At 69.0% G+C, this 47,406-nt stretch carries 40 protein-coding genes and 10 pseudogenes; 18 read left to right on the top strand and 32 right to left on the bottom strand.

Going from position 1 to position 47,406, the window contains the following annotated elements:
- The first annotated feature begins 445 nt into the window (after positions 1-445).
- The 3 genes and pseudogenes from AB0D48_RS32240 to AB0D48_RS32230 all read left to right on the top strand — a co-directional run.
- Positions 446-1,246 carry a maleylpyruvate isomerase family mycothiol-dependent enzyme gene (locus AB0D48_RS32240; RefSeq protein WP_362405016.1) on the top strand — a complete coding sequence of 267 codons (801 nt, stop codon included), beginning with the start codon at positions 446-448 and terminating at the stop codon, positions 1,244-1,246.
- A gap of 429 nt (positions 1,247-1,675) precedes the next feature.
- Complete coding sequence (locus tag AB0D48_RS32235) at positions 1,676-1,972, top strand: transposase (protein WP_362405013.1); 297 nt, start codon at positions 1,676-1,678, stop codon at positions 1,970-1,972.
- Positions 1,969-2,265 (top strand): annotated as a pseudogene (locus AB0D48_RS32230) (transposase); the annotation flags it as partial. The gene AB0D48_RS32235 and the pseudogene AB0D48_RS32230, both read left to right, overlap by 4 nt.
- Positions 2,266-2,420: 155 nt before the next feature.
- Here the strand turns inward: AB0D48_RS32230 and AB0D48_RS32225 are convergent.
- The 3 genes and pseudogenes from AB0D48_RS32225 to AB0D48_RS32215 all read right to left on the bottom strand — a co-directional run bounded on the left by AB0D48_RS32225 (position 2,421) and on the right by AB0D48_RS32215 (position 4,500).
- A complete protein-coding gene (locus AB0D48_RS32225) occupies positions 2,421-2,966 on the bottom strand; it encodes a hypothetical protein (protein WP_362405010.1) in 546 nt (181 codons plus the stop codon).
- 145 nt (positions 2,967-3,111) lie between these two features.
- Entirely contained in the window at positions 3,112-3,801 is a 690-nt protein-coding gene (locus AB0D48_RS32220; protein ID WP_362405007.1) for a hypothetical protein, read from the bottom strand.
- A gap of 165 nt (positions 3,802-3,966) precedes the next feature.
- A pseudogene (locus AB0D48_RS32215) lies at positions 3,967-4,500 on the bottom strand (NAD(P)-dependent oxidoreductase).
- Positions 4,501-4,991: 491 nt separating this feature from the next.
- Here AB0D48_RS32215 and AB0D48_RS32210 point away from each other — a divergent pair.
- The 3 genes from AB0D48_RS32210 to AB0D48_RS32200 all read left to right on the top strand — a co-directional run bounded on the left by AB0D48_RS32210 (position 4,992) and on the right by AB0D48_RS32200 (position 9,887).
- A complete protein-coding gene (locus tag AB0D48_RS32210; RefSeq protein WP_362405004.1) occupies positions 4,992-5,348 on the top strand; it encodes a hypothetical protein in 357 nt (118 codons plus the stop codon).
- A gap of 26 nt (positions 5,349-5,374) precedes the next feature.
- Positions 5,375-7,108, top strand: a complete 1,734-nt coding sequence (locus tag AB0D48_RS32205) for a CHAT domain-containing protein (RefSeq protein ID WP_362405001.1) — start codon at positions 5,375-5,377, stop codon at positions 7,106-7,108.
- A 163-nt stretch (positions 7,109-7,271) separates the two neighbouring features.
- Complete coding sequence (locus tag AB0D48_RS32200) at positions 7,272-9,887, top strand: FHIPEP family type III secretion protein (protein WP_362405019.1); 2,616 nt, start codon at positions 7,272-7,274, stop codon at positions 9,885-9,887.
- 301 nt (positions 9,888-10,188) lie between these two features.
- On the opposite strand, the gene AB0D48_RS32195 is transcribed toward AB0D48_RS32200, so the two are convergent.
- On the bottom strand, positions 10,189-11,727 hold the full coding sequence (locus tag AB0D48_RS32195) for a carboxylesterase family protein (protein ID WP_362404997.1): 1,539 nt from the start codon (positions 11,725-11,727) through the stop codon (positions 10,189-10,191).
- Between the two features lie 359 nt (positions 11,728-12,086).
- On the opposite strand from AB0D48_RS32195, the gene AB0D48_RS32190 reads away from it, so the two are divergent.
- Together AB0D48_RS32190 and AB0D48_RS32185 are read left to right on the top strand one after the other, a co-directional pair.
- A complete protein-coding gene (locus tag AB0D48_RS32190; RefSeq protein ID WP_362404995.1) occupies positions 12,087-12,542 on the top strand; it encodes an NUDIX hydrolase in 456 nt (151 codons plus the stop codon).
- Between the two features lie 40 nt (positions 12,543-12,582).
- Positions 12,583-12,804 (top strand): annotated as a pseudogene (locus AB0D48_RS32185) (hypothetical protein); the annotation flags it as partial.
- A gap of 3 nt (positions 12,805-12,807) precedes the next feature.
- Here the strand turns inward: AB0D48_RS32185 and AB0D48_RS32180 are convergent.
- Together AB0D48_RS32180 and AB0D48_RS32175 are read right to left on the bottom strand one after the other, a co-directional pair.
- Positions 12,808-13,161, bottom strand: a complete 354-nt coding sequence (locus AB0D48_RS32180) for a DUF6233 domain-containing protein (protein ID WP_362404993.1) — start codon at positions 13,159-13,161, stop codon at positions 12,808-12,810.
- 5 nt (positions 13,162-13,166) lie between these two features.
- Positions 13,167-13,505, bottom strand: coding sequence for a hypothetical protein (locus AB0D48_RS32175; RefSeq protein ID WP_362404991.1), 339 nt, complete (start codon positions 13,503-13,505; stop codon positions 13,167-13,169).
- Positions 13,506-14,129: 624 nt separating this feature from the next.
- Here AB0D48_RS32175 and AB0D48_RS32170 point away from each other — a divergent pair.
- Positions 14,130-14,579, top strand: a complete 450-nt coding sequence (locus tag AB0D48_RS32170) for a hypothetical protein (RefSeq protein WP_362404988.1) — start codon at positions 14,130-14,132, stop codon at positions 14,577-14,579.
- On the opposite strand, the gene AB0D48_RS32165 is transcribed toward AB0D48_RS32170, so the two are convergent.
- The 6 genes and pseudogenes from AB0D48_RS32165 to AB0D48_RS32140 all read right to left on the bottom strand — a co-directional run.
- Positions 14,512-14,796, bottom strand: a complete 285-nt coding sequence (locus AB0D48_RS32165; RefSeq protein WP_362404985.1) for a single-stranded DNA-binding protein — start codon at positions 14,794-14,796, stop codon at positions 14,512-14,514. The two genes, AB0D48_RS32170 and AB0D48_RS32165, sit on opposite strands and share 68 nt — an antisense overlap.
- 364 nt (positions 14,797-15,160) lie before the next feature.
- Positions 15,161-15,538, bottom strand: coding sequence for a fic family toxin-antitoxin system, toxin component (locus AB0D48_RS32160; protein ID WP_362404982.1), 378 nt, complete (start codon positions 15,536-15,538; stop codon positions 15,161-15,163).
- Positions 15,538-15,777 carry a hypothetical protein gene (locus tag AB0D48_RS32155; protein WP_362404979.1) on the bottom strand — a complete coding sequence of 80 codons (240 nt, stop codon included), beginning with the start codon at positions 15,775-15,777 and terminating at the stop codon, positions 15,538-15,540. The genes AB0D48_RS32160 and AB0D48_RS32155 overlap by 1 nt, the downstream gene beginning before the upstream one ends.
- A gap of 317 nt (positions 15,778-16,094) precedes the next feature.
- On the bottom strand, positions 16,095-17,360 hold the full coding sequence (locus tag AB0D48_RS32150; protein WP_362404976.1) for an MFS transporter: 1,266 nt from the start codon (positions 17,358-17,360) through the stop codon (positions 16,095-16,097).
- A 44-nt stretch (positions 17,361-17,404) separates the two neighbouring features.
- Entirely contained in the window at positions 17,405-20,899 is a 3,495-nt protein-coding gene (locus AB0D48_RS32145) for a PEP/pyruvate-binding domain-containing protein (protein ID WP_362404973.1), read from the bottom strand.
- Between the two features lie 388 nt (positions 20,900-21,287).
- Positions 21,288-21,646, bottom strand: a pseudogene (locus AB0D48_RS32140) (HNH endonuclease family protein); the annotation flags it as partial.
- Positions 21,647-21,942: 296 nt separating this feature from the next.
- Between AB0D48_RS32140 and AB0D48_RS32135 the strand changes: the two are divergent.
- Positions 21,943-22,230 carry a hypothetical protein gene (locus tag AB0D48_RS32135; protein WP_362404970.1) on the top strand — a complete coding sequence of 96 codons (288 nt, stop codon included), beginning with the start codon at positions 21,943-21,945 and terminating at the stop codon, positions 22,228-22,230.
- A gap of 853 nt (positions 22,231-23,083) precedes the next feature.
- On the opposite strand, the gene AB0D48_RS32130 is transcribed toward AB0D48_RS32135, so the two are convergent.
- The gene (locus AB0D48_RS32130) at positions 23,084-23,722 is read right to left on the bottom strand and encodes a hypothetical protein (protein WP_362404967.1); all 639 of its coding nucleotides are present in this window, start codon (positions 23,720-23,722) and stop codon (positions 23,084-23,086) included.
- A gap of 239 nt (positions 23,723-23,961) precedes the next feature.
- Between AB0D48_RS32130 and AB0D48_RS32125 the strand changes: the two genes are divergently transcribed.
- Complete coding sequence (locus tag AB0D48_RS32125) at positions 23,962-24,639, top strand: hypothetical protein (protein WP_362404964.1); 678 nt, start codon at positions 23,962-23,964, stop codon at positions 24,637-24,639.
- Positions 24,640-25,002: 363 nt separating this feature from the next.
- Here AB0D48_RS32125 and AB0D48_RS32120 read toward each other — a convergent pair whose 3' ends face one another.
- The gene (locus AB0D48_RS32120) at positions 25,003-25,905 is read right to left on the bottom strand and encodes a S41 family peptidase (protein WP_362404961.1); all 903 of its coding nucleotides are present in this window, start codon (positions 25,903-25,905) and stop codon (positions 25,003-25,005) included.
- Positions 25,906-25,990: 85 nt separating this feature from the next.
- Positions 25,991-26,200 (bottom strand): hypothetical protein, encoded by a 210-nt coding sequence (locus AB0D48_RS32115; RefSeq protein WP_362404957.1) that lies wholly within the window; start codon positions 26,198-26,200, stop codon positions 25,991-25,993.
- Between the two features lie 1,031 nt (positions 26,201-27,231).
- On the opposite strand from AB0D48_RS32115, the gene AB0D48_RS32110 reads away from it, so the two are divergent.
- Positions 27,232-27,594 carry a DUF1330 domain-containing protein gene (locus AB0D48_RS32110; RefSeq protein ID WP_362404953.1) on the top strand — a complete coding sequence of 121 codons (363 nt, stop codon included), beginning with the start codon at positions 27,232-27,234 and terminating at the stop codon, positions 27,592-27,594.
- A gap of 561 nt (positions 27,595-28,155) precedes the next feature.
- On the top strand, positions 28,156-28,662 hold the full coding sequence (locus AB0D48_RS32105; RefSeq protein ID WP_362404950.1) for a hypothetical protein: 507 nt from the start codon (positions 28,156-28,158) through the stop codon (positions 28,660-28,662).
- Between the two features lie 2,055 nt (positions 28,663-30,717).
- Here AB0D48_RS32105 and AB0D48_RS32100 read toward each other — a convergent pair.
- Positions 30,718-32,163 (bottom strand): oxygenase MpaB family protein, encoded by a 1,446-nt coding sequence (locus AB0D48_RS32100; RefSeq protein WP_362404947.1) that lies wholly within the window; start codon positions 32,161-32,163, stop codon positions 30,718-30,720.
- A gap of 962 nt (positions 32,164-33,125) precedes the next feature.
- Between AB0D48_RS32100 and AB0D48_RS32095 the strand changes: the two genes are divergently transcribed.
- Positions 33,126-33,914: a hypothetical protein gene (locus AB0D48_RS32095; RefSeq protein WP_362404944.1), complete on the top strand. Its 789-nt coding sequence runs from the start codon at positions 33,126-33,128 to the stop codon at positions 33,912-33,914.
- A gap of 53 nt (positions 33,915-33,967) precedes the next feature.
- Positions 33,968-34,295 (top strand): annotated as a pseudogene (locus AB0D48_RS32090) (IS5 family transposase); the annotation flags it as partial.
- Between the two features lie 556 nt (positions 34,296-34,851).
- Here AB0D48_RS32090 and mscL read toward each other — a convergent pair.
- The 10 genes and pseudogenes from mscL to AB0D48_RS32040 form a co-directional block, all read right to left on the bottom strand.
- Positions 34,852-35,301 (bottom strand): large conductance mechanosensitive channel protein MscL, encoded by a 450-nt coding sequence (gene mscL, locus AB0D48_RS32085; protein WP_362404941.1) that lies wholly within the window; start codon positions 35,299-35,301, stop codon positions 34,852-34,854.
- A gap of 36 nt (positions 35,302-35,337) precedes the next feature.
- Positions 35,338-35,841 (bottom strand): hypothetical protein, encoded by a 504-nt coding sequence (locus AB0D48_RS32080; RefSeq protein WP_362404938.1) that lies wholly within the window; start codon positions 35,839-35,841, stop codon positions 35,338-35,340.
- Positions 35,842-35,935: 94 nt separating this feature from the next.
- On the bottom strand, positions 35,936-36,238 hold the full coding sequence (locus tag AB0D48_RS32075; protein ID WP_362404935.1) for a hypothetical protein: 303 nt from the start codon (positions 36,236-36,238) through the stop codon (positions 35,936-35,938).
- 81 nt (positions 36,239-36,319) lie between these two features.
- Positions 36,320-36,586, bottom strand: a pseudogene (locus tag AB0D48_RS32070) (DUF4235 domain-containing protein).
- Complete coding sequence (locus AB0D48_RS32065) at positions 36,583-37,050, bottom strand: DUF3618 domain-containing protein (RefSeq protein WP_362404932.1); 468 nt, start codon at positions 37,048-37,050, stop codon at positions 36,583-36,585. Before AB0D48_RS32065 ends, AB0D48_RS32070 begins: the two are co-directional and overlap by 4 nt.
- Positions 37,047-37,466, bottom strand: coding sequence for a phage holin family protein (locus tag AB0D48_RS32060; protein WP_362404929.1), 420 nt, complete (start codon positions 37,464-37,466; stop codon positions 37,047-37,049). Before AB0D48_RS32060 ends, AB0D48_RS32065 begins: the two co-directional genes overlap by 4 nt.
- 164 nt (positions 37,467-37,630) lie before the next feature.
- Positions 37,631-37,747 carry a DUF1508 domain-containing protein gene (locus AB0D48_RS32055; RefSeq protein WP_362404926.1) on the bottom strand — a complete coding sequence of 39 codons (117 nt, stop codon included), beginning with the start codon at positions 37,745-37,747 and terminating at the stop codon, positions 37,631-37,633.
- 86 nt (positions 37,748-37,833) lie between these two features.
- Complete coding sequence (locus AB0D48_RS32050) at positions 37,834-38,382, bottom strand: phosphatase PAP2 family protein (RefSeq protein WP_362404923.1); 549 nt, start codon at positions 38,380-38,382, stop codon at positions 37,834-37,836.
- Between the two features lie 40 nt (positions 38,383-38,422).
- Entirely contained in the window at positions 38,423-39,466 is a 1,044-nt protein-coding gene (locus tag AB0D48_RS32045) for a YhjD/YihY/BrkB family envelope integrity protein (RefSeq protein ID WP_362404920.1), read from the bottom strand.
- 174 nt (positions 39,467-39,640) lie between these two features.
- Positions 39,641-40,636 carry a magnesium and cobalt transport protein CorA gene (locus AB0D48_RS32040; protein WP_362404917.1) on the bottom strand — a complete coding sequence of 332 codons (996 nt, stop codon included), beginning with the start codon at positions 40,634-40,636 and terminating at the stop codon, positions 39,641-39,643.
- A gap of 127 nt (positions 40,637-40,763) precedes the next feature.
- On the opposite strand from AB0D48_RS32040, the gene AB0D48_RS32035 reads away from it, so the two are divergent.
- Complete coding sequence (locus tag AB0D48_RS32035) at positions 40,764-41,168, top strand: DUF1622 domain-containing protein (protein WP_362404914.1); 405 nt, start codon at positions 40,764-40,766, stop codon at positions 41,166-41,168.
- Positions 41,169-41,239: 71 nt separating this feature from the next.
- Positions 41,240-42,391, top strand: a complete 1,152-nt coding sequence (locus AB0D48_RS32030; protein ID WP_362404912.1) for an aromatic acid exporter family protein — start codon at positions 41,240-41,242, stop codon at positions 42,389-42,391.
- 331 nt (positions 42,392-42,722) lie between these two features.
- On the opposite strand, the pseudogene AB0D48_RS32025 reads toward AB0D48_RS32030, so the two are convergent.
- The 3 genes and pseudogenes from AB0D48_RS32025 to AB0D48_RS32015 all read right to left on the bottom strand — a co-directional run.
- Positions 42,723-42,875: pseudogene (locus AB0D48_RS32025) on the bottom strand (TraR/DksA family transcriptional regulator); the annotation flags it as partial.
- Positions 42,876-42,909: 34 nt separating this feature from the next.
- Positions 42,910-43,167 carry a hypothetical protein gene (locus AB0D48_RS32020; RefSeq protein ID WP_362405022.1) on the bottom strand — a complete coding sequence of 86 codons (258 nt, stop codon included), beginning with the start codon at positions 43,165-43,167 and terminating at the stop codon, positions 42,910-42,912.
- Between the two features lie 170 nt (positions 43,168-43,337).
- Positions 43,338-43,508 (bottom strand): annotated as a pseudogene (locus AB0D48_RS32015) (Ku protein); the annotation flags it as partial.
- 56 nt (positions 43,509-43,564) lie between these two features.
- On the opposite strand from AB0D48_RS32015, the gene AB0D48_RS32010 reads away from it, so the two are divergent.
- Positions 43,565-43,720 carry a hypothetical protein gene (locus AB0D48_RS32010; RefSeq protein WP_362404910.1) on the top strand — a complete coding sequence of 52 codons (156 nt, stop codon included), beginning with the start codon at positions 43,565-43,567 and terminating at the stop codon, positions 43,718-43,720.
- Between the two features lie 385 nt (positions 43,721-44,105).
- On the opposite strand, the pseudogene AB0D48_RS32005 reads toward AB0D48_RS32010, so the two are convergent.
- From AB0D48_RS32005 to ltrA, 3 genes and pseudogenes are all read right to left on the bottom strand, one after another.
- Positions 44,106-44,429 (bottom strand): annotated as a pseudogene (locus AB0D48_RS32005) (alpha/beta fold hydrolase); the annotation flags it as partial.
- Between the two features lie 65 nt (positions 44,430-44,494).
- A pseudogene (locus tag AB0D48_RS32000) lies at positions 44,495-44,660 on the bottom strand (ISL3 family transposase); the annotation flags it as partial.
- 814 nt (positions 44,661-45,474) lie between these two features.
- Positions 45,475-46,941, bottom strand: a complete 1,467-nt coding sequence (gene ltrA / locus AB0D48_RS31995) for a group II intron reverse transcriptase/maturase (protein WP_362404908.1) — start codon at positions 46,939-46,941, stop codon at positions 45,475-45,477.
- Positions 46,942-47,406: the final 465 nt, after the last annotated feature.

Below are 47,406 nucleotides of genomic sequence, written 5' to 3'. Positions count from 1 at the left end.
AACAACCACCGGGCCAACCATCACAGCGTCGGCAAGACGGCCAAACGCGCCGAGTCAATCAAGGAACACCAAGCCCGCAGAGGATAAATGCCAAGCTAAGTGGCTGTTGTTGTTCCGAACTTGAGGAGTGCTGGTCGAACGGGAGTCACCTGAACTCCCGACCCGACCGGTCCTCCCCCGCCATCGTGACCTCCGCGTCCATCACATCGAGCGGCAGCACGACCGCGCGCACCGGGTGGACGTCACGTCGCCGAGATGCCCGGCCGCACGGCGAGGCCAGAGCACCCACAGGCACGACGCCTGGCGTACCGCCACCACCAGCGTCCTCGCAGCAGTGCGCAGCTTGTCACCCGAGCGGTGGGAGGCGGGACGTCCGCAATGGCCAACCGGCGGCGACTGTGAAAATCGCTGTCCGATCACCGGAGCACGGTGATAGACATCCGGCGTGGAAAAGAATCTTGAGTTCCCTGACCTGTTGCGACTGATCGATGAACGGTCGACCGCCTTCCGCGCCGTGGTCGCCGCCGCGCCCGGTCTCGACGCGCAGGTGCCGACCTGCCCGGGGTGGACGCTGTTCGATCTGGTGAAGCACCTGGGTGGGGGAGACCGTTTCTGGGCCGCCATCGTCGGCGCGGGGTCTGCCGACGCTCCCCCGGCCGAGGCCGTCGCCGCGCGCGCCGCGCTGGAAGTGCCGCAGGAGCGTGAGGCCCTGCTGGCCTGGCTGGACGCGTCGACGCAGCTTCTGCTGGGCGCCCTGCGCGCGGCGGGACCGGAGAGCGGTTGCTGGACGTGGTGGCCCGCGTCGCAGTCACCGCAGACCGCCGGCGGTGTCGCCCGGCACCGGGTCCAGGAGACCGCGGTGCACACCTACGACGCCCAGCTCGCCTGGGGCGCCCCGCAGCGGCTGCCGGTCGAGCTGGCACTTGACGGTGTGGAGGAGTTCCTGTTCACCGTCTGCGCAACGCCGAGTGCCTGGCCGCACAAGCCCACGGCCTTCGACTTCCACGCCGCCGAGGGCCGCTCCTGGCGCCTCACCGTCGACGGCGACGGCGCACGCATCACCCGCATCCCCGCGCCCACCGCCGCGACCGGCGAAGACTCGGACGCAGCCGGCGCCTCCGTCCACGGCACGGCCAGTGAGCTGGTCCTCTACCTGTACGACCGGATCCAGGCCGACTCCTTGCACGTTGACGGAGACGCAGGGCTGCTCGACCTGCTCCGCGCCTGGGAGCCGGAGGAGAAGTAGGACGTAGCGGGGGCCGTTGGCCGCGCCTCGAGCCGGTAAGACACGACTCTTCGCCAGGTTCGTCAGTCGCGGCACCGGGCTCAAACCCGCGAGGCGGCCTCCGGGCGTCACCAAGCCGACCGTCTACCTGGATGGCAGTGCGAATTTGTCCGTCCCAGCAATCACGAGAAGCGACGCGACTGCCGTCCCGATCTCGTCGAGAAGTCAGTCGATCGGGTGACTGCCGCGGCTGCCGTGCATGAGAGCAGCGCCTCTTGGTAGCTCGAAGTCTGTCGAAGCCAACCTGCGGTCCAGGAGGCTTTGTTGTCGCATTTCAACGGCAACGCGGGAGTGGGGTCCACTTCAGCCACTCTCGCGTGTGACTGTCTGGCTCACAGGTTCGGGAACGCCAGAGACCACGGGGCGCGCGAGCGTCGGTATCCCACCGACATGTCGGACGCCGAGTGGGCGGTGGTCCGGCCACTGCTGCCGGTGCCGGGCTGGCTGCGGGGCCGGGGCGGGCAACCGGAGGCTTATTGCCACCGCGCGATGCTGGACGCGATCCGATACCTGGTCGACAACGGCACGAAGTGGCGTGCCATGCCAGCGACTTCCCACCGTGGGACGGGGTCTACGCGTTCTTCCGGCGCTGGCGCAACCACGATCTGGTCCGCGAGTTCCACGACCGGCTCCGCCGCCTGGTCCGCGAGCGGGCCGGGCGGGACTCGGAGCCGGGCGCGGGCGTGATCGACTCGCAGTCGGTCAAAGCGGACGCGGTCGTCGGCTCTGACAGCCGCGGCTTCGACGGCGGCAAGCTAATCAACGGGCGCAAGCGGCACGTCGTGGTCGACACCCTTGGCCTGCTGCTCGCGGTGATGGTCACCGCAGCGGATGTGGGCGACCGCGCCGCGGCCCAGGTCCTGCTCACCCAGGTCACTGCCGCGCACCACCTGCTGGCCCTGGTCTGGGCCGACGGCGGATACACCGGCAGCCTCGTCGAGTACTGCCTCGCGGCTCTCGCCCTGGTCCTCGCCATCGTCAAACGCAGCGACGACATGCGCGGCTTCGTCGTGCTGCCCAAGCGTTGGATCGTCGAGCGGCTTCGCCCACCTGATGCGAAGTCGCCGTCTCGTGCGCGACTTCGAGCGTTCCATCGCCAGCGCGGAGGCGATGGTCTACTGGTCGATGACGATGCTCATAGCCCGCCGCGTTGCCCGGCCACGTCCTTCGCGAGCTTGAATCGGCCAGGTGCCGGCTCGATCAGCCAGCCGCGCGCCGTCAGCCGCTTGGCCTTCGATCGCAGTGCCTCCACCTTTCCCGGTACGGGGTCCAGGCCGAAGCAGGCGGCCATCTCCTGGCACGTCAAAGCTCCTTGACCGAGTCGGTTACGGTCACTGAGGGCCTGCAGGATGCGCTGGTAGTCCACCGACAGCGCCGACCAGGCCAGCCCCGCGCGCCACACCGGCACCACTGTTTTCGGCTTCGCCGCCTCCGCCGGTTCGGGCCGCGCCGGCTGCACACCGGGAGCCGGCAGACCCTCGGAGGCGGCGGGGCCGACGACGGCGTCGTTGCCCGGGGCCAGTACCTCGCCAACGCGTGAGCGGGCGATGACCCACTCGTTCCACTCCCGCTCAGCCACGGCCAGCTCCGCCTGGAGGCGGTCGGCCTCCTCCCGCAGATCGTCGACACGACGGGGAGCGGTGAGCTCACGCTGTTCCAGCAGTCCCACGACCGACGGCATCCTCGACCTCCACCAAAGCAACGACACGACACGTCACCACTGCCACAAGACCGCCGACCCTATGCCTGACCAGCGAGAACGCAGTCCTCAAGCCCGGAAAGACAACAACCTCTAACAGAGCCAGTCATGCCGTCCCCGCAGCTCGTCAGGCAAGGACGTTGACGGCGCGGGCGACCACCAGCCCGAGGATGAGAAGGGAGAGCAGGGCCTGGATACTCATGACGATCTTGGCCCAGGGGGCCAGTGGCATGACATCGGTCGGGCTGAAGGCGGTCGCGTTGGTGAGCCCGAGGTAGAGGTAGTCGATGAAGCGGGGGCGCCAGTCGGCCGAGCCCAGGGTGGGGTTGAGCTGCTGGGGGAACGCGAGTGCAGGGGTGGGAGGCATGTGGTGGGCGCGGGCGGCGGCCCCGCCGCAGTCGAGCTCGTAGTACAGCAGTGAGAAGGCCAGGACGGTGCACACCCACACCGTGCCACCGGCCTGCAGCAGGCTCGTGGCGGAGCTGGTCTCCCGCCCGCCGTGAATGAGGTCGTCGACCAAGTGGACGGTCGACCAGACGGCACTGAGCGCAAGGGCTCCGACCAGGGTGATGGAGACCGCGCGCAGGAAGGCGGAACGCCGGTCGATCCGGCCCGGGTCGCCCGCGATCAGCGCAAGCAGGAGCAGCCCCTCGACGACGGGGAACACCCAGCGAGGCGCCATGCGCAAGCCGTCGGGGAGCAGCACGGTCAGCACCATCGCAGCGAGGACTGCCGCGGCCATCGGCCAGCGGGATTCGCCGAATGACTCGTGCGGATCCGGGCGCACGGCCGGCTCGGGAGAGTGGTGTCTGGTCACGTGGGCGGGCCCTTAAAGTCATCGTCCGTTTTCGCCGTCGCGGGGCATCCGCGACAGGGTGACGCTCGCGGAATGGGGCGCCAGGGGGAACAGGGGGTACTTGTGATCGGTGGTCCCTTTGCCTGTGGCCGGAACTCTGGTCCCCGCACCACGACTGATCCGAGGTCAGGGCGTGCGGGTCAGAACGACGTTCTCCAGTGGCTCTCCGGCGAGGTGGTGCAGGATCTGGGCGCGGACCAGACGGCGTGCCCGCGGCAGGAAGGCCGAGCTGTTGCCTCCGACGTGAGGACTGATGTGTGTGTGGGGCGTGCCACAGCGAATGACCGGGCGGGAGGGGCTCTGTGTCGGTGACGTCCAGGGCGGCGTGCAGTCCCAGCGCGGGGCGGTAGCCGGTCCGCCACTCCTCGATGTCCTGGCCACGCACGAAGTCGGGGATGCCCCGGAGTGACGCGAGAGTGAGCGATACGGCGAGTTCGGCGGTGCTGGTGTCATGAACGCCCCTGGCGTTGCACAGGTGACCCGGGCCGGAACGAACTTCGCGAGGTCGTCGACGCCGGCTGACAGGGACTGGACGACTTTCAGCCGAGGCGCGCTCACAAGGAGGGGCACGGCAGCATCCGTGCAGCCGTAGGGGATGACAAAGAATTCCACCGATGCGAGGCTCTGCGCGTCCGGCGGCCCGCCGACGCCGTCCCACACCGTGACGGACAGATCATTTGGAAGGCCGCGCACATCTGATGCCGGATACGGCAACAGGAACCGGGCGGCGCTCTGATCAGCGGGACGGTCCAAGGAACTCACGGGCCGAACCTAGACCATTCGCCACGAATGATCGGGGCGGACTCGACCGACGTCGTCCGCTGAATTTTCCGTTCGGCCGAACTCGGAGAGCCAGACCGAGGCGGATGTTGCGGGCGCGTCATGGCTTTCACGGCCCGGTAATGGTCTACCAGCCGTCGTGTACGCGCCCTGCTCGCACGCATTGCGGTATCGATGAGTCCCGGCGCGCACGGCCGTATCCGGGGCTGGCGGGGTCCCGCCACAGCGGCGGCGCATCCCGGTCCCCCTCCGTGCGTCGTCCCGTCTGCGCGAGCCCGTGCTCGTCGTAAATTTTATACGCGGTGCGCGCCCTTTGCGCGTCCGTGCGGGCCCGGCAGAATGTTGGTATTCGGCCATGAGGTCAGGGGGACATGGTGGAGATTCTCGTCCAGGGGCGGGATGCCGACCAGGCGGTTGCCGAGGTCGTGTCGCTTGCCGACGGGGCCGCAAACGTCCGCAAGCAGGAGGAGTCGGAGGCCCACAAGGACCCGGTGAGCACCGTCGCCGCCGTCGTCGCCATCGTGGGTGGGTCCGTGACCCTGGCCGACCAGCTCATTCGCTGGTGCCGGCGGTGGCGCGGGAGCCGAGCCGCCGAGTCCGGGCGGTCCGTGGAACGGATCGTTGTCATCGTCGCCGGCCGAGACCGTCCCAACGAGCTGCTGGAGAACCTGACCCGGGAAGAACTGGAACTCCTGCTCCGAGCGGAGACCGACGACACGGACCGGTGAGCGGTGGGCTGAGTCGGGAGAACGGCATGGAACGTCACATCAGTGTGCACATCGACCAGACGGACTCCGACACGATCCGCCTCCACTACGACTACGGCTCCGGCGACCAGGCGACACCGGTAGCAGTCGATGCGACCGCCGTTCAGAGGCGGATCGACCGCGCGGAGACGGAGTACTACGCGGAACTGCCCTCCGACCCCGAGGACCGGGACCGGCACCTGCGGTCTCTCGTCGCCTTCGGCCGGGATCTGTACGCCTTTCTGGACACCCCGCAGCGACTCCTGTCCCGTTGCAGCGAGGACAGTGCCCGCGATTGGGACATCCTCGTCCTCGGTATTTCCGCGGGCCCCTCCAGCGCCCGCTTCAGCCATCTGCCGTGGGAACTGCTCCACGACGGCGACACCTTCGTAGCCACGGCCCCGACTCCGATCGTGCCGGTGCGTCGCCTGACCGGCGCATGGCCGAGTCGGCCACCCCAGCACCGCCCACTGCGCATGGTCTTCATGGCCTGTGCTCCCGATCTGGACACCGCCGCACCGCTGGACTACGACGGCGAGCAGGGTCGGATCTGGGAGAAGACCCGGCGCCAGCGGATCGACCTGGAAGTGGAGGAGCTGGGCGACCTCGACGAGCTGGAGGAACGCATCTATCGGCGGGCTGCGGGCGAGTTCGACGCCGTTCACCTCACCGGGCATGCCCTCCACACCGAGGACGGCCCCAAGTTCCTCACCGAAGATCCCATGGGCAGGCCGAGGCAGACCGGCATTCGGGATCTGCAGCGGAGCCTTGCGGGGCGGTCCACCGTGGTGTTCCTCTCCGGCTGCCGCACGGGTGAGTCCGCCGACGCCGGGGCTGTCGCCTCGCTGGCCGAGAAGCTCGCGCAGGCCACCGCACCGGTCGTGCTCGGCTGGGGGCGGCCCGTGGCCGACGTCATGGCGACGGAGGCGGCTGCTGTGTTCTACCAGTGGCTGGCCCGCGGCGAGTCTCCCACCACGGCACTCGCCTGCACCTACCAGGACATGTACACCAGAGTGCCGTACTGGCACCTGCTGCGCATGTTCGTCCGTGGCAACCCGCCCGGGCCGCTCGTCGTACCGGCCGCCGACCGTCCGGTGGGCCCCGTGCCGCGGGACGCGATCGTCATGGCGGAACCCCGCCCCGGCAAAGCCGAACCCGCCTACCCGGACCCGCTCCGGTTCGTCGGCCGCCGCCGTCAGATCCAGCGGGCCATCAGGGTGCTGCACCCGTTCACCGACGCCCGGGCCGTCCGCCCCGGACTGGTCGTCCAGGGGATGGGCGGCATCGGCAAGACGACCCCTGGTGGGCAGGGTCTGCCAGCGCCTGGAGGACCAGTTCGACTTGGTTGTCCTGCGGCTGCGCGAGAACTATCTGACGGAGGAGTACCTTCGGCGAGTGCTCATGGCAGACCACCGGTTCTCGGGCATGCTGGAGGGCATCGAAGCCGGCTTGCCACTGACGCAGTGGCTCGGCGCGGCGTTTCGCCACTACCCGGGCAACCTCCTCTTCTGGCTGGACGAGTTCGAGACGAGCTTCCGGCCCGATCGCACGACGGTCGACGAAATCGCCATGGTGGACGAGCTGCCCATCGCCCAGAGCGAGACGGTCCAGGTCCTGGAGGCGCTGACCGGCGTCCTCGGCACGCCCCAGCGCAGCGACCGGATCGTCATCACCAGCCGCTATCCGCTGAACCTCCCGTGTACCGCTCGCTTCGAGACCATTACCCTCACGCCGCCGCGTGAGGAGGAGATCCAACGGCTGATCCACCGGCTGCAGACGGATGATCCGACCGATCTCACGGCCGAGCAGATCGTTGCCATCCGGGAGGCCGCGGGCGACAACCCGCGCCTGCTGATCACACAGTTCGAGGCGGCGCGCAGCGGCATCCATCTCAGCGGCGACCTGATGCGCGTCAGACTTCGAGACAAGCGCGACAGGATGCTCGACGCCGACATCCTGCTGCCTGCCCTCGTCGATCGGGTGACGGACGGGAGCAGAAGGCTGCTGGAGGCTGCCACACCCTTCAGTACGCCCGTCCCGGCCGGGGCCCTCGCCCGACTCATGGACGAGCCGCCGGCGCGCACCCTGGAGCGGGCCGACAAGCTCGCCGGACTGAATCTGCTCGAACGGTCGTGGCAGAACGGCGTTCCGCGGTTCATCGTGCCGCTCATCATGCGGGCGCGGTTCACGAGCCAAGGCTCCCCGACCGAACCCACCGCGCGCTGTGCGGCTGCGCTGGCCGCCGAGTTGGGGAATTTCCCGGACGAACCCGATATCCGGCGGCTGGACCAGCCGCTGCTCCAGGAACTGCGGCGGCTCGCGCTGGCCGGCGGGAACACAGAGCTGGCGGTCGAAGCCACCCTGGCCTTGGCAGACATTCATCACACCTTCGGCCGCTACAGCGAGGTCGCGAAGCTCTGCCACCAGATGCTCTCCCGTACCTCGGAACACCGGCTGTACTGCACGCTGGCCGAGGCCGAGAGCGAGCTCGGCCACAGCTACGACGCGGTGCGCCATTTCGAGCACGCCCTGACCCAATGCCCTCCCAGGACGGATCGGGAACGCGCTCAAACCCTCGTTTCGGCCGCCTACCACTTCACCTTCCAACTGAGGCCGACGCCGCAACCCGAGCGCGTCGTACAGCTGACGGAAGCCATCGACATCGCCCGGCGCGATGGCGGGATCCCCAGCACGCTCTCCTTCGGGCTGCGTACCCTGGCCCGCGTCCTCGCCATGAGTGACGACGCCGCCGACCGGGAGCGGGTAACGGCTCTGCTCGACGAAGCCATGGACGTCGCTCGGAACATCTGCGATGGAGGCGGGGAGGCCAACTGCGTCAGGTTCGACCGGGTGTGCGCCGTCCTGCTGGTCCGCCGGGACTTCCTCGCGGCCGAGCGCGAGCTGGAGGCCATCGTGAAGATCCACGAAGGTCTTCAGCAACCCCGTAATGCTGCGGTGGTGCTTCTGGAATCAGCGGAAAACTGGCTGGAGCTCGACGAGACGGAGAAGGCGAGGTCATCCATCGTGAAGGTCGACGCCCTCAATCGGTACCTGAACTCCCCGCGCATCGAAGTTCACTCGGAGCTGCTCAAGGGTGATGTCGACTTCCGCCAGGGCGCCTTCGCGGATGCCGAGGAACACTACGCAATCAGCTTCGAGAACGCTTCCCGGATGGGCTACGAGCAGTTCGAGCTGGCCGGGCTGCGGGGTCGCGTGACGTGCCGCAAGAGCCTCAGTGATCCCGAAGGTGCCACCCGCCTCCTGCGCGATGTGCTGCGGCGCGACGCGGAGCTGCGTTCCCCCACGTACCGCGTCGACCTCCTTCTCGCGACCGTCGACCAGGCCGACATGGAGTCCGACGACCAGCGGCGCGAGGTACTGGAACGTGCTCGCGAGGCGGCTTCGATCGCCCGTACCAACGGCATGACCGGGCGAGAGCTCCAGGCCTGGTACTGGTGGTGCGACGCCGCCGACGAACTCGGCGTTGCATCCACGGAACGGGAGGCGGCACTGCGACGGATCCTCGACCTGCAGAAGGACACCGAGGACGGGGAGCACACCGACAGCCTCATTCGCCTCGGCAGGCTGCTGCTGGTCGCCGAGCGGTTCCTGGAGGCCCGCACCCCACTGACCGAAGCACTCGCCGCGCACACCGGCGACGAAGCGGGCGAGGCCGAGCTCCGCGGCCTTCTCGCCGAGGCCGCGCGCGGCAGCGGGGACCTTCCGGCCGCCGTCGAACAGCTCACCGCTGTCGCCCGCATCCGGGTCGGCCTGAGCCACTACGACACTGCCGCCCGGACGCTGCACGAACTGGCTTCCGTACACCTAGCGGCCTTGGCCCCCGACATCGCGTACGAGGATCTGCACGATGCCCGTTCCCTCGCCCGCATGGTGCCGAATGTGGAACTGGAACACCAGATCCTGGGAGATTTGGCGACCGTCGCCGACTCCCTCAAGCGGTTCGAGGAGGCGTTCCAGTGGCAGGTGGCCGCAAGGTCCGCATACCTGCGTCTGGTTCCTCTGCGGGTGACGGTCGCGACGGACCTGACCCCCTTCTTCGACTCCCGGCAGGGTGGCGTCGCCATCGCGGAGACGGAACGGATGAGGGAGCGGATCCGTGAGGAAGACGGCTGGTTCATGCCCGGGGTGGCGTATTCCGCGCACGACCACATGCCGTCCCGGACGTACGTCATCTACGTCTGGGGCGACGTCGTCCATCAGGGGCTGCTCCCGACGGATCACGCACTGGTGCCGGCCCGGTCATCGGAGACCAGAGTCGGTCCTGTCACTACCGAAATCGGCGTACCCGCCGTGGAATGGCTCACCGAGGAGCAGGCTGCGGGTCTGTCCACGCTCGACCCCGCCCAAGTGGCGTTGAGGAACCTCCGCGTGCAGGTCACCCTGCATCGCGCCCGCTTGGATCCGTACATCGAGCCCACGCCGCCCCCTGAGCCGCACATCGATTTCACCGTGGAGCAGATTCTCGACCGCCTCGGCCGCCAGGAGCCGCTCGATCACTGAGAAGCCATTCGCTCGCCGCGAGCAACCCCTCAGGGCGCCGGCCGCGGGGCGCCGCGAGCGCGGCCCACACGGGGACACGCAGGAAGCGGCGGCTGGCCGGCCAACGGTTGAGGGTCGGCCGCAGCCACGTCGGGATGACCGTGGTCGTCCTGATCGACGACACCGTCTTCCGGGTCCTGGACGGCGGCACCCGGGCACACGGCCCTTCGGGGGCGGTGGTCGGGGTCCGCCCGTAGTGACCGGTGACATGCCGGTCATGGTCAGGATCGCTGGTCACCGTTCCGGTGCCGACGGAGGGGCACTAGCTGCCGAGCAGCGGCAGGGCCGGGAACGTGTGGTCCTGCCAGATCAGGCGGGAGGCCTCCTCCGGGTAGGAGGCGAGGGCCGGCCGGGTGTCGAAGAGCCGTACGAGGCGCTGCCCCGCGTCGTACGCGGGCCAGCCGGGGTCGCCGTGGGCGGCGAAGGCCGTCCAGGCGGCCCGCATCCGTGCCGACAGCTCTTCCGCCTCGGGGAACGGGCTTTCGCCGATCAGCACGGCGGGCTGGCCGCGGTCCAGGTTGCCGAAGACCAGCGGTACGTCGAGGCCGTGGCAGGCACCGAGGGCACCGCCCATGCCGGGGGCGGGCCAGGTCAGCTCGTAGACGTGGGCACGGCCGCCGGCGGCGGTCTGGGCCCGGGCGAGGTGGAGGGACGGCATGCGGAACAGCCAGTCGGAGTTGACCAGCTCGTACAGCTCGTTGGGGCCCGCGGTGGGAAACGCGTCGCGGTAGCGGCGTGCGGCGTCTCGGCCAGGGCCGAAGACATGCAGGGCGGTCTCCGCCTGCTCCGCCGTGACCTGGCCGAGCAGCCCGTCGAGCGCGGCGAGCAGCCGCGTTTCGTCGCGGGTGTGGCCGACGAGGAGTTCGACGTCCCGGCCGGCGCCGTCGGCCAGGGCCTGCCACGGCGTGACCGGCAGGACGTCTCCGTCGACGACGGGCGAGAACGGGATCGCCCGGTGCCCGACCGGACCCCAGCGATCCGCCCACCGGTCCATCTTGGAGCCGACCGCATCACCGGCAGCGGACAGCCGGACGGGGTCCACCCCGGACAGGTCGCCCACCGTGGGCCCCATCCCCAGCTCGGCGGCACAAGCGGCGGCGATGTCGGCGGCGAGCTCCGGCGAGAAGAACGTGCCCTGCACACTCTGTGCCACGGCCCGGCCGAAGAGCCCGGCCGCGCGCGGCATTGCCAGCAGCGCGGCGACCGATCCGGCGCCCGCCGACTGGCCGAAGACCGTGACACGGTCCGGGTCACCGCCGAAGGCCCGGATGTTGTCGCGCACCCATTCCAGGGCGGCAACCTGGTCCAGCAGGCCCCGGTTGGCGGGCGCCCCCTCGATCTGCCCGAAACCCTCCAGGCCCACACGGTAGTTGAACGTCACCACGACGACACCGCCGTCACGTGACAGGCGGCCGCCGTCGTACTCGGGAAGACCGGACATGCCTATCGAGTAGGCACCGCCCTGGATCCACACCATCACCGGCAGCACTGCGCCCGGGCTCGGTTCGGGCGACCAGACGTTGACCGTCAGCCAGTCGTCGCCCGCCGCGTCCCGCGCCAGCGCGTCCATACCGAAATGGCCGCCCTGAGGGGGCGGCGGCCCGTACGCCGCCGTCGGCAGGACCCCGTCCCATCCCCGTACGGGCCGGGGCGCGGCGAAACGCAGCGGGCCGACCGGCGGCTCGGCGAACGGGATCCCGCGGAAGACCGCCACACCCCCCTCGCGGCTGCCGCGCAGCGCCCCGCCCGCCACGCGGACCTCGGGCTTGGATCCGGACGGCTCGGACGCGGTAACGGTCATCACGGCTCTTCCCTGGGCGGCCTGGACGTTCCGGGAATCATCCCGCTGCCGCACGATGCGTGCCAGTCATTTACGTCTTCATCCCGGAGAGCATTGGGCCAGGACGCCCAAGCAGTCGCAGAGCTCAACTGGATGGCGGTCGGCGGCTGAACATGCGGGCTCCGGTGCGCGAGCCGGGCGTACCGGCCGAGTTTCCCTCTGTGGGAGAGGATTGCTTCTCCGAGGAGGTGCCGTGGCTGCTGCGCATGTGCGAGGCGGCCACACAAGCAGATCCAACGATCGCGGGGGAACTGCTGAAGAATTCCCGCGCCTCCGCCTGACGGGCCCGAACTTGTCACTCAGCAGCACAGGAGCAAGCCATGACCACATCCGCCGGCCACGTGAAGGCCACCGCATCCGCCGCCGCCATCGTCCGGGACGAACAAGGACGCGTGCTCATCGTCAACCCGGTCTACAAGGAGCGGTGGAACCTGCCCGGTGGCCATCTTGAGGAAGGCGAAATCCCCACCGCCGCCGTCCGTCGTGAACTCCGTGAGGAGCTCGGCCTGGACCTTGAGATAGGTGACCTCCTGGTCACCGCCTGGGTTACCAGGGCCGAGGGATCCCACGTCTTCTACGTCTTCGACGGCCCCCAGCTGAGCCCGGAGCAGCAGCAGGCCATCAGCCTCCAGAAGTCGGAGATCGACGAGGTCCGGTTCTGCCTGCCCGAGGACATGTCCCCCAGCATGATTCCGCCCTTCGCGCTCGCCATCTGGCGACAGGCTCTCGCAGCACGTGAGGAGAAGCGGGCCGCCTACCTCGAACTCGCCCTGTAGGAGCCGCGCACTCCGCGCGCCGGCGGTCGTAGGCGGGGCGCGGGGCTGGAAGTGCCAGTACTCCGAAGGCGAGACGGTGCTTCCGGTGCCTCGGGCGAAGACCGTGCTGTCCCGTCTGGTGGACGCTGAGTGCCCGGAACTGCGGGTCTGGCCGAGTCCCGATGTTCTGGCGATCTTCCGTTTCAAGGACGACGAGGTCATCGACTTCGACGTTGACCTGCGGGAGTTACAGGGCCAGGAGCGACTTGATGTGTTCTGCGGCTTATCAGGCTTCCAGCATCCCCAGCCCGGAGTCGGCCCGGCAGATCGGGCATGCCTCGACTCCCTGCGCGAGGGCGTCGGTGGCCTGCTCGCGGGTGGCGGGACGGGAGCGCGACTGGCCGAGGGAGCAGTCCCCGGCGTGCACCATCACCGGCCGTTGCACCGCGCCGATCCCGTACTGGATCCGCCAGCCGGTCTGGGGCACCGGCCGGTGCGGGGTCTCGGCCAGGCGCTGGTCACGGCGGGCCTCGACGATCAGTGCTCGGACCTCGACGAGGAGCGCGTGGAGCTGCCGCTCCACCACCTCCAGCCGGGCCAGATCCGGCGGGAAGAGCGCACGCGGATCACGCCCGGCCACGGCTGCTACCCCGCAGCCGGCTCGTGGGCCCGCTTGAGGGCCATCCGTGCGGCGACGACCTTCTCCCGCTCCACGCTCTGCCAGAACGCGCCCGTCCCCACGACGCCGGTCAGCCTCCGTAGCCGACGCTCCAGCCGGCCCGGCGGTACCTCCTGGGTGTAGCCAGGGCTCGGCGGTACGTCGCCGCGCAGGAAGTAGCGGCCATCTTGGGACGTCCAGCCGGGGAGGGGTTCCGTCGACAAGGGCAGCGCGGCGCACAGGGCGGAGTGCTCGGCGCGGATGCGGTGGAGCTGTGCCTGGAGGGCCCGCAGGCCGGGGAGGGAACTCGAAGGACATGACGACATCGTACGTCTGTTCGAATCAAACGGGACCACGCATGCGCCAGGCTCGCTCCGAATATCGAACAAATGATCAATCGAGCCATGGCGCAAGACTCGCTTGGCCGTGGCCGCGCTCGGCGGGGAACCCGGGCTCGTCGTATGACTCTCCCTTCCCCGACCTCCCCCCGCCCGGGCTGGCTCCAGGCGCCAGGCCCCGGGGGCCGGGGGCCGGGTGTGCTCATCCACGGGCACGACTGCGCACACGCGACCGGCGGTGGGGTCGAGATGGACAACCCGCAGGCCTGGATGCGCTCATGCGGCCCGGCGTGCGGGCATGCCACCACTGCGACGCCGAATCGCCCTCGGAGCAGGCGTCCAGCGGGGCCGCGGCCACGCGTAGCCGCCTCAAGGCTTCGGGATGACGGCCCGCAGGACGCTCGGCACGTCGGCCGGGTCGACCAGCACCAGCGCGACGGCGCCGAGCGAGGGCGGCGGTCTGCCCTCGCGCATATACCAGGGCAGACAATATCCGTCAAGTCCCGAAATTCAGCGACATGACCCCCTTCCTGCTGCCGGGGCTTACTTGAGGCATCGGTTGAAGCGCAACCGAGGACCTTCTTCCCCCTCCCTCACGCTAGGAGATCTTCCATGTCTCGCTCCTCCCGCACCCTGCGTCTGGCACTGCTCACCGCCTCGACCTCGCTGGCGGCAGGGGGCGTACTGCTGCCCACCGGGGCGTTCGCCGCCACCCCGGCGACGACCCCGCACGCGATCACCCTCCCGGCCGACCGCGGCGGCAATGACCACGAGGAGCGCCAGGGCGGCGACTGGGAGAAGAGCGGGGACTGGAACAAGAACCGGGGCGGCTCCCACGGGAAGGACACCGACGAGAGCCAGGGCGAGGACCAGGACCGTTCCGAGCCGACGGACCCCGGTTCCGGTGTGGTTCCGGAGGACTACTGCAACGACCCGAAGGGGCTTCCGGGGCTGTGCGTCGACGGCAAGCCGCTGCCGAAGGGGGACGGCACCGTCATGGTTCCGCAGGGAACCGTCGTGGAGAGCGGCACGGGCAGCTCCACCGTCGAGCTCGCGGTGTGACCCGCGTGGCCGGCCGGTAAGGGCCGGCACACGCCAGGGGTGCGGCTCCCGAAGGGGCCGCACCCCTGGCATGATCCAAGGTCCGGCCGCGGCCCGGTCGCGTGCGCGGGGTGGATGCGATGCGGAACGCGGCGACTGCGGCGCCTCCCGGGGTGAACCTGAGTTCGGGGTCGCGGACCAGGCTGCCGACGACGGGCACAGTGGTCTCGTCTGACACGAATGCCTTCCGAGTTGAACGGGGGCCAGCTGGGGCCTGTTGTGAAAGTGCTGGTCGCGGGCATGTTCGTGCGGGGCTGTGCTTCCATGCTCCGGTGAATCGAGAGACTGTCCCGCAGCCGCCGGGGCCCCGGTCGGTCATATCCGGCGTCGCAGCCCGCTCGTGCCGCCAGCTGCGGTGGTCACAGCAGAAGCCGGCGCCCTCCGGAGTTGGACCTCACGGAGCCTTCTGACCGAACCCGCATCGCCCGCCGTCAGCCTGTTCTTCCCCCTCACCGGACAGCCCGACCTGTAGCACGTCGATGCCGGCCAGGGAGCGGCCAGGTAGCGCTCGTAGAAACCTCAGCGCGCGTAGCCCGCGCCCGTCAGCTGGCAGTGGGCCAGGAGCGCAGCAGTGTGGCGATCTTCGCGGCGGTGCAGGTGGGATCGAGGAGGAGATCCCTCAGGGCGATGGCGTCGTCGCGTGTGGGTTTGACCGCGATTCCGGTGGCTTCGAGGTACATCACGCCGGTTGCGGCGGCGACGGCGAGGTTGGAGCGCTCCAGCCAGCGGCACCGTCCCAGCGTGTGCACCAGGGCGGCCGCCTTGGCGTACGAGCCGTTGTAGACCGGCTGCTCGAAGAGTTCGGCCCGGTGGCGGGCGACTGCCGAGACGGGGACGCCGTAGTCGTCGGGGGCGGGATCGTTGGCGCCGGCGGCCTGGGCGACCTGCAGGATCCAGGGAACGTCGATGTGCAGTTCCATCAGGCGGCGCGCTCTCCCCGGCGGGTCTCCTGTGCGTCCTCGGTCTCGTCGAAGACCTCCTGGTGCTCGGCGAGGAAACGGGCGGCTGCGTCCACGGCGCGGGCCCGCAGACCGCTCGCGTCGTCCTGGACGAGGCGGGCGAGGTAGTCCCCGATGCTCAGCCCGAGGTCTGCGGCACGCTTCTTCGCGAGCTCTGCGACATCCTGATCGACCCGTGCACCCAGCTGCGTTTTGGCCATACCCGCATGGTAACAGTTGTTACCAGCCCTGGGGGTGCTCCTGAGGGCGACCAGCCGGCGCCGGGCTTTGTGCTCGGGCGTGTCCTGCCGGGGAGGCGCCCCGTACCGGGGTGCGGCCTGGCCATCCCGGCTGCGACGGGGCCTCGCCCACCCGGCGAGGCACTCCGGCAGCCACCTCTCGGCGGCGGAACGGTCGGCGGGCCGGCGCGACAGTCCCAGGTATGGCGATGGCTCCGTTGGAGCGGCCACCCGCCATGAGGGAGAGGATCATCCCCGACGCGAGGGTCTGGCCGCCGCGCGCGGCCGTCCCCGCCGTATCAGGGCTGACCGGCGGCCGGACGTCCCCCGTCCCGACGCAGCCGCCGCAAGGCGACGCCCACGACGAGCAGCAGCAGACAGGTGCCCGCCGCCGCGTGCACGAGGAGCGCGTCGAGGCGGTCCGCCGCCAGGTAGGCACCGACGGCCAGGGCCACCAGCGCGCACACGCCGCGGTCGATGATGGACTCCACCGACAGCAGGGTCGCCCGGTAGGGGGTCGGCGGGATGGCCGCGTTGATCAGGTTGCGTTGCACCGGGTACGCAAGGCCCGCCGCGGCGGCGAACGCGCACAGCCACAGGATCGTGCCCAGGCCCCCCGACAGCGTGGTGGCCGCGAGCGTGAGTGCCATGAGAACGCTGAGGACGGTCACCACGGTGGTATCGGACAGTCTGCTGCGCAGCCAGCCGGTTCTGGCCGAACCAACGGCCTCGGCGACCGTCATCGCCGACAGCACCGCACCGTGGTCGGCGACGGGGAGGTCCTTTTCGAGGAGCAGCGGTTGGAAGAGGTTGACCTGGCAGATGCGGGCGAGCGTGAACACGGCTACGCCCTGCACCATCAAAGGCCCGAGGGACCGTGACGTTCCGAGCACCTTCGCGGCCTGGCGGGCCGAATCGAGGAGCCCGACGCGCTCCGCGGGCGGGTGACCGCCCCGGCGGGGCGCCGCGATCGCCGGGAGGGCCGCGGCGCATGCCAGCGAACCGAGCGTGGATAGCGCGGTCAGCACGTAAGGGGCCTCGTGCCGGACGTGCATCAGGACGCCGACCAGCGGCCAGCAGGCGATCTTCGCCCAGAGGCCGAGCGCCCGGGCGGTGCCCTCGGCCTGTACGTAGTGCTCGTCCGCGCCGTGCTCGTGCAGGTACTCGTACAGGTAGGCACTGGAGGCCCCGGACACCAGCGAACGGGCGGCGGCGATGGCCAGGAAGTGCGCCATGAAGCCCACGAAGGACGGCGAGGCGACCGGGAGGAGGTTCGCCGCGGTCATCGCGGCCGCCCCGAGCTGCATGCAGCGGCGCTGTCCGATGCGGTCGGCGATGAAGCCGGTGGGTATCTCCAGCAGGCAGAAGGCCACGTAGTAGACGCTCTGGATGCCGAAGATCTGGCTGTCCGACAGGCCCGCCTGCTTCTGGTACTGGTAGAAGACCGGCATCCACCACAGCAGGTTGAACAACAGCTGGAACCCGTTGTTCAGCCGGATCACGCGGAGCACCGCGGCGGGCGGACGGACGCGGCGTTTCACGCGCGTGCGCAGGGAGATGGGCATGGGCGACCTTCGGGTGGGACGGTACGCGGGGAAGTACGGACGGGTCAGGCGCTGTACGGGCGCAGCTGGAGGATGTGGAGCGCGCCTCCCGGCCCGAGCAGCCATTCGATGTCGAGCGGCCCCGCGAAGGTGTAGTCCGTGGCGAAATGGGACTGGAGCAGGCGGCCCGCCAGCGCCAGCCGACCCAGGTGGGCCCGCGTGTCCTGCGCCAGGTCCTCGGCGGCCGCGCCCAGCGAGATCGTGCGGCCGCCGCCCTCGACCGTGTTGTACAGGTACTGCAGGGGCATCGTCCGGCCGTCGACGACATCGGCCGTGGACCCGTGCGCGCAGTTGAGGTACACGTTGCGGAAGTCGGCCCGGTTGGTCGGATTGCAGGTGACCATGACGCCTCCGAGCGGGGACGGCTCGTAGCGCTGGACGATCACCCCCATGTAGGTGTCGTCCAGGGAGATGCCGGCCTGATGGCGCAGCCGCACACTGCGCGGGGAGAGCAACGAGGCCCATACCTGGCGGATGGCGTCCAGCAGCCCTGGCAGGTCGGTGACCTTGGTGTGGGAATCGTAGATCCCGGCCGCGGAGAAGCCCGGCAGGTCCTCGGCGTTCGAGGAGGACCGCACGGCGAAGCGGCCCGTGCCCGCCAGGTGCTCGACCAGCTGCGTGTCCAGGGCGCGCACCAGGTCCTCGGGCACCGGGAGGGTGCGCACCAAGTGCTGCAATTGGAGGCAGACCGTGTCCACGGCGTCCATGGAGTTCAGCTCCAGGGCCATCTTCAGCTTGCCGATGCTCTGTTGCACGGCCGGCGAGGAGTCCAGGAAGCGCTGTTGGACGGAGAAGGGGACGGCGATGCCCGCCGGCGCCTGGACGTGCCGGGTCAGGAACTCGCCCGCGTGCTGGGCGAGATCGCCGTCCTCGGGCATCCCCAGCCGGGCGGCCAGGTGACCGAGCAGGTCGGCCCGGGGCGGGCGGGGCACGGAGTAGTAGCCGGTCAGCCGGCCCGATCCGTGGCGCAGTACGTGGTGCAGTTCCCCGAGGTTGGCCGCTTTGGTGCCGTAGCGGTTCCGGTCGCCGGCGCGTAACGCGGACAGCGGCACGAGCGGTACGTCCGTCACGTGCGGCGTGTCGAGGCGGATCCGCTGGGTGTGCCACGTCGGTTCGGCGAGGTCCGACGGCTCCTCGGCTCGCTCGATGACGAACCTGTCGGCGGTGACCTCGTAACGGACCCAGGCGCCGTCCAGCTTCTCGTCGGCGATCGTGTCGAGGACTCCGCGGATGATGGCGTTGGGGATGCCCCACCCGGCCGCCAGCATGTTGGTGTGCGACAGCGGAGTGGTGGGCTGGGCGTTGATCAAACCGGCGAGCCGCGGGATGTCGTCGGGGACCACCGGCATGGCGACGATGTCGTACCAGGTCAGGTCCGCGCGGGCGGCCAGGTATTCCTCGCCCGAGGCGAAGGCGCGGAGCCGGCCGGTGGCCGAGGCGAGCGTCAACGGCACGAAAGGCGCGGTCGCCAGGAGCGCGTGACCCCGTGCACGGGGCACCACGGTCTCCGGCACCGCCGCGAGGGCGTTTTCCTGCCCGTGGTTGGCCGGCTTCACCAGCAGCTCCAGCGCGGGATCGAGGTGAGCCCGTACGAAGGCGTGGAACTCGATCAGCAGGTCCGCGCCCATGGTGTCGGCCTCGGTGGTCTCCAGGACCATGAACGGCTCGTCCCGCTCCGGGCCGCCCCGGGAGTGCAGCGACAGGACGCCGAGCAGGAAGCGCCGCGCGGGGTCCTGGTAGACGTCATGGTTGAAGCGGTCGAGTTCGGCGTCGAGCTGCTCGAGGGTCAGCCTCTGGATCTCGGTGGCTATGTAGTTGACGTGGAAGGAGTGCACGGCGCTGTCGAGGACGTGCCAGAGGCCCTGGTCGCGGTCCACGACGACCTTCACGTACGGGTGCCCGCCCAGCACCCCGGCCAGCTGCTCGAACAGGGGCAGCGTGAGCAGGGTGTCCACGGCGGCGCCCCGGGGGGACGGCGCGGCTGTGACGGTTCCGGCGTTCGTCATGCGGTGCTCCCGGGCGTCGAGCGGTCGGCGGACAGGGCGGAGGGCTCGGTGGGGGCGGCGATGGGGGGTGGCCGTGAGGGGGGCGGCCGTGAAGGGGGCGGCCGTGAAGGGGGCGGCCGTGAAGGGGGCGGCCGTGAGAGGGGCGGACGCGGCGGTGAGGGCGTTCGGCAGGGCCGTGAGGATGCGGCCGCAGTCGGCCAGCAGCTCCGTCGCGGACTCGGCGGTGAGAAAGCACAGCGCGGCCATGGAGTTGGCCCCTCCCGCCTCCTCGTACGGCGGGACGGGGCTGCCCGGCGCGAGACTGCCTTCGCGCACCAGCTCCACGCGGGATGCCGGCGCGACCAGGGCGGGCCAGTCGACCGCATCGAAGTCCCAGGCCGGGAGTTCGGTCCAGGGCCGGCCCTCGGGGTCGACGGCGAGGATGACGAGGGACCCGGCGGCGCCCTCGCCCTCGGTCAGCATCCGCTCCGGGTAGACGACCTCCCGGCCGAGCAACTGGCGCACCAGCATGCCGATCATGTCGAGCCCGAAGACGGTCTCCACCTGCCGGGTGGTCATCACCCCACCGAAGCGGGCTGCGGTCTCGATCAGCCACATGGCCCCGTCCGCGCCGAGTTTGATCTCGGTGTGGGTGGCGCAGGTGTCGAGTCCGAGCGCGTCGACGGCGGCGCGCGACACCTCCTCGATCCGGTGCTGCAACGCGTTCGGGAGGGCGGCCGGAGCCAGGCTCGCCCGCTCGGTGAAGGGCGCGATGGTCGGCATCCGCCCGGTGATGCACAGCGGGTGGTAGTGGCCGTCGGCGACGATCCCCTCCACGCTGACGTAGTCGCCCCACCCGTCCCCGTCGAACCAGTCGGAGGCCTCTCCGGTCACGATCTCCTCCAGCAGGAAATCGCTGACGCCCTCGTCCGCGGCGTGCAGTTCCGCGTAACCCTGCGCGGAAGAGGCTTCCATGACGGAACGTCCGGTCTTCCAGGCCGCCTCGGCCTGCTGCTCGTTCCACACGCTGAGGTGGGCCGTGGAACCCGCGCTCCAGGCGGCCTTCAGGAGGAGCGGCGGCCTCAGGGTTTCGAAGGCGGCCGTGATGTCCTCCGGAGCGTGGACCTCCGCGAACCCCGGTACGGGCACCCCGGCGTCACGCCAGATCCGGCGCATCAGACGCTTGTCCCTCGCCCCCGCGACCCGCTCGCCGGCACCGCGCAGACCCAGCCGCAGGCTCGCGTGGGCGACGGCCACCACCGCGTACTCCGACAGGGTCAGCACCGCCTCGGCGCCGACGCGGCGGGCGTGGGAACAGATCAGATCGACCAGTTCCACTCCCTCGCCCGGCGGGGCCGTGGTGACCGACGCGCACCCGGGCAGCCACACCGACTCGGTGGTTCGGGGCAACGGCGCGAGCGCCAGGACGTGCACCTCGGCGTGGGCGGCGATGCGCGGGACCGCGTACTCCAGAGGAGGGCCGCCCTTGGCATAGACGAAGAGGATCGGGGTCATGGTGCTCCTCGGGGTCGAGGGGGACGCCGCGTGGCGCGACGGCGTCGCCGGCGGACGGTCCGTACGCGGTGTAACCGCGTACGGACCGGGGGTAACTGGACCACGATGGAAAACGGCGGACGCACAGACGTACGCCTACTCAGTTGGGTGTTCGTCAAACAACCGCGCTCGCCAAGTGGGGCCGGTATGAGGGTGTTTCAGCCATCCGCGCGGGGCCCATGGGGATCACGCGTCCGCGGGGCGACGGCGAGCTGACCGGCGGCGTCCGGTTTCAGCGGCGTACTGCGGCCGACCGCGCGCAGACACTGACCCTGACCGGTGCGAGCTATGAGGGTGAACTCCACGTGGGTGTCGCCGCAGCCGGCCGCGACGTCGAGCAGCCGGCCCGCTCGGCCTCATCGACCGCCAGCCCCCACTGAGCTTCGTTGCCGTCCCCTCCGCCCCGTACCGGCACAACGCCTCCGGAGCCGGCGGCAGCCACTCAAGGGATCCTGATCAGCTTTCTGCCGACTCGAACGCGCCGTCACCGCCACCAGCGAGGTCAGCTGACCGAGGTCGTTCGCGTACGCCTCCCGACACGCCGCGGTCCACGAACTCGCACCGCTGCCCCATGACCCTGCCAAGGGCAGCACGTGGTCGATATCCAGCGCGTCGGCAGGAGTCGCCAGCTGCTCGTCGTAGTACGACCACCAAGGCCCCGCCGGTCAGCATGCAGCCCGGCCCGACCTCCTGCGCTTGAACCGCCTTCTGTTGACGAAACCCATAGGGGCCCCGCGAGGACGGCGAACACTTCCTCTCCAGCGGCCTCGGAAACCCGCGCCGTGTCCCACCTGCAATCCGGCGGCACTACCTGGCGCAGCACCCTGACCGTGCGCACCACACGACCTGCTCCGGCGCATGCGCATCCCTGCCGCCGCAGTCGACGTCGCATGTGCTCACGGGCTCGCCAGGCCTGTTGGCAACAGCACGCTGAGACAAAGCGCGGTAGAGGTTCAGCCACAGGAAATCGGCTGAGACCACCTCGTACTATGGCCGTCCCCAGAGTGCGGACCACCAGCGAATGCAGGGAACTGGACGAGGTCCGAAAGGTGCTGGCGACCAGTGGTTTCGCAGAACTCGGCGGCGAGAGCGGTGGCTTGCTCCTGCGCTCCGAGGCAGATGGTGCGCTCATTGCCTGGTGCCCTGCGGGGATCGTGCGGGTGCAGACCTCTGTCCATGGGCACGAAGACGGACACGAGCAGAAACGGCTGACGTCCCTCCCCGGCCTGCACCAAGCCGCCGGCGCGGCCATGCCAGCGGTCTTGGAGGGGAAAGGGCGGCCGGCGCAGTGAGCGGCCCACGGCCGTCACCCGTGTGCACCGGCCCAGACGGGGTCGCCACCACGACAGCCGGCATCTTCGGCTCCGAAAAGCCTTCGAGGACCGGCCGCTCCCCGTCCTCGCGACCGCTCCCCCGTGCGGGGGATACGGTCGCGACCTTCGGACGATGCCGGGACACCGGACAGGTGGCGACGATCAAGGCGCATGCCGTCACACGCCGAGATCGGAGCCTCACCGTGCCGAAGTGGACCCTGCGCGCCACCGCTGTCCTCGCCATCGCCGCCGCAATCGCCTCCCCTGTCGCTGTGTCCGCACCCGATGCAGTGGTCGCCACACCCTCTGTCGCCGTCGCCGCGCCCGCACCTGGCCCCGATGCTCCGGGGGCTGAGCTCACTTCCGCCACGAGCGGGAGGGCGAGGTTGGACCATCCCGTCGCCTTCTAGGAGGCCCGGGGACGCTCGGGCCTCGGGGTCGTTCTCCCGGGCGGGCACACGACAGCCCTGGCGTAGGCGGCGGTGACGTCCATGACCACGAGGCCACCGGGTTCAGCGATGTGGTGCTCGTCGATGCGCATGCCCCTTGCGGCCTCTCGGCGTCGCCGCCGCCGTACGAGCCCGCAAGACACCTGCGAAAGCCACCACGTCCGGGGTTGGGCGTCGAGTGTCACCCGCCGCCCGTATGCACCCGGGTTGGGAGAGCCCCGGCCGGGCAGCACAGCGGGCCGCGGCGCTCGATGGTGGCTGAGCCCCGGCGAGAACCCGCCTCGTCGCGGCGCCCCTGTATGCGGAGTCCGGCATCGCGCAGCCGTTCCAGGAGCCCGTGTCGTGGGCGGGGGCGCAGCGGTCTTCCGGACTGAGTCCAAAAACTAGGGGCAGGTCTCTTCGGTCTTGGCGACAGTGAAAGCAACGGGCTGACCGTTTAGCGTCACGCCGGCCTTCGGGTCCTGGGTGCACACCTTCCAGTTCGACTCCTGAAGGACCATGCGGCTCTGCACCGCGTCCTTCACGGTGATGCTCGCGTTGGCGGGCAGGGCGCCACGGACGGCCTTCATGCCCTGCCCGACGAAGTTCGGCATGGTGTCCCCGGCGGGCTTCGGGGCGGGCGCTTCAGCCGCCGGGCAGATCTCTTCGAGCTTGACCGCGCCGAAGTCGATGGCGGTGCTGGTGTCGATGCTCGCGCCGGCGGCAGGAGTCTGCGAACACACCTTCCAGTTCCGATCGAGGGCCTGGAGCCGGTCGCGGCCGAGCGCGTCGTGGGACTTCAGGGTGTAGAAGCCTGCGGCCTGCGCCTCGTCTTGGGCCGTTTGGAGGCCCTTGCCGACGAAGTTGGGAAGGGTGGCGGCCTTCTTGGCCGGCTTGCTGCTCGCGGGCGCGGGCGGAGTGGAAGGTGCCGCGCTCGGGCCACCGGCCGGCTTGTCCGGAGCGGGGGCGCTCTGCGGGTTGCAGGCGGTGAGGGCGAGGGCGGCGACTGCCGCGAGCAGGGCGGCGGTGTGGTGTGTGCGCATCGCGCCATATTCGCCGAGGTGGAACCGCTGTGTGGGTGCTGTGACCGGTCTGTGACGCGCGAGGCCCTGGACCAGCCGCCGGACGCGGTCAGCCGGACTGGCGGTGGCCGGTGGTGGCGGCACCAGAGCCCTCTGGTGCCGGCCCTTCGGGACGAGGATCATCCATAAGGAGAAGCCGCACGTTGACGGCACCGAGGTTGGCTGATGGGCTCGGTTCGACCGGGCCGGGGGAGGTGGGCATGACCGGCGAGGAACAGCTCAACTGGGCGGGCATTCTGCGGTTCGATCAGGAGAGGGGACTTGAGGGCCGCCGCCACGACGCGGGTGCCGCCGGTCTCCGAGGGGACGCGAGGACCCAGGCTCAGTACCTCCAGGAGGTCGCCCAACTGGAGATGCTGCCCAGGCTCTGGGAGTTCGGGGTCCAGCTCACCCTGGACGAGTACTCGGATGCGGTGCGAGTGCGGTCGTGGATGACCCACGAGCAGGCAATAGCCAGCCACAAGGCTTTGTCCCGATACCCGTCGCCGGCGGACTGGAGCCCGGACCCCGACATCAGGTACTTCTGGTCCCAGGATGGCCACCTCATGTACGTGACGACGGCCCGTGACGACGGCCGGTTCGTCGCCAACCGCGGGTTCCTGACACCTGAATGGGCCGAACGACTTCGCCGGGACATCCCTCAGCTCGCGCACCTCGTGACCTTGTACGAGAAGAACCAGAAGGCTGGACGAGGCCATGAAGGGGCCCCGCTCGGCACACCCCTCGTGGGTGTCTCCGTACCGGAGCCGCTGAGGCTGTGGCGTGATCGCATAGAGGGCGAACTGCAGCGGAGGGCCAGAGAACAGGCCGAAGCACACAACCCTGCCCCTGACAGCCGAGCCCACCAGCTACCCGATGCGGATCCAGCCGGCCATTGACCGCGGACGTGCCGCTTCTATGCGGCGGGGGTGTAACTGACAGTGTTCTCGCCGCAGCCGGCCGCGAGGTCGAACAGCCGGTCCTGGTCGACGGCGAGCTGCCAGCTGATCGGCCTTCGACCGGTTCGACCGCGCCGTGACCGCGACCAGGCTGCTGGCCTGCCGCTGATCGTTGGCGTACGTACGACCACCCCAGCTGCCCCGGTCAGCGTGCACCGCGGGCCGACCGTGGGCGGCTCGATGGCGTTCTTCGCCCCTCATGGCGGAGGCAACTGGGAGTGCCGGACCCGCCATGGCGTCTCGATGACTTCGCGGGGCCAGGTCAGCACGGTCCCAGCGGTGACCAGCACTCCACAACAGGCTCTAGCGGGCTTGTGCCTCCACTCGCCGCAACGCGGTCTTGAGCGCCTCTTCGAGCGCTTGGTCCGCCGGAACCGGAACGTCGGGAACGATTCCCACCCCCTCCCAGTTGGTACCCGTGACGGTGTTGATGGCCCGTGCTGTCGGTACCGTCACCAGGATGTGCTCGGTGACCGCGTGGCGGTTGGTCGGATGGGCACCGCCCCGCGTTGTCGCGCCGACGACAACGGCCCGGCCGTGCGCCTGCAGGGTGTACGCCACGTCCTCGCCCGCGGAAAACGTGGCCTCGCTCGTGAGCACGTAGACCGGGCGGTCCACGTAGCGCGGCGCGGGAAGGTGCGAGACCGTCCAGAACTGGCGGGTCGTGTCGGTGCACCGGTCGTAGATGTCGTTCAGGTGTACCTGGTCGTCACGGAAGAAGTAGCTGCACCACATCGCCGCTCCCTCCGGGGACCCGCCGAGGCATGCCCGCAGGTCCAGCACGAGCGCGGAGCTATGGGCGACCAGCTGCATGGCCGCGCCGATCGCGCTCGCGCCCTCGACGGCGGTCGCGACGCGCCGGAGCTCGATGAGCCCGACGTTTCCTTCCAGCCGCTCGACGCGGCGGATCCCCTGACCCTCCGCCCGGAGCAGCGCGAGGAACGCGGCCTGCCCCCCGTCGTCGTCCACCGGCTCCAACGATTGCGGCTCGTGCGTCCAGAGCAGCCGCAGGTGCTTGTCCGGGCACACCTCCTGCAGGTGTGCCGTCACCGTCTCGCAGAGGGCCGGGCCCTCCAGGTCTTGGTACGCGCCGGCCGCGAGACGGCCCCGGATCGCGGCCTCGACGGCAGCGGTCTTCTCGGGGAAGACATAGCCCGCGCCGATCCGCTCCAGGGCCTGTTCGACTATGTGCTGGTTGGAAGACATAACGGATCATGCTAGGGACCCACACCCCAGATGAACAGCGATTTTCCCGGGCGGCGGGAGTCAGGGAAGATCCGGAAGAGACGCCCTATAGGTCACGCCGGAATCGGGGCAGGTCAACGGCCGAGTGCGACCGGGCGAGGCTGGACGGCAGTTGGCGTAGGGTTGCCGCCACCGCCTCGGCCGCCGTGATGAACTGGGCGATCTCCTCGCTCGCCATGGTCGCGGCGAGCGTGTACCGGTCGACGTCATGGGCCGCCAGACCGACATCTTCATCGCCCGGCACAACCTCGTCCACTGGTGGGGGGGAGGAAGGCGAGAGTGGTCGCCGCCCGGGCCTCGCACACTCGACCATCTGATCGTTGGCCTCTCCGAGCAAGCCTCCGAGGTCCTGGTAGAGGGCGAGGGCCTGCTCTTGCGGCCGGGGGCCTCCGGATCGACACCGGTCAGGTTCCAACCGCCGCCGAGGTCCTCTCGTGGGCCCTGTACCGGAGGTCGCCGAGGGCACGGAGGGCGTTGACTTCCGGGGCACATGGCATTTGGGGCGGTGCAGTGGCACGCAAGATGTCCGCGAACGGGGCAGACCATATTCGCTGGTGGGCGGTCCGGTGGCCGCCGCATGAGTTGGTGTCGCGACCGCGCCCCCGAAGCGCCCGGCTGCGGCTACTTCCTTCTGACAACCAAGTGACGCCGCCACCCCTTTGATCTCGGGAGGAGCGGCCGCCTTCGCCCCGTCGGACGTTTTGGCGGGCGCAGGGCCGTCCGTTCCTTTGGATCCGGGGGGATTCACTGCCTCGCTACACCCCGCGTGTCTCCAAGATCTGGTCTGAGCTGCTCGTGGCCCCGCACGTTTCGGCGGCCGCCAATACCCCGCCCGAGCCTGGAGTCCACCTTCGGCCCACTGGGCAGGCTTTCCGCACCTTCGAAGGCGGACCTGCCTTCGTTCGGGAGCCCCGGGAGGAGCTCTTCCTGCTGGCCGTCGGCAACTTCGTCTCCCAGCAGGCCTTCTACGAGAGCGGCCGAGAGTGCGACGACCAGTACGCCCGCCTCGTGGGTGAACTCGCTGTGGAGGACTCCGTAAGGGCGGTCGGCTTGCTGCTCCGGCTCCGCCGCGAGGGCAACATGCGCACGGCGTCCTTGGTGGGCGCCCCCGCGTCCCGTACGGGCCCGGCTCGAGGCCGAGCAGTCGGCCAACGGCCCGTCCAACTGGTCCGTGATCGGCTCCCTGCTCCATGCGGCGGCAATTACCTCTGCGGTAATCGCACCGCCCAAGCACCCTCGGCTACGTTCTCGTCATCGCTCATACCCCCGGAACGAAGGAGCCCCGTGATGTCCGCTTATGGCTTCGCTCATCTCCGCAGCCGTCGGAATCACTCAGACATCATGGAGTACCTAGAGCGCATCCAAGCAACCCTCGACCCCTTCGCGGGCCGCTTCGTCATACACGGCCCGCCGGCCGACGTCGTGGAGGGGACGTGGCCCGGCAGCATGGTGCTGATCGAGTTTCCCAGCCTGACCGAAGCCCGTGCCTGGTACGACTCTCCTGCCTACCGGGCCATCCTGCGTCTGCGTACCGACCATATCGAGGGCGACTTGCTGCTGATCGAGGGCGTCGGGCCGAACTACGACCCGGCCTATCGGGCCCGCATGTTGCGAACAGAAGCCGGGCGATCGGGCCAGGCGGCCACGTAGTCCCGACAGCCGCCTCTTCCGGCGCCGAGATAGTGGGCTCGTTGATTTCCCACTCCGTCACTCGCTGAGCAAGGAAGTCATCGGGCGGCGGTGAGAAGGTCCCGTTTGCGGAGGAGCGCAAGTTTGCCGCGGCCGAACGGCCGGCGCCCCGCGTCCCCGTCCGGAACAGGGCGAGAGGTTGCGGATCTCGCAGTCGACGGGCACGGTCCCGTAGTGCTGCCCGCGGCGGGCGGCGTCCGCGAACGGCACGGACCGGTCAGCGGGCATCGCGAGCCCTGGGCGCGGGCGGCGTCGGCGGTCTGGTGTTCGCCGTCGGTGACGATGCCGAGCCGCCATACATGCGCGTACTCGTCCAGGTCCTTCCACTGGTGCCGGCTGAGGTCGGCGGCGATGACCAGGTGCACGGTCAGGTCGAAAGGTGTCGAACCCTGCGGCCGTACGGACGGTGGGGCGTGCGAAGTTGATGACCCCATCACTGTCGCCGTATCCGCCAATCGGCTCTGTCGCAGATCTTGTGACGCCTGACGCCAGTCCTGGCACCAGCCCTGACACGATGTGCGTATGTTCGATTTCGGCATTGAGGGATATCATCCGCGCTGGTTGAACGGCCCAGGCCTCGTGGCGCGGACGCACGGGCGTCGCCTCCACGCGTTGAGCGGCCGTCCTCTGACGAGGGTCTGGTTGGTGTGGGACCTCGTGGACGATGAATGGTTCTGTGACTGCCCAGTGCTGCTGGACTTCGATGGCGTGCACGTGGAGATCAATCACCAGAAATTCGATGACCTCTCCCTGACCTGGAACACGATCGACCCCTGCCGTCCGGTCAGCTGGACCGGGTTCGACCTGGAGTGGCGCCCTGATGCGCTGCCCGAGTTGCAGACGATCCGCGGAATGACTCTGCAGGGTGCCGAACTGCTCGAATGGACCGTGGACAACGTCGCCGGCCGCACCACGGACGTGAGCTTCGTCTTCCCCGACGCCCGACTGACGGTCTTCAACGCCCTCGACGAGAACGGCCTGACCTTCGCTCCCCCCGGCCCGAACCAGCGGGTGCGGCCCTGCCCCTGAAGCATCAACGTGGTGCGGCTCGAGCCGCGGCCCCGACATCAGAGGCACGGCGTCACAAGATCTGCGACCGAGCCCGTTCACTCATACCTGCCAGAGCCATGTTCGGGTGTACGCCGACACCTGGGCCCCCTGCACGCCCTGCTCCTGGAGCGGAAGACCGGTCGGACCGCAGGCGGGCCGTCGGCGGCGGCCGAGCCGGCGAGGCAGATCAAAGGGGACCTCCTGCCCCACCAGGCTCGACCGGGCACCCTGCACGGGGACTTCGGGGCGCTGAACCCCGTCTTCAACCTGGTCCACGCAACGGACAGCAGCGACGTCGGCCGGTCGGCCAAGTAATCTCCCATGTCGCACCAAGATTCAGATTAGCGTCCGAGTGGCTGTGTGTTGATATTGGAGCAAATTCAATGAGGCTTTGACGTTCTGACGACACAAAGGTTAAGACGTCAAATTTACTCATGCCGAATGGAGTGCGAGGGGTCCGAAGCCTCTGCTGGAGTACCCATTCGCAGGGGCGAGTCAGGTTGCATGATGGTAATGAGAGGCAGAAACTGAGGCTGGGCATCCCGGTTTCAGCCACCTGACGGGCAGGTCAAGCGCATCCCAATTGTGCGAACCAGCGCAGGCCTGCGCATCATCTGCGATCCGAACCCGAAGAGGGGCAACCGGGGCCCCTCACGTCGCGGGGTTCTTTGCAACAGCATAACGGCCGGAAGGGGAATGCGGTGCGTAGGCGATATCTGGCAGTATTGGGCACGCCCCTCCTCGCGTCCCTGGCGCTTTCTGGAAGCTTCACGGGCCATGCCTCGGCATCCACACAGGCGGGAGAAGTCGCGTCGATGCCAAGCGTTTGCAGGCTGATCCAAATAGGCAGCCCCGGATACGACTCCCCCTACAACCAGGGGTGCATCAAAGGATCCAGGCCTGGCAAAACCTCAGGCGAGCGTGACGGCATGGCGTGTCGGCCAGCCAATCCCAACCCAGGATTGAGGCCTCCGGGAGCCGGTGGATACGCAGACGGCTTCACAGAAGCCTATCGAAAGTCCTACACGTATTCGTACAAGGAGTCGTTCAAGCAAGCGAAATGCAGCGAAAAGACTGCCCCGACCACCCCGACCGGGCAGTCCTACTACGACAAGGGCTTTGCTGCGGGCCAAAAAGCGGGTAGCGAGCGTACCGACAACTGCCCCAAGCCCACCGGAAAGTTGATTGTGCCTAGGGAGGGAGGAGCAGAATTCAGGCGGGGCTGGAACGCTGGATGGGCTGCGGCGACAAGTTGCGTCAGGTGAGCGTCCAAACCGGGCAGCCATACTCGGCGGCAACACGAGGCGGTTGAACCCGCAGGGCTGACTGCCAAGCAGCGCGCAAGCCGAAAAGCTCCGGCTGAGAGCAAGATGCAAGCCGTCCAGTCCCCCAGGTGGGATACCCCGTCCGGCCGCTACAGCAACAGCGGCCGCCAGAAGGCGATCGCCAAGTCGCACTGCGGCGTGCTTCGGCCCAACCGGCACGTGCGGTCCAGCAGGGCCGGCAGGCCCCGACAGCGAGCCCAGCGTCTCCCTGGTCCTGGGAGGTGGAACGTGCGCCGCGAACGCCCGCACCCCGGGTGAGCCTCACATTGTGTGCCCGCCGGGCCGACACGACGGCCTATCGCTGTGGCGGAACCGGCGGGCGTCGTCCGGTCAGCACCTCGGCACGGTGCATCAGAGCGTCGGCGATAACGCCGTACTCCCCCGTGCTACGGACTGGAGCGTCTCGCACAATGCGGCGAGTGCCCCGATCCGGCCCGCCGGGGGTGTCCAGGATGTCCGCGAACATGGCTTTGAACCACCTCTCACGCACAATCCATTCTTCGGACTGGAGGGCCAGTAAATCGCTGACCGATGGTTTGGACCCATCGGGCGCGAGTGCGGGTGTCCCAGCAGAGACGGGCCAGCACGACGGCTGCTGGACCGCGATCCTGCACAACGCACCCCGTCGCGGACTGTGCGACGATGCGAGTACGGCCAGATGCAGCCAAGGCTCACCACTGGCTGCACCTGTCCCTTCGCCCGCCGGCCGCTATGGGCGTCCGAGGAGTTGGCTGCCGGCCGTGTTGTCGGTGCGGGCGGTGAAGTAGTCGGTGAAGGCCTGGACGAATTCATCTTCGGTGATCCGGCCGTCTCCGTCGTGGTCGAGCTGGCGGAAGCCGTGGTTGAGTTCGGCGGGGTGGACCCGGGAGCCGCCGAAGATCGTGCGGTACTCATCGGCACACAGGTGTCCGCTGTCGTCGGTGTCCGCCGCGTGGAAGATCGCCCGCACCGCGACGTGCAGCCCCTGCTCGAGATAGGCCGGCCCAGCGTCGATCCCGGTGAGCATGGTGGTGACGAACTCCTCGCAGGTCACCTGTCCGTCGTTGTCCGCATCCATGCCGGTCCGCAGGTGCTGCCACCAGGTCTCGAAGGCGGCGTAGACGGGGGCTTCGTGCTCAGGGGCGAGTTCGAGCGGCCAGCACACGTTGTGCGCCATGGCCTGAAGATCGGCCGAGCTGATGCGGCCGTCTCCGGTCTGGTCCAGGACCTGGCGGAAGAACGTCCGCAGACGCGCCGCGCGGGAATCGCCAGCCTTGCGGCGGCGTGGTGCGGGAAGCCGGGCAGAGCCTGCCTTCGGCAGGGAAAGATGGTCCGTGGAGGCGGTGGGAGACTGTGGAGTTGAAGGGATGCCGGCCAGTGGGGTGCGGTAGCGGCGGTGCTCGGGCAGCGCGTTCATCAGCACGCGCATACCGCGGTGCAGGATGAAGGACAGCAGGGCCGCGCGGCGGGTGCGGGGCAGGCTGAAGCGCTCACGGAAGGCTTCCGGCAGGTCCGCGATGGTCAGCGCACCGATCACGTGGGCGGCCACCGTGCGCACAAGCGGCCAGGCCGGATCCAGGCGGCCGAGGCGGCGGGGTGCGGGGGCTTCACGGAGCATGTCGAAGAGCAGGTAGCGCACGGGTTCGCTGTATTCGAGGCGCTCGCGGATCGTGCGGTCCATGTACGCGGGCACGTCGGCGGCCGTGGCCGGGAACAGGACGTCGGACAGGCCGAACTCGGTACACACCGCACGGAATTCTCCGTACATCTGATCCAGTTCAGACGCGGCCAGCGGGCGACCGGACAGTTCCCGCATCGCCGTCATGCACTCGTACAAGGTGACCAGCACCCACACCCGCACCGCCGGGTCCAACGCTGTGAACGGCCTGCCCTGCTCGTCCGTCCCCGCCAGACGGCGGTGCGTCCGCTCCAGACGGGCGACCTCACGGCGCAGCCCTTCACGGTCGGAGAAGAACAGCCGCTTCCCGCTGTCCATGGTGTGCTCAACACGCCGCCACGGGTGCGCGCGGTAGGTGGAGAAGTTGGCCATGCCGGCGGCGACCGCCGGATCCGCAGTCTGCAGAACCAGCAGCCGCCACGCCACCAACCCGATCCGCCACTCCCCCAGCGTGCGGCGCAGCAGCGAATCAGGACCAGGAAGATCAGCGGTAGCCAAGGGGACGTCTCCTCAAGCACGTGCACGGGAATGAGCAGGGGACGACCGGAAGAGGGATCATCCGGCTATCCGCCCAGCCCAACGGCCGTACCGGAATCCGGGAGCGGCCAGGTTCCCGAATTCACCCATCCGGGAAACGCCTCAGGGCTCTACTGAGCGGCAACAGATCGCACTCGACGGCGGCCGTCGACTCTGGAAGTTGAGCATCTCGGGGTCACCCGCCGGTAGCGCGGCAGCGCCCGGCAGGCCACGAGGAGCCGCGGGAGCCCCTCCCTCCTTGAAGACCCAGCCGACGAACTCCACTGAGGCGGCCTCTTGGGCGGAGAGCCCCAGCACACGGAGGTCCCCTCGGGCCGGTAGCGGGCGGTCCGGGCCCAGATGCCCTCGACAGGTTACGCGGAGGTGGGTCGTTCATTGTGCCCCCGGGCTCGGGCTTGGTGTCTCGGCCCGTCAGGTGCGGGCGGCAGCTTGTGCCTTTTTCGAATCGACATGTGAGTGGGAATCCGCGTGCGTTCCTGGCCGCGTTGTCTGGATGTGGCGCAGGTGGACGGGCGGCATTTGCGCGCCGATTGCGGCCACGTGACGCGGTTTCTGATGCGTGATGCCGATCGCAAATTTTCCTCACTGCGGCTCTTCGCCTCAGTTGGTTCACGGAGTGAACCAACTGAGGAAAGTGGGGAGCGGAAAGCAGAAGGGCTCACCGATCGCCGGGTCGGTGAGTCCTTGCGTGAGGGGCGCGACGAGGATTGGTCAGTGGGACGAGACGAAGCCAGCTGACTGGTCGAGGTGGAACGGTGAGCCGGGGCTGTTCGGCGTCCAGCCGGTGGTGAGAGCGGTGCGGATGCTGTCAGCGACCTGGGCGGGCAGGGTCGGTCTGCCTTGTGTTCCGAACCAGTTGCTCGGGTGCGGCTGGTTGGTGGTCGCCGAAAGCGCCGGCCCAGTCGGCAATACCGACATTGGTCGTGAGGATCGTGCTCGACTTCAGCCTGTCGGTCGGCCAAGCCCTGCTGGCGGAGGGGGAGGACCCGGGCACCGGCGGCTGGCGGCCCCCGCCCAACCTGGTCTGGGCGGCGCGGCACGGGATCCTGGAGATGTCCGCCCTGCGGGCGCATCTCCCGGCCCACTTCCGGTGGTGGCCCGCTCCGCTGAAGGAACTGCTGGTAGACCCGGTCTACATGGCGCGCTTTCGCGGCAAGTTCGGATTGATGACCACGGTCAGCGCACTGCTGTTCCCCCACGAGCTGGACCTGCAGGCCTTCCGGGTCTTGCTGCTGTTGGCCATGGGTGACGCGACGTCGGAGAAAGTGCACGATCTCTCCCTGGACGATCTGGAGTTCAGCGACGAGGGAGTATCCGGACCTCGTCACCGCGAGCGTCCCCTCGGGCGCGCACACGGCCTTCGAGATCACCATTACCTGAGAGAGGAACCGCAACCCATGTCACACACGCGCCGCATCCTGCCCGCGCTCGCCATCGCCGGCCTGCTGGCCACCGCCGGCACTGCGGCGACAGCCGCCGACGACGACCCTGCGCCGGCCACCAAGACCACTGCCCCGGCGGACGACCCTGACAAGGCCACCAAGACCACTAGCGCCGTCCAGGGCTGGGAGTACCGCTGGGCCAAGGCCAATCCGAAGAAGCCCCAGGTCGGCGAGCTGGAGAAGCTCGGGAAGGAAGGCTGGGACGCCGTGGGCCCGATCCAGGAGTACAACGCAGGCGTCTGGATCTTCCTGCTCAAGCGCCCCATCTAGGACTCGCCCAGCTGATTATGTGACTACTCCGTGTCTGAGTCGTTGGTATGGGCATGGGGCGGGGTGATGTGAGTGATACCGAGTGGGAACGGTTGCGGGCCGTTCCTGCCAGTCAGTAACGGGCGATGTGGCCGGTGGCGGGATCACCGGCAGGTGATCGACGGGATTCTGCACCGGGTTCGGACCGGTGTGCAGTGGCGTGATCTGCCCGAGCGGTTCGGTCCGTGGAAGACGGTATACGAACGCCACCGGCTGTGGCCGGCCGACGGGACCTGGGAGCGTCTGCTCCAGCAGGTCCAGGCCGCGGCCGACCTGGCGGGTGAGATCGACTGGGACATCTCGGTCGACTCCACCATCGTGCGCGCGCACCAGCACGCGGCGCGTGTCCGCACCGACCCACCGCCAGCCTCCGCCCCAAAGGGAGCCGAAGGGCTCGAACATCAGGACGAAGGCGCGCCTGGAGCATGCCCGGGCCGTCGCGGCCGCCAACGCGGCGGCGGGTCGTACGGTCGTGCACGCCCCGCGGATCCTGCCGTCCGGCACCGTGCCCGCGCCCGATCCAGCCGACCTCGCCCCGGCCCCGGCCGGCGCCTCCACGGGCGCAGTGAAAACACGAGAGACGGCGTGCGCGGGCTACCACCGCACGCTCTCCGCACACCAGGAGGTCGCGGCGCCACGCCGGGTGGACACGGAGAGCGCGAAAGCATCGGAGCGACAGAACGCCGCGATGAGGGAGCTCAGCCAGTGGGCCTTCCCCGACCGGGAGGAACTCGCCGACGAGCAGCCCGCGTCGATCGACACCGCCGTCCTGCAGCGTCGCCGCGAGTTCGCGGCCACCGAGACCGCCGCCCTCCATCGGGCTCGAGCCGAGCGCGCCCAGCGATCCGGGGCCGCGGTCAGACCCAGTCAGCTGGTGCTGCTCCATCAGTGGAGGCGGTTATCCGGCACGCTGGGTGATCTCTCCTGCCTGGGCGGGTACGGCGGGCAGGGGGACGGTGCAGGACGCGCAGCGCCTGGCCTGCGCCGGGACCGGGCTGAGGCATTCGGGGCAGTCCCGTTTGGGGGCCTGGACATCGTGGTGCGGGGCGAGGCGCTCGTGCAGCTTGTTGATGGGCAACACGACCAGGAAGTACAGGGCGCCGGCCAGGAGGATGAAACTGATCGTCGCGTTGATGAAGGCGCCGTAGGGGAACTGGGTGGCGCCCACGGTGAAGGTTTTGCGGTTCATGTCGCCGGTGGCGCCGGTGGCCAGCCCGACCAGCGGTGTCAGGAAGGCGCCGACGAAGCCGTTCACCACGGCGGTGAATGCGGCGCCGATGACGATACCGACGGCTAGGTCGACCACGTTGCCGCGCAGGATGAAGCTGCGGAAGCCCTTCACCTTCATACTCCTTGGAGGTTTTCGACGTCGACCTGTGCAACGTCAGCCGCTGACGAGCGTCGGATCGGACAGCGGCCGGTGTGCGTGGGGACAGCGCGTGTCAGCCGTGATGGTGGGAATGCTCATCCGCCGCAGGAGATCACGTGTGGTGCGCATGCTCAGCGTGCTGGACCAGGCGAGGCCCGGGTGGCGGGAGCGCAGGTGTGAAAGCGCCCGGTTGCCCAGCCCGGTGCTGTGGAATCGCTCGTCGATGACGAGGGCGGTGACGACACCCTGGGCGCAGTCGGTGCAAATCCGGTAGTGGACCTGGCCGACGACCTGGCGGACGTGGACGAGGAGGAGGCATTCCTCGCCCGGCCCGGAGTGGTCCGGGATGTGTGTGGAGAGGAAGTCGATCGCCCGGTAAGCGAGGAGCCGGCGGCGCAGGCGGCCGGTGATACTGCCTCGGCGGGAGTGCTTGGCGCCCCCTTGCCTGGGCGGCGGTGTCTGGGCTGTGGGTGCCGGGCCGAACAGAGTGCTCGTGGGACGCGCATGTTGTCCGTGCATGAGGTCTCGTGTGCCCAGAGCAGGGAGCGATACCCGCACCGGAGGTCAGCACGCTGCTGGTGGGCCCGCCCGCTGACGCGGTGGCGCCCGGGTCCTACCTGTGGCGGCGCTCGCCGTCGCGGTGCGGGTACAGCGAGGTGAGCTTGTTCCAGTACTGCTCAAGGTGGGCGTCGGTTTCCCGCAGGGTCGGGTCCAGGAACGAGGAATGCAGCTCGGCCACGCGAGCGAGGGCGGTGTCCGCGCTGGTGGGTTGGGACCCCGTGCGTCGCCAGGGGGACCTGGCGGCGCTGGCACCGTGGGTGTCGCGGGCCGCGCGGGTGGCCCGCCAACGGGCGACCAGCACGGCGGTGGCGAGAGCGGCGGCGGTGAGGGCGTGCAGCCCGGGGTGCGCGGCCACGGCTTCCTCCATCGTTTCGGAATGCAGGGGGGCGTAGCGGCGCCGGTCTGTGAGGCGAGGCCGGCGCCGCCCTTGAACGGTTCAGCGGGGCCAGGTGCCGGTCAGGCGCCGGGTGGTGACGGCGCGGGCCCGGTCGACAGCGGCCTTGACGACGGCGAAGATCGCGCCTTGCAGGGCTGCGGCGATCAGGACTTCCTGCCAGGTGCTGTACTCGTCGGTGGCGTCAGGGGCGTCGTCGTCGTGGCCGGTCATCTTCTACGCCTGCTTGAAAGCGGCGCCGGCGATCATGCCGCTCGTGGCGCCGAGCAGCAGACCGACCGGCTTGTAAGCGATCTTGGATGCTTTCACCAGCGCCTGCGGCTGCGACGCAGGAGCAGGAAGACGACGAAGGCGGCAGCCACGGCAAGGAGGGGGGTGCGGTTGGCCTTCGCCATGGTCGCGGCCGACTCGGCCCTTTCGCGGACCGGGCCCGGGGTCTTCTCGGCGGTGAGCTGCCCTGCCCGGGCCGCGGCGTCGCGGACCTGCGTCGCGGCATGGGTTGCCTTGTCCAGGACCGGATCGGGTGTCTTGTCCTTGACCAACTGGGCGGCCTGCGCCGCCTTGTCTCGGATCTGGCCGCTCACCAGGGTGGCCTTCTCGGCGGCATGCTCCTTGATCTCCGCCGTCTTGTCCTTGGCCTGCGCCTTGACGTCGGCCTTGGCAGCCAGCGCCTCCACGGTCTGGCCGAGCTCCTCGCGGGTGTGCTCGACCTGCTCGCGCAGCTCCTCGGGAGTGGGCGCGGATTCCTTGTCGCCCTGCGAAGGGGTGCTCATCGGTGTGCTGCCTCCTTGATCTCGGCCACGTCGGCCTTGACGCTGTCGATGGCCTGCTCCGGTGCGGGGGTGCCGGCCTTGGCGATCTGCTTCTTCCCGGCCGCGGCCATCCCGGCTGCGATGGCCGCCAGCAGGACGGCGATGATCAGGGCCGAAGCCCACACCGGGAGGAGCAGGGCCAGGGCTGCGATGACGGCGCCGACCAAGGCCTGCGCGGCCAGGAAGCCGACCAGGCCGGCCCCGCCGAACAGGCCGCCGCCCACGCCGAAGCGTTTGCCCTTCTGGGTCATCTCCGCCCGGGCCAGCTGCATCTCCTCGCGGACCAGCTCCGAAATCTGCTGCGACGCCCGTGAGACGAGGTCGCCCACTGATTCCTCGGTACTGCCTTGGTCCGGGTGCCGTTCAACGGCGCTCATCTGCTCTTCACCTTCTCCACATGCTTCGTCCGTTATGGCGCGATGGCTGCACGATGGCCGCCGTTCGTATCGCCGGTGGGGTGCCGCGCCGGTCAACGGCCCTATTTGGTGCCGGTGTCATCCTGAGGGGGCGTCGGCGTTGCGCTTGACGGAGTCGATGCCGTTCAGGCAGGACCGGTGGTCTCGTAGTGCTCGCTGGTCGCGATGACCTGCCCGTTCGTTGCGAGAACGAAGTGATAGCCCTTGGCCGCCTGGTGCCGGACCTCGAAACGCGCCGCCATGGCAGACCCCTCCCTGGTTGATGTGCACGCTGTTGTCACGGCGCGCTTACCCCCCAAGGAACCGGTCACCCGCCTGTGGGTGGTGGTCATCCCAAGCGGCGCACCAGGAGGTGGGGTGTCGCCCGGACGAGGGCGGCTGCAGCCAGGCCGATGGCGGCGCCAGCTGCGACGTCGGAGGGGTAGTGCGCGCCGCTGTGCACCCGTTCGAGGGCCACCAGCACGGTCGGTACGGCGCAGGCGGCGCCTGCCCATGGCCAGGAGGACGCGACGGCTGCGGTGAAGGCCACGGCGGCGGCGGTGTGCCCGGAGGGGAAGGAGGAGCTGTCGGGTCGGTCCTCGACGTCGTCGTGCGAGATCCACTCTTCGGGCGGCCGGCGCCGCTCCACGAGCTGTTTCGCGACCCCGTTCGACAGCAGCTCCGCGACCGCCATGGCCGTGATGCCGACGGCTGCGGCCTTGCGTCCCCGCCAGCCCCCGCCGGCCGCCATGATCACGGCGGCGGACCACCAGAGCTTCGTGTGCTCGGCAGCTTCCTCGACGCCCGGCAGCACCTGCCGGGCCCAGGCCGAGTCCCAAGCGGCCATCCGTCTCGTCAGCCGATGATCACCGCTGCGCAGGACTTCCAGGATTTCCATGCCGCGCCGCTTCCTCGCCCGCGCTTGTTCCACGCGCCGCTCATTCCAGGCGGCGGCGGTCTTCATCGCTCCACTTACGTGTGTCGCGGGGCTCCACGTAGGGCTCTTCGTCCTCGGGCATTCCGCCGGCTATGGCGCGCTGGCGCACCATCTCGGCATCGAACTCCAAGCCGAGAAGGACGGCCAGGTTGGTGATCCACAACCACACCAGGAAAATGATCACGCCCGCGAGAGTGCCGTACGTCTTGTTGTACGAGGCGAAGTTCGCGACGTAGAAGGCGAAGCCGGCCGAGGCGATCATCCAGATCACCAGCGCCAGGAAACTCCCGGGCGTGATCCACTTGAAACCGCGGCCCTTCGCGTTCGGGGCGGCCCAGTACAGGATCGCGATCATGATCGTGACCAGCAGGACCAGGACCGGCCACTTCGCGATCGACCACACGGTCAGGGCGGTGTCCCCGATTCCCAGTGCTGTGCCCGCCTGCCGGGCCAGGGAGCCGGAGAAGACGACGATGAGCGCGCTGGCGCAGGCCAGGACCATCAGCGTGACGGTGAGGGCCAGGCGCAGCGGGAGAACCTTCCACACCGGGCGGCCTTCGGGCATGTCGTAGACGGCGTTCGAGGTGCGGATGAACGCGGCGATGTAGCCGGAGGCCGACCAGATTGCGACGGCCAGGCCGACGATCGCCAGGAGCGATCCGACGCCTGCGTTGCCCTGGAGTTGTTGGACCGCGTTGCTGATCACGTCGCGGGCCGAGCCGGGGGTGAGTTTCTGCAGGTTGTCCAGGACCTGCTTCGTCGCGGACTCCCCGGCGATGCCCAGCAGGGACACCAGCACGAGCAGGGCGGGGAAGAGGGCAAGGACCCCGTAGTACGTGAGCGCCGCGGCCCGGTCGGCGAGCTCGTCGTCCTTGAACTCCTTCACGGTGCCGCGCAGCACCGCCGTCCACGACCGCTTCGGCAGCTCGGTGAGCTGGTCGGGAGCGCGCTCCTCCACCTGCGGATCCGGCCCCGCCGTGCTCTCGCGACCGCTCTCCTCGCGTTCGTCTTTCCACCCCTGGCCTGGCTTCGGTGTGCGTGTCATACCCTGCGGCTTTCCCGCGCGGCGTCACTCATGTCAGCCAGGCCGCGCGAGTACCCGGGTTCTTCGGAGAAAGGGTGCCTGGACGGCTCCCGAGATCCGGCGGTGGCCCCCGCCCCTGTCTGCGGCGAGCCGCCAGGACAGGGGCTCAGGCGGGCGGGTGCCGGGTGCCGGGTGCTACAGCCAGCCGTTGCGGCGGAACGCACGGTAGAGAGTTCCTGCCGCGATCGCCATGAGACCCACCGCGAGGGGGTAGCCATAGGTCCAGCCAAGTTCGGGCATGCGCTCGAAGTTCATGCCGTAGACGCCGGCGACCATCGTGGGGACCGCGAAGATCGCCGCCCACGCGGAGATCCGCCGCATGTCGTCGTTCTGCCAGGTGCCCACCCGGGCCTGCTGCGCGCCGAGGACCGAGTCCAGTAGTTCGTCCAGGGTCCGCACCTCGATGTCCGTGCGGTGCAGGTGATCGGCGACATCCCGGATGTACGGGGCGATCTTCGGCCGCTGGTCCACCCCGCCCGGGCCGCTCAGAAGGTTCTGGACCACCGGGACGAGCGGCTGTACGGCATCACGGAACTCGCGGACCTCCCGCTTGAGAGAGTAGATGCTCTGGGTGTGGTCGACGCGGGACGTCGAGAACACCTCGTCTTCGAGCCGGTTGAGCGTGGCGCGCACCCTGCGGGCGGCGTCACTGTAGGCGTCGACGGCGACGTCCAGCACCGCGTGCAGGACGGCCCAGGGGCCGAGGCGCAGCATGTCCGGTTCTGCGTCGAGCCTGCGGGCGGCCTCGAGGCAGGGGTCGAGCGGGCCGTGGCGCACGGTGAGAACGCTGCGGGCTCCTACGAAGATCATGATGTCGCCGGTTTCCACCGCCGTCTCTTCCGTGACGTACCGGAGGGGCTTCAGCGCGACAGCGAGCATGTCGTTGAACCGCTCGGCTTTCGGGCGCTGCTGTCCATGGAGCGCGTCCTCAACGGCCAGCGGGTGCAGGCCCAACTCCTGGGTCAGCTGGACCAAGTCGCCCTCCGAAGGGTCTGCGAGCCGAACCCGGGCGAACTCGCCGTCGCCCAAGCCCCGCAGTCGCTTGAGGGCCGACTGGCAGGCGTCGTCCGGCAGCTCGCACTCCACATGCTCCGACCGGCCCGAGTTCTGGTCGTATATGACACATTCCATCTCCCGCGCATGCTTCACCAGCCCACTTTCATGCGCCCGCGGCCGGCTCTCGTCTGGTGCCCGCCGTGTGGTGGGAGACACCGGAGCCGGCCCGTGTAAGCGCGCAGACGCGGGTATGAGCAGCGTCATGAACGTGTCAGGTGAACTGGTGTCCGAGTCCGGAGTGCAGGAGCTGATCGGATGGCTCGTCCACGTCATCGAGGCGGCCGGCGCGCTGATCATCTTCGCGGGCGCCGTCTGGGCCTTCGCCCGGTTCGCCACGACCGGCCTCCGCCGGCGATCCCTCATCAGCGAGTTCAACAAGATCCGTCTCAGTCTGGGCCGCTTCCTCGTCCTGGGACTGGAATTCCAGCTGGCGGGTGACGTCCTGCGCACGGCGGTCGCCCCCAGCTTCACCGAGATCGGCCAGCTGGCGGCCATCGCCGCCATCCGCACCCTCCTGAACTTCTTCCTCACCCGGGAGATCGCGCAGGAACGCGCCGAGATCGAACGCGACCAGAAGGAGCCCCTGCAGCGGACCGCGGCCACCTGATCATCCGCCTCTCGTGCCACCGGTGTTTGATGCCGACCGGCGGGGAACACGGGCTGGCGAGGTGATCGACTGTGCCCAGACTGAGCGAGGTAGGCGACCGGGTGCGGGCGGCCGTGGCGGGAAGAATCGAGTACGTACGGCGTGCCGCACGGGGCCCTGGAAGTGAGCGGGACGATCTGGTCCTGGGGGCCAAATCCGTCGTCGCGGCGATGGCCGCGTGGGTGATCGCCCGCTACCTGCTGCCGCCGACCGTGTCCACGTTTGCGCCGTTCACCGCGTTGGTCGCCCTGCAGGCCACGGTGTACCGGTCGGTGCGCGACTGCGTCCAGTACCTGGTGGCGATGGCCGCGGGGGCCGCACTCGCAGCCTCCCTGGCCGCCGTGGCGGGGATTCACGGGTGGACATTCGGGCTCCTCACCCTGATCGCGCTCTGCCTGGGAAGGATCGAGCGGTTCGGCCAGCAGGGCACCCAGGTCGCCATCATCGGCTTCTTCGCGTTCTCCTCCGGGCAGGGACGCATCGACTACATCGGCTACCTGGCCGCCTCAGTGACCGTCGGTGCGCTGTGCGGCCTCAGCGCCCACCTTGTCCTCGCTCCGGCCCGCCACGTCCACCACCGGCAGCAAGCCGTCGCGGACCTGTACGCGGCGGTGAGCCGACGCCTCGACGACTTGGCTGAGATCTTCGAAGGAAACGATCCTGACACTGAGCGCATCCGGCACTGGCGCCGTGACTGGCGCAAGCTCGCCGCCGAATGCGAGCGTATCCAAAACGCCATCGATGCGGAGATCGAAAACAGCCGCCTCCACCCCCGCCCCGGCATCGCCAGCGACACGGCCCTGCCCCGCGCCCGCGGCGCCGTCACCGTCGCCGAACGCACCATGGACCACCTCCGGTCCCTGACCCGCGCCCTCGACTACGCCCTGGACAGCGGAGAAATCCAGAACCTTTCCGCGTCCTTCCGGACTGCCTCCAGCTCGCTGCTGCGAAAGGCGGCCACCGCGATGCAGGAGATCGGCCAGACCTCCCTCACCGACTCCGGACACCTTGACAGCCTGATCGACGACGCGACGGAAGAACTCGACCACGTCGAACAGCACGAGCGCGCAGCCGCCGAAGCCACGCCGGCAGTACACACCCTCCAGGGAACTCTCCTCACGGACATCGGCCGCCTTCTGGCCGAACTCCGCTCGGGCCACAAAGCCCTCACCCCGACATCCTGACCGAAGGCGCTACACCCGAGGACGTCGTTCTCGCGCGCCCGCTGGCAGGCGCGCGGAGCCGACGGGGACATTCACGTCGCCGCAGCACGTCGCAGGGGCCGCTTCGCCCCATATGCGCTCGGATGCACGCGCTGAAAGCGGCACGCGAAGGTGCCAAATTGGATCACAGTCGCGCACGCTGCGTGAGTGGGTAACACGGGGGGATCATTCTGAGCGCCCACCAGGTCGGCCTTCGGGGAGTCCTCCATGCCCAGCCGGTAGGGCCAGCCGGATGTGGCAGCCTCCACCGGGGGTATGGGTACGGGTACGTACCCATACCCCATGGACATGCAACCGCGACCAGGGCGTTCGCCACGACGATCCCGTCGAAGTCGCGGCTCAGCGCGGCCGCCCGCGCGAGGGTGTCGGCACGGTCGGCCGCGAGGCGTGCGCGGGCGGTCGCGAAGGTGGACGGACCGCGCTCGTCATTACCTGCCCGGGTCATCTTCGGGACAGCGCCTTCACCAGGTCGTCGCGGGTCATGTTCGAGCGGCCGGGGCGTGGGCGGCCGCCGCCTCCTTGTAAAGGTCTGCTTTCGACAAGCCGCTCAGGTCCTCTTTTGGGGCGGAGCGGATCCGCTTCTTCGCCGCCGGCTTCTTCCCGGCCGCGGTCTTCCCGGAGACCGTGGCCTCCCCGCCCGCGGTCTTCGGGCTTCCGGCGCGCTCGACACTGGCCCGCAGGGCCTCCATGAGGTCGACCACCCCGGTCGGCTCCGCGGCGGGTTCGGCCTTCTCCACGGTCTCGCCGGCCTTCTTGGCCTCGATGAGGGCGGCGACCTTCTCCTGGAACGTGTCGTCAACTTTTCGTGGTCCCAGTCCATGCTCATGGCTTCGATAAGCTGCTCGGCCATCTTCAGCTCCTGGTCCGAGGCCTTCGTGTTCCCGGGCAGGGTGTCGATCTCCTTCTTCGGGTCCCGGATCTCATCCACCCAGTGCAGCGTGTGCAGCGTGAGGAGGCCGTTTTCGGCTTTCAGGGTGACCAGGTATTCGTGCTGGCGCATGACGAAGGTGGCGATGCCCGCTTTGCCGGCCTTGGTCAGGGCCTGCTCCAGCAGGCTGTAGACCTTCCCGAACTCCATGCCGCGTGGGCCGAGGTAGTAGGAGGTATGCGGCGATGCACACAACTCTTCTCCGCGTGACGGCCGCGCTGGGTGCCGCGGCAGTGTTGGCTATCTGCGGCGCCGGCGCGGCCAGTGCCGACGGCGTCGGCAACGCAGGCATCGGCAACACGGGCATTGGCAGCCACGGCATCGGCAATTCAGGCATCGGCAGCTCCGGCATCGGCAATTGAGACGGGCTCACGGCCCCCGCACCACCAGGTCGCACGACGCGCCCGGCTGACGCCGGGCCGGTCCACCCGGGCTGTCCGCTCCACCAGCGGCCGGCCCGGGTGTGTGGCGTCGAGCAGCTGGTCCGCGAGGATGGCGAACCGCGCGAGCAGAATCGGCTTCACCTCGTTGCACGAGAACCTGGATGCCATCACCCCCGGCGGCCGGCCTGGCCGCCGCCCGCGAGCGCGGCCGGACCGGCGGCCGCCCGAGGGTCGCCACCGAGGAAGTCATCCGTGCCGCCTGCGCGCTAGGCGTCTCACGACCCCCTGTGGCTTGCTGCCTCCCGTTCTACACTTCAACGGCCGCCGCGGCGTCCACGTGGGTCAGGCCGTCTCCGTCATGCACGATGGAGGAAGCGAGGAGCTTGGTCGAACCACCGAGACGGGCCGCACTCTCGCCCGCAGCAGGCACAAAGGCTGCCAGATACACCAAATGAGCAGCACCTGTCAGGCCGGTGATGACTGACCCGCCGTAAGAGTGGCCCATAACCAGGGGCGGCTCTTCCATGGCATCAACTGCTGCTTGCACCGCTTCGGTGTCGGCCAGAAGCGAGCCACGATGCAGTTCCGGAACAGCGACCTCGACTCCGGCAGCAGCCAACTCCCCAACAACCAGGTCGTAGTGTTGTGGGTCGTGGTACAGGCCGTGCACCAACACCACACCATTCATGACGATCCCCCAACTCACCAGGGCATTCATTTCTCCCACAGCCATGATCGTCTGCGCGTCGCCGGTCACGCCAGAAGCACACGTTTGCGCAGGAGGGCGAATCCGGCTCGGCCGAACATTTGGCGCTTGAATATCTTGATTCGGTTGACGTGGCCTTCGACGACGCCAGCTCCAGGGCAGGGTGAGGTCGGCGATGACGGCGTCGCGGTCACGGTCGATGCCTGCGGCGAGGGCGTGGAGGCTGGGGAGGTCGTCTCGCCGGACGGCGTCAAGCCACTGCGGCAGTCGTTCCCCCTTGTGATCAGTGAGCATCTGGCCGAAGGAACGGACGTGGCCGGTGAGGGCTTCCAGTTCGGGGCAGTGGACCAGCACGGCCTTGAGTCGAAGGTGCTCCGTTTCGGTGAGAGTCTCGGGTCGGCGGAGGATCCATCCGGGCGACGACGCGGGGTGACGGTGGCCGAGCTGTGACGAGGCCTGGAGAGAGCCGCTTCTCCCGGAAGTAGGCGCGAACCCGCTGGTAGCTGCCCTGATAGCCAATTGGCACGGTCTCCTCCCACACCGTCCAGGCGTTCGTGCAGCCCTGGTTCCAGCGGTCATTCAGGTAGGGCTTGAACGCACCGAGCTTGGACGGCCGGCCCTGCCACTGCCCGTGGAAGAGGTCTTCCGGGGCGGCTGCGTCGGCGAAGAGCTTGACGGTGCGGGAGGTCATGCGGAGTCGGCGACCAATTGCCCTACGACTGAGCCCGGCGGCCAGAAGTTCGTGGACGGTCGCATGCTTGGCACGGGTGCGGTCAGCGAAGCGGTGTCCGGTAGGCAGGGCGAGCCGGAGGGGTCTTCGAACTTCTCCGGCTCGGGAGCGGGCTGGGCTGGATCTGGCGCCAGGACCCGCAGGCATCCGCGGTGGTCTGCGACGCACCGCTCTGCGGCCTCGCTCAGGTTGTCGGGTCGGGTCCAGGCGCGGTTCCTGGATTGCTCCAGGACCGTTTCCCGGACCCGCCCGCCGAACCCGGCGTGCGACTGTCACCGCACCGGGCTCTCCACGAGATCATGCCGTTGGGATCGGCTCGGTCACTGCGTCCGGCCAGGGTGTCGGGATGCTGTTGCCTCGGTAGCGGTAGCGGGTGACCGGCACCGTGGCGAGGTTGAACAGTTCGATCCCTTCCATGCGAATCGCTCCCCATCCTTGCGGAGTGTGGAGCCATCGCCGGATGGCCCTCCACGTCATGCGGTTGCGATGCATCACCCAGTGCACGACCCTCCACCATACGAAGGTGGCAAGGCGTGACAGGGTGTGCTTGGCGACCGCGTGCTTGAAGTAGTTGGCCCAGCCGCGCTGGATCTGGTTGATCCGGATCAGCGCGATCCTGTAGTCGAGATGCGACAACCTGAGGGCCAGTGACTTGATCTTCCGTTTCAACGCCTCGACCGGCTTGTCGGCGATGAAGGTGTAGACGTACCACTTATCCGTTCCCCGCTTGCGATTCCACACGATGCGGAATCCGAGGAAGTCGAACCCGTCGGCCAGGTGGACGATCCGGGTCTTCGACGGCGACAGGACCAAACCCATGGTTGCCAAGACCTCACTCACCTGCCCGCGAAGCTCTTCGACGTGTGCTCTGGTCCCGTGAACCATGACGACGAAATCGTCCGCGTAGCGGACGAGTCGCCAGGTGCTCAGGCCATGTTTCCGTCGACGTTCGCGATCCCGCCGGGTTGCCATCGTGTTCGTCCACTGCTCGGCGGCAAAGTCGTCGAGTGAGGACAGGGCGATGTTGGCCAGAAGGGGTGAGAGGATGCCTCCCTGGGGCGTCCCGGAGGTGGTTTCGTTCCGTTCGCCGAGCTCGGTCATGATCCCGGCCTTGAGGAACGCCTTCACCAGCGCAAGCACCCGCTTGTCCTTCAGCCGCATCCGGACACGGCCCATAAGAGCCGCGTGGTCGATACGGTCGAAGCACGCCTCGATGTCGGCGTCCAGCACCCATCGGTAACCCTGAGTGCCGAACAGATGAATCTCGGCAATAGCGTCATGCGCCCGCCGGTTGGGCCGGAACCCGTACGAGCACGGACGAAAGTCCGCCTCGAAAATGGGCTCTATGACCAGCTTCAGCGCGGCCTGGACCACCCGATCCGCAATGGTCGGGATCCCCAGACGGCGCAGTTTCCCGCCCGCCTTGGGGATCATCCGTTCACGCACCGGCATTGGCCGAAAGACCCCTGCCATCAGCTGCGAACGGATCTGCTCCAAGTACGCTTCCGCCGCGAATGCCTGCACGTGGTCGGCACGAAGGCCGTCCACGCCCGCAGTTCGGGCTCCGGTGTTGCCTGCGACCCGCTCGAACGCCACCACCAGGGTGGCCGGGTCACACGCGAAGTTGAACACATCATCGAACCGGAAGCCTTGATCGGCTACCGCCCAACGGTGCAGCTTGATCTGCATCTTCCGTACCCGTAGCTCGGCGTACTCAGCCACCGGCCACGTGACCGGGGCATTCACCCCGGTGTCTTCGGACATTGCAGTACCTCCCTTGCAATCTCGCTGCCGCCCTTCGCCATGTGGCCGGCTCTCCCGGCCTCGGACTACTACGGCGGCTCCGCCCCTTGCCCAGCCTGTTCGGCAGACGATGTGCCCAGCCCGTCCCGGCCGCGCTGGCAGCGCGGACGAGGGGCGAGACCGGGAAGGTTCCCGTGTTCACCAATCGATCGATCAACGGAGTAGCCACCCGGCTATACCCCCGCGGCATCGCCACAGCTAACCCGCAGCACTTCGCTGTGGCCTCCCGGGCCGTCTAGCACAAACCACCCGGAAGTTCCCCGGCACCAACCACGGTGCGGGTGCACGCCGCTACCAGCCCAGATCCGCCAGGTTCGAGCTGGTGGCACCCTAGACATCGTTTCTTATGGCGTGATCGTTCGTTGAACCGTGCATGACGGATTTGGTTGAGCGGCTGGTGCCGGATGAGTTGTGGGTGTTGTTCCG

Source organism: Streptomyces sp. NPDC048269 (genome assembly GCF_040652395.1).
GTDB lineage: Bacteria > Actinomycetota > Actinomycetes > Streptomycetales > Streptomycetaceae > Streptomyces.
Note: the sequence above shows the minus strand (reverse complement) of the source record. Positions and strands in the feature narration are given on the sequence as shown.

Coding starts and splice junctions, on each gene's coding strand:
- AB0D48_RS32235 (WP_362405013.1), top strand. CDS start 1,676: ATGTCGGACGCCGAGTGGGCGGTGGTCCGGCCACTGCTGCCGGTGCCG.
- AB0D48_RS32225 (WP_362405010.1), bottom strand. CDS start 2,966: ATGCCGTCGGTCGTGGGACTGCTGGAACAGCGTGAGCTCACCGCTCCC.
- AB0D48_RS32210 (WP_362405004.1), top strand. CDS start 4,992: ATGGTGGAGATTCTCGTCCAGGGGCGGGATGCCGACCAGGCGGTTGCC.
- AB0D48_RS32205 (WP_362405001.1), top strand. CDS start 5,375: ATGGAACGTCACATCAGTGTGCACATCGACCAGACGGACTCCGACACG.
- AB0D48_RS32200 (WP_362405019.1), top strand. CDS start 7,272: ATGCGCGTCAGACTTCGAGACAAGCGCGACAGGATGCTCGACGCCGAC.
- AB0D48_RS32195 (WP_362404997.1), bottom strand. CDS start 11,727: ATGACCGTTACCGCGTCCGAGCCGTCCGGATCCAAGCCCGAGGTCCGC.
- AB0D48_RS32190 (WP_362404995.1), top strand. CDS start 12,087: ATGACCACATCCGCCGGCCACGTGAAGGCCACCGCATCCGCCGCCGCC.
- AB0D48_RS32175 (WP_362404991.1), bottom strand. CDS start 13,505: ATGTCGTCATGTCCTTCGAGTTCCCTCCCCGGCCTGCGGGCCCTCCAG.
- AB0D48_RS32170 (WP_362404988.1), top strand. CDS start 14,130: ATGTCTCGCTCCTCCCGCACCCTGCGTCTGGCACTGCTCACCGCCTCG.
- AB0D48_RS32160 (WP_362404982.1), bottom strand. CDS start 15,538: ATGGAACTGCACATCGACGTTCCCTGGATCCTGCAGGTCGCCCAGGCC.
- AB0D48_RS32155 (WP_362404979.1), bottom strand. CDS start 15,777: ATGGCCAAAACGCAGCTGGGTGCACGGGTCGATCAGGATGTCGCAGAG.
- AB0D48_RS32150 (WP_362404976.1), bottom strand. CDS start 17,360: ATGCCCATCTCCCTGCGCACGCGCGTGAAACGCCGCGTCCGTCCGCCC.
- AB0D48_RS32145 (WP_362404973.1), bottom strand. CDS start 20,899: ATGACCCCGATCCTCTTCGTCTATGCCAAGGGCGGCCCTCCTCTGGAG.
- AB0D48_RS32130 (WP_362404967.1), bottom strand. CDS start 23,722: ATGCGCACACACCACACCGCCGCCCTGCTCGCGGCAGTCGCCGCCCTC.
- AB0D48_RS32125 (WP_362404964.1), top strand. CDS start 23,962: ATGACCGGCGAGGAACAGCTCAACTGGGCGGGCATTCTGCGGTTCGAT.
- AB0D48_RS32120 (WP_362404961.1), bottom strand. CDS start 25,905: ATGTCTTCCAACCAGCACATAGTCGAACAGGCCCTGGAGCGGATCGGC.
- AB0D48_RS32110 (WP_362404953.1), top strand. CDS start 27,232: ATGTCCGCTTATGGCTTCGCTCATCTCCGCAGCCGTCGGAATCACTCA.
- AB0D48_RS32105 (WP_362404950.1), top strand. CDS start 28,156: ATGTTCGATTTCGGCATTGAGGGATATCATCCGCGCTGGTTGAACGGC.
- mscL (WP_362404941.1), bottom strand. CDS start 35,301: ATGAAGGTGAAGGGCTTCCGCAGCTTCATCCTGCGCGGCAACGTGGTC.
- AB0D48_RS32080 (WP_362404938.1), bottom strand. CDS start 35,841: ATGCACGGACAACATGCGCGTCCCACGAGCACTCTGTTCGGCCCGGCA.
- AB0D48_RS32065 (WP_362404932.1), bottom strand. CDS start 37,050: ATGAGCACCCCTTCGCAGGGCGACAAGGAATCCGCGCCCACTCCCGAG.
- AB0D48_RS32060 (WP_362404929.1), bottom strand. CDS start 37,466: ATGAGCGCCGTTGAACGGCACCCGGACCAAGGCAGTACCGAGGAATCA.
- AB0D48_RS32055 (WP_362404926.1), bottom strand. CDS start 37,747: ATGGCGGCGCGTTTCGAGGTCCGGCACCAGGCGGCCAAGGGCTATCAC.
- AB0D48_RS32050 (WP_362404923.1), bottom strand. CDS start 38,382: ATGGAAATCCTGGAAGTCCTGCGCAGCGGTGATCATCGGCTGACGAGA.
- AB0D48_RS32045 (WP_362404920.1), bottom strand. CDS start 39,466: ATGACACGCACACCGAAGCCAGGCCAGGGGTGGAAAGACGAACGCGAG.
- AB0D48_RS32040 (WP_362404917.1), bottom strand. CDS start 40,636: ATGGAATGTGTCATATACGACCAGAACTCGGGCCGGTCGGAGCATGTG.
- AB0D48_RS32035 (WP_362404914.1), top strand. CDS start 40,764: ATGAACGTGTCAGGTGAACTGGTGTCCGAGTCCGGAGTGCAGGAGCTG.
- ltrA (WP_362404908.1), bottom strand. CDS start 46,941: ATGTCCGAAGACACCGGGGTGAATGCCCCGGTCACGTGGCCGGTGGCT.